We start from the raw sequence: 56,797 nt of genomic DNA on the forward strand, positions 1-56,797 counted from the left end.
TTCGCGCTCTCCGGCTCCGAGCAGAATCCCGACCTCACCGGCAAGAGCTGGCGCATGACGATCAAGCGCGCCACCAACAAGGGTGCGCCGGCGCCGGTGGAAGCGTTCAAGCAGAACGGCGCCGATTTCATCGTGCGCGACAATCTCGGCGACCTCATCGGCGCGATGAACGCACTCGCCGGCAACGACCTGCTCAAGCACGATCACATCAAGGCGCAAATCGAGGCGCGCGACCGCGAGATCACCAACCCCTATGTCAAGGACGCGCAGGTGATGAACCTGCACAATGCGCGCCGCTATATCGGCGACAAATTGATCCGCACCGCAAAGCCGCACAAAATTCTCGACCCCGAACACGGCCCGCTGATCGCGGTCAAGCTCAACATATTGACGCGCAAGACGCTGGGCGGTTTCGAGACCGATCTCGACTCGCGCGTATTCGGCGCCAACGGCGAGATCATCAGGGGCCTGTACGCCGCGGGCGAAGCCGCCGGATTCGGTGGCGGCGGCATGCATGGCTACCGCTCGCTGGAAGGCACCTTCCTCGGCGGCTGTCTGTTCTCGGGCAGGAACGCGGGACGCGCAGCGGCAAAGGCGGCCTCCTGATTTCTCGCCGTGATGGCCGGGCTTGTCCCGGCATGGCGGCTCCAAGCTCAATGCAAATAACGCAGTGGCGCATGGGACACGAGCGCGCTAAGTAACCGCCGCCCCCTATCAGGAGAACAATATGACCATCCAGCGCTTCGAAACCGGACCTCGCATGAGCCAGGCCGTCGTCCACGGCAACACCGTCTATCTCGCGGGCGTCGTTGCCGGCAAGGCCGCCGGCAAGAGCGTGACCGAGCAGACTCAGGACATTCTCTCGATCATCGACGGCCATCTCGCCAAGGCCGGCACCGACAAGTCGAAGCTCTTGTCAGCCACGATCTACATCACCGACATGAAGACCTTTCCCGAGATGAACGCGGTGTGGGACGGCTGGGTCTCGGCCGGCAATACGCCGGCGCGCGCCACCGTCGAGGCCAAGCTCGCCGCCCCGCAGTACAATGTCGAGATCATGGTGGTCGCGGCGAAGTAACGTCAGCCAGCCGCTAACCGTCTTGCTGCCCCGGATTGCAGGCGCAATCCGGGGCATTTTCATCTGCCTCTCACGCGCTGATCCGCGCGCCCGTGACATCGCCGATATCAGCCTGAAGCCACCGGGCGATCCGGTGCCAGGAATGGCGCAAGGCCCTGCGCCCCATGAAAAGGCCGAGATGACCGCATGGCTCGGACGCACGTTCCAGCCACACCGGCGGCGTGCCCAACAGCCGCGCGGTTGCGAACGCCTGATCGGGCGGAACAACGATGTCGTTCTCTCCCGCCAGCAGGAAGACCGGCACGCGCAGCTCGGCGGGATCGATCCTGCGGCCGAGCGCGACGAAGCGCCCTTCAGCGATCTGGTTCTCGCGAAAAACCCGGCCGGTCACCTCGAGATAATAGGCTCCCGGCAGATCCAGCGTCTCGCGATCCCAGCGCTTGAAACGGTCCGACAGCATGCGCGCCTCGTCCGATCCGTCGTGAAGATTCCTTTGCAGCACGGCTTCGACGTCATGCTGGCTGAACGGAATGTTCCAGAATCGCAGCATGTGCTCGCCGCTCACGATCCCTTCACCCTGCTGCACCATCTGCTCGAAAGCTGCCTGCGGAAGTGCGGCCACCATCTTCGAGAGTTCTGACGGCGCGGATACATCGACCGGCGCACCGGCGAGCACCAGCCGCCGCACCTTGCCGGGAAAGCGAGCGGCATAGACCAGCGACAGCCACCCACCCTGGCACAGGCCGACAAGATCGACCGGCGCGCCAATCTCATCGATCGCCACATTGAGTTCGGCCAGATAATTGTCGATCGACAGATGGCGCATTTCCGGCGTCGCCGAGCGCCAGTCCGTGACATAGATGCGGTTCATGCCGTCGCGTTGCAGCGCCCCTACCAGACTATGGCCCGGCGCGAAGTCCGCGGCCAGCGCGCCGTGCAGCGCATAGGGCGCGCAAACGAGCACCGGCTGCCCCGCATTGCCTCGCGAAAAAGCCCGCAGCCGCATCGACGGAAGTTGCAACGCCACGACGTTTGGCGTGGTCCAGGCCAGCGGCATCTGCTCCGGCGCGCGGGAAGGCGCGGGCTTGGGATCGGCGAACCATTGCGCGTAGCTGTCGAGCGCCAATCGCGTGGCCTCCAGCGGCCACAGCCATACCTGCTGCGCCCAATCGGCGCCCGCATGCTGCTCCGGCGTCTCCGGCATCTTGGGTTTCTCTGCCACACCCGTTCCCCGATTTGATCGTCCCACCATGGTGAGGACGGCATGAGCCGAGGTCGCATGCTTTTACGCCAGATCCGGCGCAGGCCCTAGCCCGATCGATCGGCGGAAATAGGTCAGCACCGCATCCGCAAGATGCATGATTGCCAAAAATCGAAATCCTTGACCTCTGAGGTAATCGATTGGCGCGCCGGATTTTTCGATAGTCGGTCAGCCGGCCCATTCGGCCGGAACGAAGGAGAGCATGATGACCGACATCAACAAGATTGCCCGCAGCTACATCGATCTGTGGAACGAGCGGACGCCAAGCCGCCGCCGCGAAATTCTCAGCCAGAACTGGACCAGCGATGCCCGCTATATCGACCCGCTGATGTCGGGCGACGGCCATGACGGCGTGGACGCGCTGATCGCGGGCGTGCAGGAAAAATTTCCGGATTTCAGGTTCAGGCTGATCGGCGAACCCAATGGTTTTGGCGACCATGTCCGCTTCTCCTGGGGCCTCGGCCCCGAAGGCGGCGACAGCCCGATCAAGGGCACGGATTTCGCAGTCCTCAGCGACGGCCGCATCCGCAGCATCACCGGCTTCCTCGATCAGGTGCCGGCGGCGGCGTAGCCGAGTCTCGACGCGCGGACAGTCGGCTCCCTCCCCCCTTGCGGGGGAGGGCTGGGGAGAGGGGTTCTCTCCGCGAGCACGAACCGCACAGACTGCCGACAGTGTTGCCCACGATTCCCGTTGACCACGAGCACCGCCGATGCCGCCCACCTCTCTCCTAGCCTCGAGAGCGAGCTTCGCTCGCCTCGGACCCCGCAAGGGGGGAGGGAACAGACCTGTTTCGTGGTGATCGTGTGCGCCCACAACATTGCAATCCGGATACGACATCGCGATCTCGCGACATGAACTGTCCGAGCTTTGCCATCAACTTCCCGCCCTCTCAAACAGAGGGCGCAGGGAAGACCGGGTGCTTGCTGCACCCGCGGTCTCGTGTGCCATTGCGCATAAAGAACACGCACACGAGCATACAGGTACAGCGGGAGCATCCCGGCCTTCCCTGCGCAATGGCTTTACGGCTTACTTCGTGCTCTCCCCGGAGAACGGCTCTTTTGCCTCCGTCGCTGCGCAAATAGTTTCACGCAGCTTAACGCCAGCACCGCGGCGCCAGAACCACACGACTTCGCCGTACGCTCCCGTCTTCGCCAAGAGGCTTCGCCGGGTTTGGTACCGGTCCGCCGAAGCTTTTGCGAAGGCGGATCCGGCGCCTACGTCTTGCGCCTTTCGCGTCCATCGCATCTCACCGCACGTTCGTGACGATCGCGAGCGCCCCTCAATGGGTGAGACGGGCGGAGTTATGCATCTGATTTGCGTGACAAGTTAAGCGGAATATTTTTGATTCCCGGGCTTGACATGATTTCGGAAAATCAGAAGTGATTTGCCCGTCAGGGGTCGTCACAGACAAAGTCACAGAAATCATAGGGTGAGCAAAGCGCCCACCCTACAACTGCGACAGCCGCGGCTTGCTCACCCTCCCCTGGAGGGGTCCGAGACGAGCGAAGCTCGCTCGTGGGTCGCCGCGGAGCGGCGGGGTGGGGTGACGGTCTCACCTCACGATCAGTGCCCGGGTGGAGAGATCACCCCACCCCGTTTCGCATTTCGCTACGCTCATGCGAACCGACCCTACCCTCCAGGGGAGGGTGAGCAAGTGCCGCAGGGGGCAAAGCGAAGCGTGCCCATCATCGGGAAACGTGCTCGATGATAGATGGTGGGCACGGCGCGAAGAGCGCCTTTGCCCACCCTACGGGTGGCTGAAAAATAGCTTGCTCGGAGCAAAACGTTCTGCTGCAACGATAGTCCGGCCGGCCCTGTTGCGACGTTGCGGAGCATAGAACCGGCGCGGGATTTGCTTCGCTGGGCCGATCGAAAAACGGAGCTGTCATGAGCATCGACCTGACCCGCCGTACCCTCCTTCACCTCGTCGGCGCCTCGTCGTTGAGCGCGGCGGCCACGGCGGCAGCGTTGGCGGAAGGAGCGGCCGATGGCGCTGCCGGGCCGACCTTCGCCAACCGCACGCCGATGCGGATCGGCATGGTGACCTTGCGCGTGCGTAACCTCGATCTCGTCGCTGATTACTATCGCGACGCCATCGGGCTCACCGTCATGCAGCGCACGGCAACCGGCGCCCGCCTCGGCGCGGGCGGCGTGCCGCTGCTCGATCTCACCCTGCGCGCGGGCGCCGCCACCGCGGCGCGGAATGCCGCGGGCCTTTATCACACCGCCTTCCTGATGCCGACCCGCAAGGATCTCGCGCGCTGGCTGGTGCACGCCGCGACGAACAAAGTGCCGCTCTCCGGATTTGCCGATCACCTCGTCAGCGAGTCCGTCTATCTCGACGATCCCGAAGGCAACGGCATCGAGGTCTACGCCGACCGCGCGCCCGAAAGCTGGAAATGGGATGGCGGCACGGTCGCGATGGCGACCGACCCGCTCGACACCGACGGCCTGCTGACGCTGACAAATCCGCGCATCTCCAACTATGCCGGCGCTCCCGACGGCCTTCGCATCGGCCACATGCACCTGCGCGTCGGCGATCTCGAACAGGCCGACCGCTTCTATCGCGCCGCCATCGGCTTCGACCCGACCCGCAAGCGCACCGGCGCCGCGTTCCTGTCGTCGGGACGCTATCACCATCACCTCGGCATCAACGTCTGGCAGAGCGCCGGTGCCGGCCGGCGGGATGATGCGGCCACGGGACTTGCATGGTTTTCGCTCGAGGTCGCGTCGGAGGAAATCCTGCAGGCCCAGCAGCAGCGCCTGCGACAGGCGGGCGCGCCGGCAGCAGCGATTACGAACGGCATCGAGACGGCCGATCCCTGGGGGACGAAGGTGCGTTTGGTCAGGGTTTGAGCTATCTCAAACCAGCAGAATGACGCCATAGAGGCACCCGGCCCATGTCCCAGCACCGACGGGTTAGACTATTTCGCAACGGTCGCAATCAGGCGGTTCGTATTCCTGTGGAATTCGAATTACCTGGCGACGAGGCGATGATGCATCGTGACGCTGAGCGTTTGGTGATCGAGCCGGTGCGCAAGCGCGGGTTGCTCGCTCTGCTCAAGACGATGAAGCCGATCGAAGAAAACTTTGCTGCGATTGACGATCCGATACTGACGCCGCCAAGAGGATAGATTGCATGAACTTGCCGATGAGCTGGGACGAATGGGCCGATCATGACGGCGTCGCACTGGCCGCGCGTGTCGCAAAAGGCGAGCTGACGGCCAAAGAATTGGCGGCGCAGGCCGCCGCCGGCATCGCGAAGGTCGACCCCGCGCTGTCGGGTGTCGTCGAAGTGTTCGAGGATGCGGTCGCCGATCCCGCGACCGACGGCACCAATCTCGATGGTCCCTTTGCCGGCCTGCCCTTCCTGATGAAGGACCTCGGTCCGACATTGAAGGGCCGGCTGCAGGAAATGGGCTCGCTGTTCATGCGCGGCAATCGCGCCACCGCCGACACGTTCCTGACCAGAAAGATGCGCGCGGCCGGGCTCAATTTGATCGGACGCACCACCACGCCGGAATTCGGCGTCTGCAGCTCGGCCGACAATCCCGCCGTCTACGTTACCCGCAACCCCTGGAATACCGACTACACCACCTGCGGATCGTCGGCCGGCAGCGCGGCGATGGTCGCCGCCGGCGCGGTGCCGATCGCGCACGCGACCGACGGCGGCGGCTCTATCCGGATTCCCGCCGGCGTCAACGGCAATATCGGACTGAAAGTCTCGCGCGGCGTGTTCTCGCTGTCGCCGCACCTCTCCGATTTGAGCGGGCTGGTCTCGATTCAAGGCTGCCAGTCGCGCACGGTGCGCGATACCGCGGCCTTCGTCGATGCCTGCCGCGGTCCGGCGCCGGGCGAATTCATGCCGTTCTGGAGTCCGCCGGAGCCGTATACGCGGATGATCACACATGATCCTGCCCGGCTGAAAATCGCGCTGTCGTACCAGTGGGGCGATTATCGCGCGACGCCGCATATCGCAGCCGAGCTGCAGAAGGCCGGGCGCTTTCTCGAAGGCCTCGGACATCACGTCGATTACGCCCTGCCCGATCTGGACTATGGCGAAGCCTTCGCGGCGCAGACCACCTGCTACATCAGCAATTTTGCCGTGGTGATCGGCAACATGCTGGCGGCGCGCGGGCTGGAGCGGCCGCCGGAAGATCTGATTGAGCCGATCAACATCCGGATCTGGGAGCATGGCCGACACACGTCCTACGCCGACCGAGCGCGCATGCAGGCGGTGTTCAACACGACCTCGCGCAGCTTCGGCGCGTTCTTCGAGGAGTGGGACGTCATCCTGACGCCGATCACCGCGCTGCCGACGCCGAAAGTCGGCACCACGGAATATCTCACCATCAGCGACAATCCAGACGTGCTGGACTGGTTCGGTAACCTCTGGCGCAATTTTGCCTTTACCCCGCTCGCCAATCTCTGCGGCATCCCGGCGATCTCGCTGCCGCTCGCTACCCACGAGCACAGCCTGCCGCTCGGCATCCAGGCCATCGCCAAGCAAGCCAATGACGGGCTGTTGCTGCAACTCGCGGCGCAGATCGAGCGCGCGATCGGCGGCAAGTGGAATGCGGGGCAAAGGCCTGGCGTGCACGTGACGAGCGATTGACCGGCGCGCTCGTCAAACAATAGCATGTGGACGCGATTTGATTAGGGAGATGGGAGCACCGTCGCTCGGGCAAGCAGGAGGGCTTGATGCTGATCGACTGGAATGAACTAGAGCTTACGGTCGAGTTCGTCAGTAGCGGGCCGGTGGGCGCACACGAGGCCGTCCTCTGCCGGAGGACCGGCAAATTTCTTTTGCATACCGAACTGTTCGACGATGCCGACGATTGGCCTGAGGATGCCGATGACGAGGAAAAGTATCTCTCGATCCCTCACAAGAAGGAACTCGATCTCGGCAAGGCGCTGGTGTTTGAGTTCGCGAGGCAATTTCTTCCGGAAGAATACGATGAAATCCGGCGAATTTTCAGCAAGCGGGGCGCCTATGCGCGTTTTAAGGGTCTGCTGCAGCGAAGAAAAGCGCTCGACCGATGGTTCGAGTTTGAGAACAGGGCCACCGAAATGGCCCTGAGGGAATGGTGTGACGCCAATGGGCTAACGATCCGGAAAGGAGACCCACCGGCGCAAGAACCGGAGCAGCGTTGACCTGCCCTGTTGATTTCCCTGCCAACGAATTGCAGCCTGTCTTCGGAACGATAGAGTACGCCGCGGACCGAAACGGGTGGTGGAGCCGGAACATGGCACGCAAGCATTTGCTCGAAGGGCTGATGGAATGGGTGACCCGCGACGAATGGCGCGACCGGTTTGAGGTGGTCCTCGAATACCATGTACTGCCCGCTTGCGACGACACCGGCCTCGAGCCGGACGAGATCGTCTCGATCCTCGGCGAGGACAAGTTCATACGCACGGTCTGGGCCTGCGCCTTCGAGGACATGCTGACGCGGGAGTTCAAGGACGGCAGCAACATCGTCGATGACTACCTGAAGCACCAGGGATCGAAGGAACCGGCATCCACTCGCGCCTATATCACCGCATTGCGGAATTCGGTGGTGAGCCTCTATGAAGTGAGCGACGTCGTGCTCGATAAATCGTTCCGTGCGCGCGACCTCGTGCGTGGCGGCGAGCCGATCTTGATCAGCGAGCGCTTGGCAACCCGCTTCCTCAAACAATGGGACCGCTTCGCCGGACGCATCATACAGGTGGGAGGACGGACGCAGATCAGCGGAGCCGTGTTGCCGTACGAGCATCATTCATCGGAAGAGCTCATCGACGGCCTTCGCAGACTGGGGAAACTCACCAGGAAGGACAAGCAGGCGCTTGCCAGGTCGATCGGAGAGGAGTTCGACGCGGCCGTGATCGCCAGGCTCTCCGAGACTGAAAGGCTGCGTGCGACCAGCCCGACCTTCACGAGCATGTGGCTGGTTGACGCGATCGATCAGGCTCAGCGCGACCTTCCCGAGTTGCGGAATTTGGATGGTGATGAACTGCTGCTGTGCACGGTTTGCTATCCGCTTGCCAAGGGCACGACGGAGGATGAGATCCGCAGGGTGCTGAATTCGTGCGCGGACCTGCGATCGATCACCGCAACGCAATGGAATTGGATTGGCGGGAAGAAGCGCGGCAGGTCGTCGGCCGCCCGGACCCGATCGTCGGGACCCCTGACCGTCGAAACGACGCTCGATGACGGCGCGCTCTCGCTCGGCCATCTGGAGCTGGACGGCAGAACGCTGGTGCTGTCGGTCAATTCCCAGGAACGTTCGGAACGGGGACGCGCGTTGTTGTCGGCGGTGCTAGGCAAGCGCATCGGACAACCCTCGATCGAGGCCACGACCGTCGAGCAAGCGATCGCGTTAGACGATGCCGATGAACCCGAAGAACTCGATCTTTCGGACGAAGAGCACCGCGCTATCATCCACGAGACCATGGACCGGCACTATCGCGAGACGCTCGATCAGCCCGTCCCAGCGCTCGGAAACAAGTCGCCACGCGCGGCGGTCAAAACCAAAAGCGGACGGGCCAAGGTCGTCGACTGGCTCAAGATGATGGAAAACCGGACCGCGAAGGCCGGCGAATCCAACCCCGCGATGGCGAGTTACAGCTTCGACTGGATGTGGGCGGAATTGGGCGTCGCCGAGCTGAGAAGATAGCGGCAGAACCCGCGCATCAATGGAGGCCGCTACCCGCCTGGCAAGGGCGTCACGCCGAGTTGAAAGCTCGGCGCCATCTACATTCGTGATAGCGCCGGAAGCATACGGTAGCGAGCCATTTCTGTCGGAAAGTTGGCGCGGTTGGCGAGCAGGAGCACGCCGATCTTTCGCGCGGGGACCAGCCCCATATAGGCCGATGCGTTGTTGAGACCGCCCGGCTTGTCGACGATGCTTGACCCATCGACGTCGACATTTTCCCAGGCCATCGCCTGTCCGAACATCTCGCTCACACGGAACATCTCGCGCTGCGTCATCTGCAAGGCTTCGCGCAACTGCGGATCGATCGCTCTGCCGTCGACACAAGCAGCAAGGAAGATCGCCAGATCCCGCGCCGACGAGAACATCTGTCCGGTCCCGGCGAAATGGTAATAGCTCTGCTGGTTGCCCGGCGGCCCGATTGGCGTTCCGTCATCGGAATAACCCTGGACGGCGCGCTGCATGAACTCCGGACTCATGATGGCGCGATTGTCCGGCCCGCGGTCCGGAAGCAGCGTCGAGTTCATGCCCAGAGGCTTCAGGATGCGGGTTTCGACGAGCTCCTTGATTGGAAGCCCATACCGACGCTCGAGCGCGAGCTGCAACAGCACATAGCCGGCGTGCGTGTAGACGCGCTGCCTGCCCGGCTGCTCGCCCTCATGGGGAGTCCAGGCGTTGAGTATGTCGAGAAACTCGGCCAACGAGTACGTCTCGTTGGGCCAGGGCGGATGATCCGTCGCCAGCAGCAGGCCGGACGTATGGCTTGCAAGCTCGCCGATCGTGACCCGACGAATATAATCCCCCCGCAATTCGGTGATGTACTTGTCGATGGGATCGTCCAACCTCAATTCGCCACGAAGCGTTCCGAGCGCCACCAGCGTAGCCTCAAACACCTTGCGCATGGACGCGATATTGAACAGCGTGTCCTGCGTAATTGTCGTTTTCCTGGCTTGATCCGCGAAGCCGTAATTGAAAAATTCCACGCGGCCTGCGATGTAAACTGCGGATGCGGCCCCGCCCGGATGATCAGCCTTCGCTTCGGGAGCGAGGTTGCCTGCCACGATGTCTCGAACCCGCGATTCCATTTCAGGGTCGGCAATGCCAACTGGCGCCGAACCGGGCAGGCAGGCAAGCAGAAAGGTCAAGCCTGCAGCGCGACACCACCATCTGATCGAAGTCGTTGCCATTTGGGCATGTACCGCGAAATCGCCAGCCGCTGTTGTCAGCCGGGCGATGCGGTGATCGATGGAAACAACATGACAGGTCCGCGCGGTAGTGGTGATCCCCGGGTTATGCTTCCAGCCGAAACGCGCTGTCCCTGCAATCGCTCCTCAAGAACACGGTCATTTGATGAAGCGGCATCCCGAAGTTTTCAAGGAACACCACCGTAGGCATCGCCTGCACGCCGCCGTCAACGGACCTGCGTTCGTTGCAGTCAGTCTGGGCGTGGTGGCCGCTTGATGATTGGAGCGGGATGACACATCTTCGAATCATCATCCCGCTTCATCGCTGCCTTCTCCGGGCAAACCGGTGCGCCGGCCCTACTTCCACTTCGCCAGATAGAAGCGCGGCAGCTCGTCCGGGTACGGCGTGAAGTCGAGCTGCTTGGAGTGGCCGTAGGTCGTCACATAGGTGTGCAGCGGCGCCCAGTAGGCCTGCTCGGTGATCTTCTTGATCGCCGCCGAATAGGCTTCCTTGCGCACCTCCGGGTTGATCGTTGATCCGCCCTGGAGCAGCCATTTCTGCACGTCGGGATCGCGCGCGTAGTCGTCGGCGCCGCCGTCGAAGTAGTTCGGCAGAATGGCCGAGACGTCGTTGATCGAATAGCTGCCCCAGCTTCCGAGATACATCCGCAGTTCGCCGGCCTTGGCGCGCTGGATCAGCGCCGCGGTCTGGAGCTGGTTGAGCTTGGCGCGGATGCCGACCGCGTGCAGGTAGTTCTGCACGGATGATCCCCATTGCGGCAGCACGTAGCTTGCAAGCTCCACATCAAAACCGTCGGGATAGCCGGCTTCAGTGAGAAGCTGCCTGGCCTTCGCGGGATTGTAATCGTAAGCCACCGCGGCTTCGGCATCGCAGCCGAACTGCGACGGGAAGCATGGCGCCGCCGGGACGCGGCTGCCGCCGGTGACGAGCTTGTCGGCGATCGCCTTGCGGTCGATCGCATGCCAGATCGCCTGACGCACCTTGAGCTTGGTCAGGGGATTGTCGGCGCCGGTGCGGCCGCCCGCGTCCATCGAGAGAAAGCCGATCCGCATCGATTCCTTGCGCACCGCCTGCAGATGCGGCATCCGGTTCACGGGCTCGAGCTGGTCCGGGTTCATGTTCCAGATCCAGTCGGCGCGGCCGGCGAGCAATTCCGTCATCTCGGTGCCGGCATCCGGCACGAAACGCACGCTCATCTTCTTGATCGCGGGCTTACCCTTGGGGCTGCCGGCCCAGTAGTCCTCGAAGCGCTCGAAGTCGATGGAGACGCCGGGCTCGACCTTCGTCACCCTGTAGGGACCCGCGCCGACCGGCGCCTTGGCGTAACCTTCCGCGCCGACCTTCTCGCGATAGGCCTTGGGATAGATCGGCAGCACCAGCGCGAAATATTCCAGCGCCGCCGGGTTCGGCCGCTTCAGCTTGACGCGCACCGAAAGGTCACCGGTCTTCTCCGCCTTGTCGATCCAGTTGTAGTTCGACGGGGTCGAGACGCGGCTCGCCGGATCGGCGACGATGTTGATGGTGTAAACGACGTCGTCGGCCGTCAACGCGCTGCCGTCATGAAACTTGACGCCGGGCCTTAAGCTGAACTCGATCGTGGTCGGATCCGGCAGCTTCCATTCGGTTGCGAGCAGCGGCTCCAGCTTGAAGGTGTCGGGATTGCGGTAGACCAGCGCGTCCCAGCCCTGGTGATGCATCACCACGCCGGTGCGCAAATTGTTATAGAAGGGATCGATGTTGGGCAGCGCGTCGCGCATCACGATCCGCAGCGTGTCGGCGGATTTCTGCGCGGAAGCGGGCAATGCAGCGACACCCGATAGAACCGCCGCCAGAATTGCAACGCCGAGCTTTTTTTGCATACGCATATCGCTCTCCATTTTTTCTACTACAGACGGCGCAAAACACGCCCTATGCCAAGTGACATTCTACCATCCCCCGGCGCGCGCGGACCATGGGCTTTGGCGCCTCATGACGGCAGCGTTCGACTGCGATGCGGCAGCGCGGGTTGAACCGGCAGCCCGGCGGAATGTTGGACGGATCCGGCATGGCGTCGCCGAGACCGATGTCCGGCACGCCTTTGCCCGGCTCCGGCGTCAGCACGCTTTCCAGGAGCGCCTGGGTGTAGGGGTGGCGGGGCTTGCGAAACAGCGCGTCGGTTTCGTTCCGCTCGACAAAACGGCCGAGATACATCACCGCGACTTCGCTCGCGACATGCTCGACGACGGCGAGGTTGTGGCTGATGAAAAGGTAAGTCAGCCCGAGGTCGCGGCGCAGGTCGGCCAAGAGATTGAGAATCTGCGCCTGCACCGAGACGTCGAGCGCGCTGGTCGGCTCGTCGCAGATCACGATCCGCGGCTCCAGCACCAATGCGCGGGCAATCGCCGCGCGCTGGCGTTGTCCGCCGGAAAGTTGCGCCGGCATGCGCTCGCCCATCGCAGCCGACAGGCCGACACGCTCGAGAATGCCGCCGACCCGGCGCTCGATCTCGCTGCGCGAGAACGTGCCCTGGGCTGCGAGCGGCAGCGCGACGATATCCTTGATGCGCCGGCGCGGATTGAGCGAGGCGAACGGATCCTGAAACACCGGCTGGATCAATCGCGCCCGCGCCTTGCGGTCGAGGTCGAACAGGCGCTTGCCGTCGACCAGCACGCTTCCCCCGGTCGGCTTGAGCAGCCCGAGGATCAGGCGCGCCAGCGTGGATTTGCCGCAGCCGGACTCGCCGACGATGCCGAGCACGCTACCGGCCGGCACGCTGAAGGTGACATCGTCGACCGCGACCACGCGCTTTTCCGCCGACATCAGCCCGGTGTGGACGCGGAATTCGCACCGCAGGTTCTCGACCTCGATCGCGGCGGTCATGCTGGTTGCAGCTCCGCCCAGTCCGGCTCGAGCCGGCAAAGATAATCGTGCGCCTCGCCCGCCCGACGCCGCGGTATCGCGCGCGCGCAGGTTTCGTCGGCGTGGGCGCAGCGCGAGCGAAAGGCGCAGCCGGCAAAGCCGGGCCCGATCGCCGGCACGACGCCGGGGATCGAGCCGAGCGGCCGATCGCGCTGCACGCGGCCGGGCACCGGCACGCAGGAGAGAAGACCGCGTGTGTAAGGGTGTTGCGGCGCGCGGAACAGTTCCGCGGTCGGCGCGCGCTCGACCACCTCGCCGGCATACATCACCGACACGTGGTCGGCGACACGCGCGACGATGCCGAGGTCATGGGTGATCAGCAGGATCGAGAGGCCGAGCTCGCGCTTGAGATTGGCGAGCAGCCGCAGGATCTGCGCCTGCACGGTGACGTCGAGCGCGGTGGTCGGCTCGTCGGCGATCAACAGTTCCGGATCGCACATCAGAGCCATCGCGATCATCACGCGCTGGCGCAGACCGCCGGAGAGCTGGTGCGGAAACTGGCCGAGCCGCATGCCGGGTGCGGTGATGCCGACGCGGCCCATCAATTCGGCGGCGCGGTCGAGGGCCGCCGCGCGCGAGCCGCCCTTGTGGCGCGTCATCACCTCCGCCATCTGCGAACCGATGGTGAAGGCCGGATTGAGGCTCGTCATCGGCTCCTGAAAGATCATCGCCATGCGGTTGCCGCGCAGGCGCGCCATCTCGCGGTCCGACATCGATGTGAGGTCGGTGCCGGCGAAGCTCATCTTTTTCGCCGAACGCTGGCCGCCGCGGGCGAGCAGGCTCATTACCGCCAGCGCGGTCACCGACTTGCCGCAGCCGGACTCGCCGACCAGGCAATGAGTCTCGCCTTTCTCGACCCGGAACGAAGCGCCGCGCACCGCCGCGGTGCGGCCGAACGTTACCTGAAGCTCCTCCACGTCCAAGAGCGCACTCATCGCAGCCGCTCCGCGCCGAGCAGATTGCGCAGTCCGTCGCCGACCAGATTGATGCCGAGCACCAGAACCGCCAGGGCTACGCCGGGGATCATGATCACCCAGGGTGAAAAGAACATGTAGTCCTTGCCCTCGGCGATCATCAGCCCCCATGACGGCAGCGGCGGCGGCACGCCCAGCCCCAGGAACGACAGGGCAGCCTCGAGCAGGATGGCCAGCGCCATCTCCAGCGTTGCCACCACGGCAAGGTGGCTCGCGATGTTCGGCAAAATCTCCTTGATCAGGATGTGCGGCATCGAGGCGCCGGCGCACCAGGCCGCGCTGACATAGTCGTGGTTGCGAACCTGCATGGTGGTCGCGCGCGCGACGACCGCGAAGCGGTCCCATAACAACAGCCCGAGGGTGGCGACGACGAGCCCGAGGCCCGATCCCATCAGCCCGACCACCGCAAGCGCGACCAGCACGACAGGGATCGACAATCGCGTCGTGATGGCGAACAGCACGAAATCGTCGACGCGGCCGCCGAAAAACCCGCCGAGCACGCCGAGCGTGATGCCGATCAGCCCCGACGTGATCACCGTCATGATGCCGATCAGGAGCGAAATGCGCGCGCCATAGACCAGCCGGGCGAGATAGTCCCGGCCGAGTTGGTCGGTGCCGAGCAGGTGCTCAGCCTGGCTGCCCTCCATCCAGAACGGCGGCTTGAGGCGATTGCCGAGGTCCTGGGTGAACGGATCCTGCGGCACCAGCACGTTACCGACGAGCGCCGCCGCGACGACGATCGCAACGATGGCAATCCCGATCGCAAGGCCGGCGGTGCCGATGCGCGAGCTACCTATGCTCGAAGGCTGCGGCGCCTGAATGGCAATCGGTTCGCTCATCCGGTCCTCAGCCTCGGATCAAGCAGCGCATTGAGGATGTCGGCCAGGAGCGTGAGGCCGATATAGAATACGGCCAGCACCAGCACCACCGCCTGCACGACAGGGAAATCGTTCTTGGCGATGCTCTCCCAGCCGAGATAGCCGACGCCATGCAGCGCGAACACCGTCTCGATAACAATGGAGCCGCCCAGCATGAAGCCGAGTTGGACCGCGGCGATCGACACCACGGGAATGGCGGCGTTGCGCAGCGCGTGCTTGAAGATAATGCGCGCCCGCGACAGGCCTTTGGCGCGCGCGGTGCGGATGTAATCCGAGGCCATCGCCTCGATCATGCCGGAGCGCGTCAGCCGCGTCAGCGCCGGGATCGCGGTAAAGGCGAGCACGATGCCGGGCATCACGAAATGCTGCCAGGTGCCGGTGCCTGAGATGGGCAGGATGCCGAGCTGCAGGCCGAGCACGATCATCAGGATCAGCGCCAGCCAGAAGCTCGGCACGGCTTGCCCGACCATCGTGAACAGGGTGACGCCGCGGTCGATCCAGGTGTTTTCGCGCAGCGCCGCCAGGATGCCGAGCGGCAGCGAGATAATCAAGGCGAGGCTTAAGCCCACCAGGCCGAGCGTCAGCGTGATCGGCAGGCGCTTCTGGATCAGGTTCGCCACGCTGTCCTTGAAGAAATAGCTCTGGCCGAAGTCGCCGACCATGGCGCGGCCGGTCCAGGCGAAGAACTGGACATGGAGCGGGCGGTCGAGGCCGTAGGCCTTGCGGATGATTTCGACGTCGGCCTGCGTCGCCTGCGGACCCGCGATCGAAACCGCGAGGTCGCCGGACAGCCGCGTCAGCAGGAATGCAAGCGTCATGACGGTCAGCGCGACCAGCACACCGAGAGCAAGACGCCGGGCAATCAGACGCAACATCAACAAACTCCAGCGCCGACCGGCGCGCAGGCGCAGTCCTCGGGTCGGCGAAGCAAGGGCAAGTGTCACCAAACTGTCGTCCCATGCAAGGGACGATTGCAACGATTTCCCAACGCGACGCCTGCCTGTTGCGACGATGCAATGTGTGTGCCATTGCAGGCTGCAATCATGCGACAAGCATCTAGCGGGCCGCAATTGTTCCAGCTTATGGGCGAGATTCAGGCCGTTCGAACTGGGTCGAAGGCATGCGGCGGGCTTCCGCGATCCTTCGCGGTGCGCGTGCCTTTCTGAAGCCGACCAGCGCCGCTGCAAGATGGGCGCGTGCGGCTCTTCTATCGGGTTTGCGCGCGAACAGTGCGGCGAGGTCGGCCCGGGTTCTGGCGGTCTCGAACGCGGCGCCGCAGCGTTCGAATGCCGCCAGGGCGCGCAAAAGTCGCGCCTCGGCTTCGCCAAAATTGTTCTGGGCGATATCGATGCGCCCGAGCGCCCGCAGCGCCAGACCGGAGCTGAAGGTGAATCCGTCGGACTGGTCCAGTTCCAGCGCCCGCAATGCCGTCTCGCGGGCGAGGTCGAGATCGCCGGCAAGAAGCTGGGCTTCGCTCAGGAAGGCGAGAGAACGGACCTCGCCGCTGCGAACCGGGCTCCTGCGGAGCTGAACCACAACCTCGCTGAGGATCTTGATCGCGGTCTTCGCATCGCCCTTCTCCACGTAGGCAAGGCCCATCGATCCCCTGACGAGGTTTGAGACCATCGGATCGCGCGAAAGCTGGAGGCTCTGCTCCGCCGCTTCGATCGCGGCCTCGTGGTCGCCGCGCAAGGCCAGCGCCCAGGCGATCACCGAACCCGCTAGTGCGACAATCCGCGGCCAGCCGATGGCACGGCCGATGACCTGTTCCTGCCTGGCCGCATCAAGCGCGGTCGCGAGGTCACCCGCGACCACGCTGTTGAGCGCGAGGTCATGGTAGACCAGCCCAAGCCACTGCGGTTCGCGGGTCGTCTCCAACAGCGAAATCGCCCTGCTCGCATGGGCGGTGCCGTCCTGGGGATGACCGGTTTCGTAGGCGATCAGAGACAGCGCGTGCAACGCCTTGCCGATCGCGTCCGAATTGCCGGCGCGCTCCGCCTCGCTGAGCGCCCGTTCGCTGGCCTCCTTTCCTTCCGCATAGCGGCCCAGATAGAAGCAGGTCAGCCCGACGCGGAAATGATATTCCGATGTCAGAAGCGGATCGACCACCCGCCCGACATGCTCCGCATGGGTCTGCAAAATTTCCCAGATCTCGCGCTGGCGGCCGAGCATGGAGAGCACGAAGGTCTGGCGCAGGGCCAGGTCGAGCTTTTGATGGTCGCGCTCCGATGCCGGCAGCAATTCGGCCACATCTGCCGCCTGCTGAAACGCTCGCAAGGCGTCATCGAGGGCATAGCGCCGGCCTGCCAGGTCGGCGAACTGGATCAGGCTGGGTATGGCGCGGCGCGCATCGCCGGCCTGCACATAATGATGGCCGAGCTGATCGGCGATCTCCTCGCTATCGCCGCGGTGCAGCTCCTCGATGGCCTCGCCCACAGCCGCATGCAGCCAACGGCGCTGTTGGGGCATCAGCTGCTCGTAGGCGACGCGGCGTATCCAGTCGTGACAGAAGTCAACCCGCTCGCCCTCGGTGGTCAAGATGTGGCGACGCACCAATTGCTCGACGGCGATCGCCGCGTCCACCTCAGCGACCTTTCCGGCGCGGGCCAGCAGCGAGAAGGTAAAGTCGCGGCCGATCGCCGCTGCCACCGGCACCAGGCGCCTCGGCAATTCGGGCAGGCGTTCCAGGCGGGCCGTCACGAACTCGCGTATCAGGCTCGGCTCGCCTTGCCGTATGGCAGGGCGCTCATGGTCCAGCGACCGCACGGATTCGACGATGATGAACGGGTTGCCCTCGCTCGCCACCCAGATGTCCTGCGCGGCTTTTGCAGATTGCGGGCCGCGGCGGCCGGCCGGCAACAGTGCCTGGACCAGGGTCGCGGCGTCGGCTCGAGAGAGCGCGCCCAGCGGGACTTCGTCCAGTCGTCCGTCGCTCCGAAGCTCCTTGAGCGATTGCGCCAGCACCGGCACATCGATCAGCTCCTCGGGCCGCATGCTGCCCACGACGAGGATCGGCAGGCGATCGATGCGCCGGCCAAAAAACGCGAGGAAGCGCGCGCTCAGGCCATCGCACCAGTGCAGGTCCTCGAGAATGAAAACGGTCGGCTGCCCCGACGCCAGCTCCACGAGGAGCTGGGCAAGCGCGTCGAACAGCAAGGAATATTGCTCCGGCGCGGTGACCGGCTGGCTTGCGGACTGCCGCAGCTCGGGAAAGACGCGGACGAGCTGGGCATTGGCCGCGGCGCCGAGGCGGTCGCGGACCGCGGCATCGAGCACGGTGCCGCTTTCGCGCAACGCATCGATCCAGGCATGCAGCGGGAGGATCTGCTCGGTCTCATGGCAGCGTCCAATCAGGACGCGGACGCCCGATGGAACGTTGCCGACGAATTCGCGCAGCAGCCGGCTTTTGCCGATGCCCGCCTCGCCGCGCAACAACACGACGCGGCCGCCGGTATCGAGCATGTTGGTCAAGGCGACGTTGAGATGGCCCAGCTCGAACTCGCGGCCGACCATCTGGACTTCGTTGGCCCGCGCGTTGACGACTCGCGGCGAAAGCGAAGCAGGTCGCCGCTGACGGTCGGGACCGGGCCCGGCGCTGCGCAGAATGTCGCGGTAGACCTGCTGGGTCTCTTCCTCGGGCTCGACGCCGAGCTCGCGCTCGAACCAATCGACGCATTGCTGATATTGCTTCAGCGCCGCCGCGCGCTGCCCCTGCGCCAGCAACAGTCGCATCAAGGTGCGCTGCATCCGCTCCTGCGACGGATCGATGGCAAGCAAGCGACGGGCGGTTTGAATAGCTGCTTCAGGCGCTGCGGATGCCTGCCGGTCGACCAGAGCTGCCATCACCTCGATCGCAAGAGTATTCAGCCGGTCGCGCTCAAAACTGCGCCATTCATCGAATTCGGGCTCGTCCAGATTGAGGCCCGCCAGGAACTCGCCCCTGCATAGTTCTGCGATCCGCTCCAACCCGTCCGTCGTCTGGTCGGCAAGCGCCGCTTCCAGGAGCGCGACGTCCACCACCACGGCCTCGGGGTCGAGCGCAATCGCGCCATTTCGTGCCATCAGCAGCGGCTCGCCACCGGTCAACCGGCGGATGCTGACCAGGGCCTGCCGGAAACTCTGCCGGGCCAGGGTTTCCGAGCTATCGCCCCAGAACATCGCGGTAAGCTTTTCACGCGCATGAAAGCGACCGGCCGGAACGGCAAGGTAAGCGAGCAGGGCCTGTGATTTTTTCGTCGGCAAGGAGCGGGCACCATGCCCGCTCAGTCGGACTGACCAGCCACCGAGGAGATCGATATGGAGTTTGGTCCCGCCGCCGGGTCCGGACTGAGACATTGCTAATCGACTTCCAAAAGAAAATTGCAGCGGCACCTTAATGTTCTTGGTTTGATCTTTATTCAGCAGAGATCTGCGCGCCAGTCGCAGTTCCCGATGAGATCGTAAAATTACCCTTAAGCCGCGGCCAGCGATTTTTCACATCCTTTTGACGCCCGCCTGCTCGAGTCGCCCCGACGGCGCGCCGCCGGTGCCAGTCCCGAAATTTGATCACCGAATAATTTCATAACCGAACAATCGGAGCAGCAGATGAACAGGAAACCGGCAATCGCCCGCGTGGTCGGATTTGCCGCCAGCTTGAGGCACACGCAGCGACCTTCTTCGACCGCCTCACCGGCGGCACCCTCAATCCGAACCTCTCGATCAGCACCGCGCCACACGTTTTTCTTTGAAGGTAGGACGATCTCCATGAACCGATTCAAAAACCATCTCTTTGCTCTGTCGATGCTTACACTCGCTGGCACCCAGGCGGCCCCGGCCGAGGTTTTGGTGAACGGCGGCTTTGACACGACGCTTTCGCCATGGGTCGCAAGCGGGGACATCACCGTCGGATTGACTTCCGCGGCCATCATCGGATTCGACACCATATTTGGCAGCGCCAGCGGCAGGCTTTCGCAGTCGTTCACGCTCGCCAGCGGCGGACTGTTCGACTATTCGTTCAGGGCTGGACGTTCCGAGTCCTTTTGCTCGTGCGACGACGTCGAGCTGAGATTTTCAGTCGCGATCGACCGCATCGAGCTGTCGCCCACGCTCCCGGCCTATGACGCGGAGGGCTCCCACTCCATCTTAGCGTTGAACCTGAACAGCAATTACTCAGGCAATATCACGTTGGGCGCGGGTACGCACGAATTCACCTTCTTCTTCGCGCGCGGTGGACACGGGTTTGGGCGTTCCCCCTATTTTGGCATTGATGGCGTGAGCCTGGTCCAGCAGCAGGTCGGCGCCGTGCCCGAACCTTCGACCTGGGCGATGATGCTGCTCGGATTTGCCGGAGTGGGCTTCATCACCTATCGCCGGAAAGCAAAGGCGGCGACGGCCGCGGCGTGATCAGTCTTCGATCACGTCAAATGTAGCGGTTCGGAGCGAACTGCTTAACGTCATACGGCGGCGGCGCGCTGTCGATCATGGCGGCGATGGCGGCGCCGGTCGCCGGCCCGGTCGTGAAGCCGATGTGCTGATTGCCGAAGGCCAGCCACAGCCCAGCATGCCGCGGCGCCGGTCCGATCATCGGCAGGCTATCGGGCAGCGTCGGCCGCGAACCCCGCCAGGGTTCGCCGACGGCATCGCCGAACTCCACCACTTCGCGCGCGAGCGGGACCACCTGATCGAGTTGGTCGAACGAGGACGGCGCATCGCGATCGGTCAGTTCGACGCCCGAGGTGACGCGGATGCCCCGCTCCATCGGCGTCATGATGAAGCCGCCGTCGATGTCGTAGATCGGACGCCGCAACGAACGCGCCGGGTTCGGTTTGAATTCGCGATGATAGCCGCGTTCATAGGCCAGCGGCACGCGATAGCCGAGCGGCTGCAACATATCCGCAGACCAGGGTCCCAGCGCGGCCACCACATGCCGCGCCGAAATCTCGCCATCGGCCAGCACCACGCGCCAGCCATTGCCGTCGGGTATGATCGCCTTGATCTCCGCCTGCCTCACCCGGCCGCCGGCGTTCGCGAACATCCGCGCATAGGCCTTGACCACCTCGCCTGGCGAGTCGACCGAGGCGGTCTGGGTGTGCAGCAGGCCCACTTGATAAACGGGCACAATATCCGGCTCGAGCGCGGAGATGGCCTGGCGGTCGAGCCATTCGCTGGCGATGCCGTATTCGGCCAGCATGGCCTGCTCCCGCTTCGCCGCGAGAACCGCATCGCTGCGCCACGCCCTGAGCCAGCCGGTCTCGCGAATGCGATGTGCCGCGCCCGCTTGCACGATCCATTGTCGATGCAATTTCACCGATGCATCGATCAACCCGTGCAACGCGGCCGCGCGCGGCTCAAGTCGCGACGCGGCCGAACCGGCCAGAAAGCGCGCGACCCAGCCCGCGTTCTTCACCGCCCAAAGCGGATTCCAACGCAATGCCGCGTGGCGGTTGGTCAGGTATTTCGGCAGCGACGTCCACAGCGATGGATTGTTGAGCGGCGTGATCGAGCCGCTGCTGATGATGCCGGCATTGCCGTATGAGGTCTCGCTGCCCGGCTCGAGCCGATCGACGAGTACGACCGACATCCCGCGCTGCTGCGCGGCAAACGCCGTCGATACCCCGACGATGCCCGCGCCGAGCACCACGACATCCGCTTTATCTTCCGTCATCGGCTTTCCAAGCACTTTCCCAAGGAGATCTTACAAGGAGACCTCGCATCATGGTCGGACCACCGCCGACCGGCAACAGCGCAAAGTTCCCTTCCCAACAAATCATCACCAAAACGCCGCATGTGAGTCTGCAACCTTTCCGACGCCCATGGTTTCTTGCCCCGCGACGTTCGTCGCATTCCAGCCAACCTTCATAGGAGTTGACTATATGGCTGCACTACTCGGAAACCTGCTTGGTACCGTCGATGGCCTGCTTGGAACCGCCACCGGTGTACTTGGCGGCGCAAGCGCCAGCGGCAGCGCTTCTGCCAGCGCCAGCGGAACGGCGGACCTGTCGAATGTGCTCGATCTCGGCGCAGTCGTTGAGACCAACCCGAGCATCGACCTCTCGGCAGGGCTCAACGGTGTCGACGCCTCGGTTTCCGCACCGACTTTGATCGGCGCCAGCGCCGATGTCGGCCATCTCGATGTCGGTGGCCTTCTCCACGGCCTCGCCTAACTCCAGTTGAGTTCGGACATTTCAAAACTGCGCGGCGTGGGGAGCGCATCCCCACGCCACGTCTCCAATAATCATATGCGCTGCACGAATAGATCGTACAGCGCCACATCAACTCGCTTAAGGTGATTGCCGAATGCCGGCAGGCACGCTGACCACCCTTGACGACTCCGTCGCGCCGGCGCGACGGATCGATGACGTTCGCCAGGCGCTGGTCGCGTTATGGCCGCAATTCCTCTGGGCCGGGCTGTTCTCCAGCGCCATCAACCTGCTCTATCTGAGTTCGCCGCTCTATTTGATGCAGGTCTATAACCGGGTGCTGCTCAACGAGAACGTCTCCACGCTCGTCCTCCTCACCCTGATCCTGGCGATCGCGCTGCTCACCATGGCGGCGCTGGACGCGGTACGCTCGTACATCCTGATCCGCTGCGGAATCCGCCTCGACATGGAATTGTCCGCGCGCGTGTTCGAGGCGCTGGTGGTGCGCTCGGCGCAACGCGGCGCCTCGCGCGGCGCGCAGCAATTGCGCAATCTCGACCAGTTCCGCACCTTCGTGACCGGCCCGGGCATCTACTTCGCGTTCGACCTGCCGTGGATCCCGATCTATCTGATGCTGCTGTTCTTCATCCATCCGCTGCTTGGCATCGTCGCGACCATCGGCGCGGTTCTCCTGCTTGGCCTCGCCGGTCTCAACGAGGTGATGACCCGCGAGCCGATGAAGGAAGCGGAGGCCGCCGGCAACCAGTCCTATGTGTTCACCGAAAACATCCTGCGCCACGCCGACGTGATCCGCGCGATGGGCATGCAGCCGGCGGTGGAGCGCAACTGGCAGAGCCAGCGCTCGTCGATGCTGGTGCAGCAGGCGCTTGCCAGCGACAAGAACGCGGTGATGACCTCTTCCATCCGCTTCTTCCGCTTGCTCTTGCAATCGCTGATGCTCGGCACCGGTGCCTGGCTTGCCATCGACCACGCCATCACGCCGGCAACCATCTTCGCCGCCAGCATCGTGATGGGCCGGGCGCTGGTCCCGGTGGAACAGGCGGTCGGCACCTGGAAGCAGTTCATCGGCGCGCGCGAGGCCTATGCGGAAGTGCGCGAGCTGCTCGGCGAGATCGACCTGACGCCGCCGCACACCATCGTGCCACGGGCGCGCAACACTATCGAGGTGCGCGAACTGCGCTGCCTGCTGCCGGCGCGCAAGGAGCCTGTCATCAGGGACCTGACCTTCGAGCTTGGCGGCGGCCAGGCGCTCGGCATCGTCGGCCCGAGCGGCTCCGGCAAGAGCACGCTGGCTCGCCTTCTCGTCGGCGCCATCCTACCTGCCGATGGACGGCTGCGCTTCGGCGGGCTCGACTACAGCCACTGGGACCCGCTCGAATTCGGCCGCCATGTCGGCTATTTGCCGCAGGACGTCGGCCTGTTCGCCGGCACCGTGCGCGAGAACATTGCCCGCTTCGGCGATGCTTCGACGGACGAGATCATCGACGCCGCCAAGCGCGCCGGCATTCATGAGATGGTGCTCGACCTGCCGAAGCAATACGACACCCGACTGGGTCCCGGCGGCGTCGGCCTGTCCGGCGGACAGCGCCAGCGGCTGGCGCTGGCGCGGGCGCTGCTCGGCCGCCCGCCGCTGCTCGTGCTCGACGAGCCCAATGCCAATCTCGACGCTCCCGGCGAAGAGGCGCTGAAGGTGGCGCTGCTGCAGGCCAAGAGCGAAGGCGCCACCATCATCGTGATCACCCACCGCACCACCATTCTCGACATCGTCGACGTCATGATGGTGCTGCGGGGCGGCATGCTCGATATGCTGGGTCCCCCGGGCGAGGTCTACCACGCGCTCCAGCAGGCCGCCGCGGGGCGCGCGTCATGACGGCGATCAACGACGGCTTCGCCCCGATGCGCGACCGTGCGCGCTACGCACGCCCCTCGCGGCCGGCGCTGCTAGGTGCCGGCGTGGTGGCGGCGTTCCTTGCCGCGATGACGATGTGGGGAACGCTCGCGCCGATCTCCGGCGCAGCCATCGCCAACGGCAACCTCCAGGTCGAGGGGCGGCGGCAGAGCGTGCAGCACCCCTATGGCGGCGTCGTGCGCCAACTCACCGTGCGCGACGGCGCGCGCGTCGAAAAAGGTCAGCTCCTGATCCGGCTCGACGACAGCGACCCGCGCGCCAAGCTCGATGTGCTCACGGCCGATCGCGACGCTGCGCTCGCCGCGCGCGCACGGCTGGTCGCCGAACGCGACCGAAAAGATGCGCCGGAATTCGACGAACATCTCCGCGCGCGCAGCGAACTATCCGCGGCCCGCCAGGCCATGGCCAACGAGACCGCGATGATGGCGGCGCGAAAACACCAGTTCGCCGCCGAGACGGCTGTGCTGCGCGGCAAGATCAAGGAGCTCGAAGCGCAGATCGCGGGCACGCAGGCGCAGCTTGCCGGCACCGAGAAACAGCGGGAACTGCTGACCGACGAGATGAACGGCGCGCAGCATCTGTTCGCGCAGGGTTATACGCCAAAGACCCGCATCCTTGCTTTGCAGCGCGAGGACGCCCGGCTGAAGGCCGATATCGGCGCGCAGCAGGCCAGCATCGCCGGCATGCAGCAGCAGATCGCGCAGAACGACCTCGAGATCGCCAGAGTGGAACGCGCGCGGATGAGCGAGATCACCGACCAGTTGCGCGGGACCGAAAACAAGCTCGCGGAACTGACGCCCAAGATCGACGCCGCCACGGACGTGATGGTCCGCACGCGGATTACGGCGCCGGCGACCGGCTCGGTGGTCGGCCTCGACGTCTTTACCGAGGGCGGCGTGATCCAGCCCGGCGCGCGGCTGATGGACATCGTGCCCACCGACAATCCGCTGATCGCCGCCGCAAAACTGAAGCTCTCCGATATCAACGACGTCGCCGTCGGCCACCGCGCCGAGGTGCAACTCACCGGCATCAACTATATCGAGCGCCCCCGGCTCTACGGCACCGTGCACACGGTTTCCGCCGACCGCCTGACCGATGACAAATCCGGGCAAGGCTATTACGCCGTCGAGGTTGCGCTCGATCCCGACGACGTCAAGAAGTCGCGCATCGACCTGCAGGCCGGCATGCCGGCCGAGGTGATCGTGCCGACGCGTCCGCGCACCCTGTTCGAATATCTGCTCGGACCGCTGCGCGACGAGATCACCCGCGCGTTTCGCGAGCGCTGAAGAGGAGATGGCCATGGCCGAAGCCGTCAAGAACGCCCGCCGCTCCGATGAAGCCGAGCGCAGCCGTCATCTCGCGGCAACCGAATCGGTTGCTTTCGCCACCATGCTGCTCGGCCTGCTCAACGACGCCGACACCGCGCTGCACCGCTTGGACCACGAGGGGGAAGTCCGCGCGGCGCAGCCGGCTGCCCTGCACCCGCCTCCGGCAGCGATTGTCCCGGCCGCGCTGCAGCCGGCCGATCCCGCACCCGGCCATGACGACCAGCATGCCGGCACGATCGAACCTCCCGCAGCCGACCTTTCGCCTGCGGTCCATGCCGACGCCACGACAACGAACACGCCGCAGGATGCGGCCGCAACTGTCGCCGAAGCTCCATCAGGCGACGTGCTCGCCACGCAGGCTTTTACCTCGACGCCCGTGCTATCGAGCTTCAGCGCAGCTCTCGATCACGCGCCATCGGCGGGCGCGGGTAGCTCGCCCGGCAGCAGCGTCGCATCACCGTCATTCGATCCTGGTGCGTCCGTTCACAACCTTGCAGACAGCCTCACCGGCGTCGTCGACACCGCGCTTGCAACGGTATCGAGCACGATCGCAAGCGTGAGTGCCACCGTCGGGCAACTGACGACGACCGTGACCGGCACCGCGAGCCATCTCCTCGACGGCTTGACCGGCACGCTGACCGGCCTGCTCCAGGACGCGCCGGCCCCCGGCCTGATCGAGCCGCTGACGACGAACCTTTCCGGCCCGACATCCAGCGCAACGGATTTCTCCGGCGCCGCGCAACCCGACATGCCGCTGCTCGACACCGCGGGCGCGATACCGACGTCGCTGCTACATCCGATGCCGCTGCAGCTCGGCTTTCTCGGCCAGCCGACGATGGACGGCCATGAGCCGCACGACGGCGCATTCTCGGCGCTGGGGATCCATCATTTCTGAGAGCCAGGTGAACCGGAGGGCCTGCCCGCTTAGTCGCGCCTACCCAACCTTCATTTGCGTGGCTGGAGTCCGGTCAACCTCGGCAGCAACGTCGGTAATGATCTCGCGCAACCAGACAAGGGCGGGATCCAGGTGAAAGGACGCTGGCCACTGTAGAGCTTCCCGAAATGCGGGGATGCGGACCGGCGCACGCAGCAGCTTCAGCGGAAAGTTTCGCGCGAAAATTACAGCAAGGCGATGATGCATGGTCGCGATGCGGTCCGTTCCGATCACCATGGCAGCCATCGCGGTGAAGTTCGGGGCAATAACCTCGATGCGGCGTTTATAGCCTAACTGCACGAGGGCGCGTTCATCGAACGATAGCCCATGAATGGGCCCGAGCTGAGCAGTTATATGTCCAAGTTGAAGATAGCGGCCAAGCGAGATCGAGCGCCCGATCTGGCGGCTTCCGCGCCAGGCGACGCAACAGAATTCGTCCGCGAACAAATGCTGGCTCGGATGACCATCAATGAGATTTGTATCGGGGATCACGACGAAATCGACTTCCCCTCGCTGAAGCTGGTCATCGACACGATCACCGAACGGAAGAATTTCAAGGCAAACCCGCGGTGCGGCACGATAGACCCGCTTCATGACGGCGTGCATCAATACGATGCTCGCATAATCGGAAACGACCAGCCGGAAACGCCGCTCAGAACTCGCCGGGTCGAATTTCGGCGGCGAGATCAGATTGGCCCGGATTCGCAGCAATATGTCCCGCGTGGGTCTTTCCAGCGATTGCGCCAGCGGCGTCGGCACCAGCTTTCGCTGTGAAATCGTGAAAATCTCGTCGTTGAAATACTGACGCAATCTGCCGACAGCGGCGCTCATCGCCGGCTGGCTGAGATGAAGACGTCGACTGGCTCCCATGACGCTGCGTTCTTCGAGGATCGCATCAAGCGCGATCAGGAGATTGAGATCCAGGCCTTCGAACCGCATCGTCTTACATCCATTTTTCAAATATCACGGATCAATATAATCGATTTTTCAAATTTAAAACTCCCGTGTACTCAAGATGCAATCAAGAAATAAGTCGCGCATGGGAGAAACGCTTTGATCAAGCCATGGATCTTTGAATTCATGCAGGCCCCGAACCTGAGCGACGGGGAGACCCTGCCCAGCACCGTCACTGCCGTGTTCGACGAAGGTTACGCGCATTGGCTCGAAGTCGAAAAGCTGGGGTTCGAAGGAATATTCTTTAGCGAACATCACTTCGGTCAATCATATAGCCCCTCTCCCAACCTGTTGATCGCAGCCATTTCTCGCCACACGACCCGGCTGCGGCTGGGAACGATGGGAATGGTCGTGCCGCTCTATGAGCCATGGCGCATCATCGAAGAACTGACGATGCTCGATCACCTGACAAAGGGACGCCTCGAGATCGGCTTTGCAGCCGGCGTGCCGCAGGAGCTGGCGCGGATAGGTTTAGGGATAGAGGAAGCCCGCGAGCGCTTCAAGGAGGCTTTGGAAATACTCGACGCCGCCCTCGTGAACCACGTCATCAGCCACAGCGGAAAGTATTGGAAATTCGAAAACCTCAGCCTGATGCCGAACGTCTTCCTGCAGCCGTCTCCGCCAAAATGGACAACCGTCGTAAGTACCGGATCCGCGCAGAAATCCGCTCAAAGGCGATCCAAGATCTGCACCGGCTTCGAATCCGTCGCTCGCATATCGGAAATTTTTGACGTGTATCGCGCGGCGTCTGCCAAACTGGGATTTCCGGCAGGGCCCGATCAACTCGCAATCCGGCGCAATGTCTCCATTTCATACGATGCGGCTGAGGCGCGCGAGGAATCCCGTGCCGCGAAGGCGGCGACACTGAAAGTTGTGGCGGGCGATCCGCGCGTTGTCCAAGGCACATCCTCATTGCTCGACGCGCCGAGGGCTGGCGCCGGATTTTCACTGCATGACGACGACTACATCGCCGGCACGCCGGCGCAGGTCGCTGAACAAATCATCGATCAATGCCGCAAATGCGGCGCGGGCCATTTTCTCGCGATGCTCGGCAGGAGCTTTACGCCGCGTCGCCGGGAAACGCTTGCTCTCTTCGGCGAGGAGGTAATCCCCCAATTGCGACGCGCTGAGATCGCTTGATGCGAGCCAGCGCAGTGTCTTCGTAGGGTGGGCCAAGCGGAGCGTGCCCACCGCTCACGAGCGGTGCGTGTTGTGGTGGGCACGCTCCGCTTGGCCCACCCTACGCAGCTACGCAGGTCGCCCGATTGGATCGGGCGAGCATTTCGGCTTGCGGCACAACAACTGGAGCGAAGCATGATTGAGGATAAGCCTCTTATTCTCGGGATCGGAGGCACGCCACGGCGCGGGTCATCGTCCGAACGCGCGCTCATGATCAGCCTCAAGGCCGCCGAGGATGAAGGCGCAAGAACCCTGCTTCTGTCCGGCGCAGAACTGCTTCTGCCGATGTATATGCCCGGACAGCAACAGTCCGATCAGGCTTCGCGTCTCCTGGCCGCGCTTCGTGCCTGCCACGGCATTATCATTTCGTCGCCTGCCTACCACGGATCGATATCCGGACTGATAAAGAACGCGCTCGACTACGCGGAAGAACTCAGAACGGATACACGCGCCTACCTGGATGGAATTCCCGTTGGCTGCATCGCCTGTGCTGGCGGCTGGCAGGCGGTTGGGCAAACATTAGCCGCGCTTCGGACGGTTGCTCATTCCCTCAGAGGTTGGCCCACGCCGCTTGGTGCAATGTTGAACACATCCAGCGCGCTGTTCGACGCCGAGGGAAATTGCACCGATGCGGCAACCAGACGTCAGCTTGAGACGGTGGGGCAGCAGGTGATCGATTTCGTGCGCATGCAATCTCGCGGCAGATTGGGAGCGCACTCCTTTTCGACAGACACGATGGTCCAACCGTAGCGCCCGCTCGCGGCCAGGAAGGAGTTTGACGTGGTATTCGAAACGATAAAGCTCGAAATCGATGCCGTTGACACGGTCATAAAAGTCATCGGGAGGGGTCCGGCCGTCCTGGCGCTCCACGGAGCGGCAACGATCGAGGGGCAAGAATGGGCGCGCGGTTTGGCCGACAGGTTTCGGATCTATCTGCCATTCCACCCCGGCTTCGGCGAAAGCGGACCTGCGCCGCATATCTGCGGGATGCAGGATTTGATCGTCCATAATTTGCGGCTCATCGCAGCATTGGGCATGGAACGGCCGCACCTCGTGGGTCATTCCATGGGCGGCTGGATGGCGGCAGAAATGGCGGTGGTCGCCGGCGAACGCTTTGCTCGTCTGGTGCTGAACGCGCCTGCTGGGCTCAACCACCCTGACCATCGTGGCGCCGATCCCACCAAAATCGCTCCGCAAGATTTGCCTGGCTACCTGGCGCATCGAACGGAAATCGCAGCCCAATACTTTCCCGGAGGCTCGCTTGCACCCCCGCCAGAGCAGTTCATTGCGGCAAGGGAAAAGGAAGCCAAGGCGCTGAGCAACATTCAGAAGGCTCACGGCATGGGACACCCAAATCTCGGTCGGTGGCTAAGCCGGATACCCAACGAAACGCTCATCGTGTGGGGCGACAGGGACAGGATCGCACTTGCCAGTCAGGCGGGACTCTGGGCAAGCGCGATTCCAAAAGCACGCACTCATATCGTGCCCGGCGTTGGGCACTTCGCCATGCAGGAAGACCCCGCCTGTGTCGCGGCGATCGGCGATTTCCTCGCGGGTTGAAAGAGACTTACCCCGCCCGCTCGCTTTCATATGCGGAACGGGATGCTGCGGATGGATCGAGCGATCCATCGCTATTCCTTCAAATAGTAAGACCCAGGGAGATAATCATGAGAGCCATTGTGGTCGCGATCGCCTTCACCGCGGGCCTGATATCCACTTCGCTGGCACAGAATTCGCCGGCACAGACCTGGCCCACCCAGTCCATTCGCCTCATTGTCAACTTTCCCGCGGGAGGAGCAGCAGATCAGCTCGCGCGCCTTGTGGGTCAACCTCTCAGCGAAGCTTTCGGTCAGTCGGTCGTGATCGAAAACAGGGGAGGCGCTGGCGGAAACCTGGGCGGAGAATTCGTGGCGAGGTCGGCGCCGGATGGCTATACCCTGCTGATGTCTTCAGGCGGGATGGTGGCGATCAATCCGCATCTGTATGCCAAAATGCCATTCGACCCCACGAAGGACATCATCCCCGTCGCTTCCGTTGCACGCGTGCCCTTCTATCTCGTCATTCGGGCGGACAGTCCGGTGCGGGATTTCAAGGAATTCATCGCTGACCTGAAGGCCAATCCGGAAAAGCGAAATTTTGGATCGCCCGGTATCGGCAGCTCTCCCCATCTTGCGGCAGAAATGTTGAAAAACATGACCGGCACTAGCGCAGTGCACGTACCTTACCGCGGCGCGGCGCCTGCGCTCAATGACCTGCTCGGTGGGCAACTCGACTTCCTGTTCGACCCCGGCATTGCCATCGAGCACGTGAAAGCCGGCAAGCTGCGTGCCCTTGCGATCGGAAGCCCGCAACGATCGCCGCAACTTCCGAACATACCCACGCTCGACGAGCTCGGCCTTAGCGGCTTTGACGCGGATGCCGTATTCGGCATCTATGCGCCGGCCGGAACATCACCCGATGTTGTCGCGCGTTTAAACAAGGAAATTAATCGATCGCTTGCAACCGCCGCGTTGAGCGAGCGTATCGCGACCCTCGGAAACATCGCCGCACCGATGTCGCCGGAAGAGTTCAAGGAAAAGTCCCGCAAAGACTCCGAGCGGTTCGGCGCGATCATACGTGAGCGGGGCATTCGCGCCGCCAACTAGCTGCAAGTTTCGTAGCCGGCCTCTGTGGCGCTTGACGTGCTGATCAGGCTCCACTTTCAGTTCTGGCGCACGGGTTGGCGGATCACGGTCTTGAGCTTTTCAGGCGCCGTCTTGCGAGGGTCGCTCAGATAGACCTCATGATGCCGACCGGCGAAGTCGTAGCCGCCCGAAGGCATGATCTCCCCGTGCAACCTCGCGAGCAGCGGTCCTTCGTCGTCGTAGCTGCCCACGTGCAATGCCTGGAGGCAGAGGCCCTCCGCCAGGCTTTCGAGCCGCAGGCTTTCAGGAAGCGCGCCGAGCTTCTCTCGCGCCTTGATCCTGGCAGCCAGGAAGGTCTCGTCGTCCACATAGTCCGGCACCATGATCATCATGGTCCACTCCCATTCGTCCTTACGCCGTGCGGAGAAGCTCTCAGGATCGGGAGCTGACCAAAGTCCCTCCAATGGCATCACGACGAAGTCTTTCCCGTTTGCCTTGCAGGAGAATTTGATCGTAAAGGCCGTCGCGTAGAGGCTTTCGACGGCGAGCCTATAAGCTTGCGCGGTGTTCGGGTCACCATGACCATCTACCATGAGGTAGGAAACCGGCGGCACATCGATCGTCACGAAGCGGTTAAGGGGAGCGGTGAAGAGTGGCTTCCTCACCTTCTTTAGATCCAGCTTCTCCATCTACCCCTCACAGCATTCTGAACATGTTTGGACGGCCGAACCAGATCAGCCTTACTAGACCACACTGGACCACCTCGCGCAGAATACCTTGAGCCCGAGAGCCATAGTGAGGAGGCGGCACCTTATGGAAAAGAACGTAAAGGACTTGTTTGAGCGCTATGCGAAGCTGTTCCGAATGGCGCTCAGGGATCAAGTGGATATGGACCAGGTGACGTCTTCATACGCCACTGCGTTCGTTGCGGCCTCACCGGCTGGCGTCAGTGTCGGCCGGAATGACGAGCACCTGAAGCAGATGATGCAACAGGGGTTTGAAAATTATCGCCGGATCGGTACCAAGGATATGCGACTTCGCAATGTCCGCATCGCACCTATCGACGAGCACCATTGCCTGGCGCACGTCGCTTGGACCGCCATCTACGACCGTGGCAGCGAAGTGGATGTTTCCATTGATTTTGAGGTCCATTACCTGCTGCAGCAGCTCGAAGACACACCAAAGATCTTTGGATGGGTGTCAGGGGACGAGCAAGCCGTTCTGAAAGAACACGGCATCGTCTGAGTTCCGCTTCCGCCCTTCGCGCCCCGGTGCAACCAGCAGATCTCGGGCTGGCTGCGATTTTGTGCTATGCTTGCAAACAGCCTTCAGCCACATCAAGCGCTGTTTCACCGGTCCCGTTATGGCCGACATAGCAGACGATACCGCTGGCGTCATTGTCCGGCCGCCGATCGCGTGGGGGCTCGCGGTGTTTGCCGGGTTCGCACTCAACTGGCTCATGCCCTTGCCGTTCCTGCCGGCCGCGCTACCAGCAGGCTGGCTGGGCGCGACAGTGTTTTCCCTTGCGCTGGCGTTGTCCGTGTGGGCGATCCTTACCATGACCCGGGCCGGCTCGAACGTGCCCACCAACCTGCCGACCACGACAATCGTGGAGGCTGGCCCGTACCGCTTCACGCGCAATCCCATCTATCTCGGCATGGTGCTGGGGCTGATCGGCTTGGCCATTGCCTTCAACAGCCTCTGGCTGTTGATGACGCTGGTGCCCTTCGCGCTTGTCATCCACTGCGGTGTGATCGCCCGCGAGGAAGCCTACCTCGAGCGCAAGTTCGGGGACGTCTATCGCCGCTACTGCGCGCGGGTACGGCGCTGGCTATAGGGCTTGTCGGCCGGGACCAGCGCCAGGGGAACCCGTGCCTCGCCGTTCCCGCTCCGCAAATCGGCATGGGCATGGGTCGTGGGAAGGCGTATATTTGGGTGGTCCTTCGCGCAAAATGATCAACCTCTCGTGGAGGTGGCCATGAAATATGTGCTGCTTGGTAATCTGAGCCCGGAGTGGGCAAGCAAGCAATCGGAGCGGATCGGCAAGGCCAAGACAAAACTCGACAAGCTAGGCATCAAGGTCGAGTCGATCCACTACACGCAGGGCTACTACGATTTCGTCGACATCGTCGATGCCCCGAATGAGGCGGCGATGCTCGCGTTCTCCGTCTGGTACGCGACGCAAGGTTTGGGCCGGATCCAAAGTATGCCGGCCTTCGACACCAAGACCTTCGAAGCCGCGATCAAGGACGCAGCGGGCTAAGCGCCGGGTAGTGGAGCGCGGTAGCCCGGAGCGGGCAGCACGGCGATTACTGCGGCGGTGCGGCCTGCCTCTCGACCGCGCGTTCGATCAGATCGAGCCGCGACTTCCACGGGTCGGCTTGCACGGCCGCTGTGGCGTCAGACGTGAACATCATCAGCTCGGACTTCGCGGGATCGTAGCGAGGCCATATCGGCAGGCCGCTGCGGTTCGGATCGCCGGTCTTGGCGAACGCGGCGATGTAGCCAATGAACGTATCGGCCATCGCGCGGTCCTTTGCCGTTACGGCCGCGCCATACGTCACCTCCAGCGTGCCGAAGAGATACGGCACTTCCTTGGCATGCTCCGCGGTGCCTTTCGGGCGCAGCGATTCGGCGACATATCCGAACCGGTAGAGCCACGCCGGCTGCCCGGCTGCGGTCGCCTGTTTCGCGACGAAACGAGCCGGCTCATGCATCGTGATATCCACCGCGATGTTCTTGATCGCGGCGCCCGGGTCGGCCGCGCCTGCGAAATACACGGCCTCCGCGACCGGCGCGTCCGCGCCGAAGAACGACAGGGGATTATCCCGGGGCGGAAACAGCATCGGCAAATCGTCGCCCGTCGTGCCGATCAGCACCGGCACCTGGGCCGGCGTGCGATTGCGCAGCACTTCGCTGGGCATATTCATGCCAGTCACGATCTTGCCGTCGACGATCGGACCACCGGCATAGGTGTCCACCTTTCCCAGCAACGCCTCCACGCCGAGGTCGCTACTGACTTTCTGCGCCGGTAGGGCCCGCAGCGCCGCAAGCACGTCGGCGCCGCCTCCGGTGATACCCACGCTCTGCGCAAAGGCGACGCTGGCCTGCTCGGCCCGCGCGCGCGACGCTCCGATTCCATAGGTGCGGCCGCCGCCAGACATAACTACGGCGCGCTGAAACAGGCCGCGCGCCGCGGGCCACACCAGGTGATGCACCACCGAAACCCCGCCGGCGGACTCGCCCGCGATCGTCACCTGCTTTGCATCGCCACCGAACTGAGCAATGTTACGCTGCACCCATTGCAGCGCGGCGAGTTGATCGAGGAAACCGTAATTGCCGGGTGCTTCTTCGCCCGCCACCGTCAGCGCGGGATGCATAAAGAACCCGAGCCGCCCCAGGCGGTAATTCAGGGACACCACGACCAGGCCCTGGCCTGCGAGCGCGCTGCCATCGAAGGTCGGCGCGGATGCTCCGCCAGCGATGAAGCCGCCACCGTGAATCCACACCAGAACCGGCAGCCGAGCGCCTGGCTGCATCGCCGCCGGATGCCACACGTTCAGGAACAGGCAATCCTCGCCGACCTTGCCACCGCTTGCTGCCGCCTCGCCCGGAACCGGTTTCTGCACGCAATCGAGGCCGTATTCTGTGGCCTGACGTACGTCCCGCCAAGGCGCAACTGGCTGCGGTCCGCGCCAGCGCAAAGCCCCAACCGGCGGTGCTGCGTACGGAACACCCTTGAAGGCAGCAACGTCGTTCGAAGCGACGCCCCTTATTATCCCAGCTTCGACGGTCACAGTCGGTGCGGTCTGGGCCGCAGCAGGAGAGAGCGCGCCGAGCGCGCTGGCCGCCGCTACAAGCAGAACCTTGCGGTAGAGTCGTCCGTTCATGGCGCTTCCAATCACGCCTAACGGGGGATGTCCGGAGACGTTCCGAGGCGGCGGCGCACAGGGCCCCTGGGATGATGGCGAACGACGGCGTAGGACTGGCCGCCAGAAGCCTCTGTAGCGGAGCAACTCGCGCAGCAAGAATGGCGGTGACTGGCGACACAACCCGATGTATTCATGGCGATTCTCTGACCACTTGACGTGGCGCGCTGCCTATGTTCTCTTTTTGTTCTATGGGCAACGCGTACGAGGTCTTTCTTTCATGCATGACATTTGCACTGACGCCGGGTCGATCACGCTCTTCATTCATAATGACGACGATACGCCCGTCGAATTCGTCCGGCAGCTCCTTCGCAACGTCTTCGGCAAGTCGGAACGGGAAGCGATCGCATTCACCGCGCTGATCGAGAACGAAGAGAAGGTGGCCTGCGGCCCCTACCCGGGCCCGGTCGCCAAGGCGCTGCTGGATTCGGCACGGCAAAGCATCGGCGCCGCCGGTCATGGTTTGCTGATCACCAGCGAAACCGCGACCACGAAAGGCGCATGCGATCTTTGCGGAGCACCGGCGGCTGGCAGTGAAATCCTGCTCGCCGGCAGGACAGCGCGCCTCTGCAACAGCTGCCTGCTTGCCGTCAGGCGCGCATCGGAGGCCGTGCCTGGAGACGAGTTCAAATACGCCTGGCTCGCGCTTGACTGGCACTTTGCCGGAATCCCGCGAAACCAGTTGGTGACCAGAGCGCGGCAGTTTCCCGGCCACATGCGCGCCGACGTCCAGGTCGCTGTCGACCAGTTGCTCGCCTCACCGCTGCACTTCTTCGGCATTCACGAGGAGTATCGCTATGAGACGCTGGTATTTGCGGCCCTGATGAAGGAGGGCCGGAACGCACCCGCGCTTGCGCCGCCGCAGTACCACGACGTCGAAATCGGTGAAGCGCAGCCGGTGAAATGCCTGCATAACGGACTGTGGCTGTGCAGCGCCGGCGAGCTCCGCTACGCCGTGCTGCTTTCGTTTCATCGCGAATACCAGCATGAGGCTGCGATACGCATCGAGATCGCCGTGCCGGCCGGCGCCGCCGGCGACGCACTGGTGCAACGTTCGTTCGCCGAGCTTGAAGAGGCGGTGCACGCCGCGCGTTCCTATCGCGGCAAGATCCTTTCGCTCGAAGGTGGATCCGACTATCGCGGACGGTCGTGCGGGGTCATGGTGCACCGGCTGCCGGCAGTCGGACGTGAGGAAGTCATCTTGCCCGAACAGACGCTGAAGCTGCTCGATCGCAACGTCATGGGCTTTGTCGGCAATCGCGCGGCGCTTCGCAAGCTGGGCCAATCGACCCGCAAGGGCATCCTGCTTTACGGCCCGCCGGGCACCGGCAAGACGCACACGATCCGTTACCTCGCGACCAATTTGCCCGGACATACGACGTTGATCATCACGGCCGAGCAGGTGGGGCTGCTCGGCGCCTATATGAAGCTGGCGCGCCTGTTGCAGCCGACGATGGTCGTGATCGAGGACGTCGACCTCATCGCCCGCGATCGCGAAGAGATGGGATCGTGTGAAGAGCCGCTGCTCAACAAGCTGCTCAACGAAATGGACGGGCTGAAGGAGGACTCCGACATCCTGTTCGTCCTAACCACCAACCGGCCGGAGCAGCTTGAAGGCGCGCTGGCCGGCCGGCCCGGACGTATCGACCAGGCGATCGAAGTGCCGCTGCCCGACGGCATCGGCCGCAGCAAGCTTGTTCAGCTCTATGGCAAGGACCTGCCGATGGATCAGACCATCATTGATGAGACCGTGAACCGCACGAAGGGCGTCAGCGCCGCGTTCATCAAGGAATTGATGCGGCGTATCGCGCAAGCGAGCATTTTTCGGGATGGCGGTTCGACGGTCGAATCCGGCGACATCAGCGAAGCGCTGGACGACATGTTGTTCACTGGCGGCAGACTCAACGTCACGCTGCTCGGCGGGGCGCAGGAAATGGCAGGCTCTTGATCGGACTTGGCTGGTGCGGACTGGTTGCTTTGCTCAAGTCGAGGAAACCCGATTGAAGGAAGGTTTCCTGAAATCGACGATCCCGTGCCGGTGCGGTAGAATAGGTTATGACCCGCTACATGCCATGAACCCGATCGTCTGAGCCAGCGACCATGAGCGTTTCAGCCGAAGCCCTGTACAAAATGTCCGACGTCGAATTGCTGGCGGCCTATGTAGAGGCACGGCGACAGTTTGTCGAAAAGAAGTTCGCGCGCGATACGCAGCGGGCGCGGCTGGAGTGGCTCAGAGCCAAAATGTTCGTCGGCAGCCCGGGCGGGGTCACCGAGCGCAACATGGCTATCGACGTTTCCGAGGAAATCGCGCGCAAGGGCCAGGAACTGCGCGAGATGACGCGAGAGCTCGATCTGCTCAAGGTCGATGTCGACGTCATCGGAATCGTCATTCGATCCCGCGGCGCGCCGGCACTGGTCGCCGCACAAGCGGAAGACGCGGTTCAGGGCGACGCCGAGCGCGAAGGCCATTGAAGCGCCCGAGGCATCCTTTGCACGTCAGAGTCAGTTGATAGGTGCTCAGTCCATCGAGCACGTGCACAGCGGCAGCCTCTAGCAGGTCAAGACATTTGCGCGATGCAGTTGATAAATGGCGCGCCACGGCCGATGAAGATGGGCACTACTGCTTCGCTGTGGCGCTGTGATGCCGGAGCCTTTCATACGCTACAATTGATAATTTTGCGCTTGTCTGCGATCCTGCGCCGCGCCCAGATAATATGAAGCTGTAACGTAGGACTTGATCGATGCTTCTAGCAATTGAGCAGGGAAACACCAACAGCGTGTTCGCGGTTCACGACGGCGACCATTGGATCGCCCAATGGCGATCGGCTACCGAGCCTAGCCGTACAGCCGATGAATACGCCGTGTGGCTGTCGCAGCTGATGGCGATGCACAAACTTGAGCTCAGCCTTTTGAATGCCTGCGTGATATCGAGTGTAGTGCCGCAGTCAATCTTCAACCTGCGAAACCTGTCGCGTCGTTACCTGCACGCCGAGCCGTTGATCATTGGTGAGAATACCGAGCTGGGCATCCAGGTGCGGACCAGGAAGCCCTCGGAGGTCGGATCGGACCGTCTGGTCAATGCGCTCGGCGCGCTCAAGCTCTATTCCGGGCCATTGATCATTGTCGACAGCGGGACCGCCATCACGCTGGACGTGATCGCGAGTGATGGCGGCTTCGAGGGAGGTGTGATCGCGCCAGGCGTCCACCTGTCGATGGAGGCCCTGCATGCAGCCGCCGCGAAGCTTCCCAGAATTGCGCTGCAAAAGCCACAACGGGTGGTAGGCGATGACACGGTTAGCGCCATGCAGTCCGGTATTTTCTGGGGTCACGTTGCGCTCATCGAAGGAATGATTGCTCGCATTAAGGCTGAGCGGAACGAAGCAATGACGGTCGTCGCCACCGGCGGTGTCGCATCGTTGTTCCACGACGCCACCAAGGCGATAGATCACTTCGATCCCGACCTGACCATTCGCGGTCTGCTGGAGATATACCGGCGTAATACGGGATTACGGTGACGCTCAATTCGAGAACTTAACGGGTTCAATCGAAGAGGCGGCCGATTTTGGCTGCGATCGCGTATTCCGAAATGGCGCGCCCGGAACGATTCGAACCTCTGCCCCTCAGATTCGTATATCCAGAGGGGCCACCGAACGGGCGCGCTGGCCATGGGAGCTCTTGAGATCTAAATGGGCCGGCGTGCGGTTGTCATCACCGCCCGTCATATTCGGCCCAGCAGTCCGCCGTTTCGTAGACTCGAACAGCCGAGATTTGCTCAAGACCCGGCTTCAATCGGTCCCATATCCAGATCGCAATATTCTCGGCGGTCGGGTTCTCCAGTCCCTCGACGTCGTTCAGGCATCTGTGGTCCAGGGCGTCCACGATGCCGGCGAAGCATTTTTCGATATCAAAGAAGTCCGCGACGAAACCCGTGTGCGGGTCTACCGGTCCATCCAGATGAACCTCGACACGATAGGAATGGCCGTGCAGCCGGCGGCATCGATGCGTCTCGGGCACGTTTGGCAGCCGATGTGCCGCCTCGAATTTGAACGCCTGCGATATCCTCATCTGGTTCCTGGCAGGGCAAGGCCCATCCGCACCGGCCTAACGACCAGATGCCATGCTGTTCTGACCGACGTCGAAGAATGGCGCGCCCGAAGAGATTCGAACTCCTGACCCCCAGATTCGTAGTCTGGTGCTCTATCCAGCTGAGCTACGGGCGCGTTTTTCGCTTGGCATTTGGGCTTTAAGGGGCCCGGATGCGTCCGACAAAAGCCTCGGACGGTCGCGAAAGAGCGCTTTAGCTACCCGCTCCGGCTTCGCTTTGCAAGGTGGGGAAATGCGATCGGGGGGCCAATTCCGGGCAGTATTTCTGTCATTCGGGGAAGCACCATAGCGCAAACGTCGGATGTGCCCGGCACATCGGGCAATCTCGCGCCGTAACCACTGGATTTTCGGGTTCGATGCTTTCGCATCCCCCAAGCGCCTACGCCCGCGCCCGCTCGTTGCGGACGCTCTGCAGTTCCACCGGACGGTCGGGGATCGAGACGCGGAAGGTGGCGCCGATGGTGCCTTCGACCAGGTGGATGTCGCCGCCATGGGCGCGGACCAACTCGGCTGCGATCGCCAGGCCCAGCCCACTGCCGCCGGGGCGGCCGGAGGTCTGGAACGCCTCGAACAGGTGCTCGCGCGTCTTTGCCGGCACGCCCGGACCGGTGTCGGAAACCTCGATGATCGCGACCGAGCCTTCGCGGCGGCCGGTGATTCGGATCTGCAAGGTCGCGGCGTCGCCCTTGGGGCGGCTGTCGAGCGCCTGCACCGCGTTGCGCACCAGGTTGAGCAGCACGCGAAAGAGCTGGTCGGGATCGGCGTCAATGGAGAGCCCGCGCTCGATCGCGTTGATCCAGGTGATCGAGGCGTCGGCGGCGAGGCCGGCGGATTCGCGTACCTCGGTGACCACGGGTTCGACCTGGACCAGGCGGCGGTCGGGCTCGGCCTCCTGGACGCGGCCATAGGACAGCGTCGATTGGCAGAAGTCGATGGCGCGCTCCAGCGAGCGCATCAGTTTCGGCGCAAAGCGCTGCACGCGTGGATCGGGCACGCTGGCCAATTGATCCGACAGCAATTGCGAGGACGCCAGAAGATTGCGCAGATCATGGTTGATCTTCGACACCGCAAGCCCGAGCGCGGCAAGCCGGCTCTTCTGGGAGAGCATCGAGACGAGGTCGCGCTGCATGTCGGACAGTTCGCGCTCGACGACGCCGATCTCGTCGCCGCGCTGGCTCGGCACGATGATGCGCGCCGCACTTTCGGGGTTTTCGTGGAAACCGACGAGATTGGCGGTCAGCCGCCGCATCGGGCGGACAAACAGATAATGCAGCGCGAGGTAAACCAGCCCCGCGGCCAGCATCGCGATCCCCAGCGAGACCAGCAGCAGATTGCTGGAAAACCGGTACATCGCCAGCCGCAACGGCTTCTCGTCGATGACGACCTCGATGAATTGCGCGCCGCCGGGCGCGGGTCCCACCACGCGGATGGTCTGGTTGCCTCGCTCCAGCATGGTCTCAAAGGACTCGACGATCGCGGACCATACCGTGAGCGTCCGCATGTCGATGTCACGGTCGATCGCCGGCGGCAGGTCGGCGCTGGCGAGCAGCCGACGCTGCTGTCCCATCTTGATGGCGACCGCCCGCGCGCCGACGCTGGTCAGAATCTGCCGGGCCAGCGAATCCGGGACCATGCCGAGCGGCGCGGCGTCCAGCACCAAGGCGGCGGTATTGGCCGCGGCGAGGCGGTCGTTCAGCCGGTTGGTCCAGAAATTCGCGATCGAAGGCACGTAGATCATCAGGAGCGCGATCATCACGAGCGGGATGGTGAGCAGCAGGAGCTTGCCGGACAGGCCGAGCCGCCGCGGGCCCGAAGGCCGCGGCGCTTGAGGAGTCGGCTGGTCGGTCGCTGACACGATTATCCGCCTTGATATCTCTGCTTTCGGAGCCCGCCGAACCCAGGCCGCCCGGGCCCATATAAGTTCGCGTTCCCGTGATTCCGAGGATGCGTTTGGGCCACCGAACGGTCAAATTACCGATCGCTAATGTCTTGTGGTTCCGATGGTCCGGGCGCGTCGCCGTCCTGCCCCTGAAAACCCCACGAAAACAGATATATTCGCCCCAATTGCGACGTTTCAAAGAACGGCTGATGTGGCAACCCCCGACATTGACGAAAACAGGTCGCTCCCGTATAAGCCGCGCCAATTGTCCGCGATGGCCCGGTTTCACCGGGGGCGGCTCGCTTTGGGCCGTAAATGGCCCGTTTTCGGGCCGGCCCGCATCATCGGACGCATCTCAATCCAACAGGCAAATTGCCCGGTCAGCGGAGAATTACCCGTGAAGCGGACTTATCAACCCAGCAAACTGGTGCGCAAGCGCCGTCACGGCTTCCGCGCCCGCCTCGCCACCGCCGGCGGCCGCAAGGTTCTCGCCGCTCGCCGTGCGCGCGGCCGCAAGCGTCTGAGCGCCTGAGCCGGACCTTTCCGGAGATTTCATTCATGGATCGGCTGAGGCAGCGGGCGGACTTTCTCGCCGTTGCCAATGGCACGCGGGCCAACAGCGCTGCCTTCGTGGTGCAGGGCCGGGCCCGCGACGATGACGGCCCGATCCGAGTAGGCTTCACCGTTACCAAAAAGAACGGTACTGCTACCGAGCGCAATCGCATCCGGCGCAGGCTTCGCGAACTGGTGAAGCGGCTGGACGTCATATCAATGCGACCGCACCATGATTATGTGCTGGTAGGCCGTCGCGCCGCGCTCACCCGCGACTTCGCAACCATGCTCGACGATCTCCGCTCGGCGCTGCATCGCCTCGACCGGCAGCCGACCAAACATCCGAATTGAATGGCGAGACCTCAAAAACGATGACCGACAACCGCAACACCATCCTCGCCGTCATTCTGTCCGGCCTCGTGCTGATCGCCTGGCAGTATTTCTACAACATGCCGCAGATGGAGCGGCAGCGTGCGCAACAGCAGACCCAGGCTGAACTTAACAAGTCGCAGCCGCCGGCGACCCCGGGCGCCACCCCGCAGCCGGGCTCGACGCCCTCCCCCGGCGCGCCCGCCGGCCAGCCGGCCCAGCCGGTCGTCAACCGCGACACCGCGATTGCCGCCTCGCCCCGCATCAAGATCGAGACGCCGCGGATTTCCGGCAGCATCGCGCTGAAGGGCGCGCGCATCGACGATCTCGCATTGGAGAAATTCCGCGACACCGTCGATCCGAAGTCGCCGGCGATCGTGCTGTTCTCGCCCTCGGGGACGGCGCATCCGTATTACGCGGAATTCGGTTGGGTCGCCGCCTCCGGCTCGACGGCCAAGCTTCCCGACCGCGAAACGGTTTGGCAGCAGGAAGGCTCCGGCAGCCTGAGTCCCGAGAGGCCGGTCACGCTGAAATGGGACAATGGCGAAGGTCTCACCTTCCGCCGCACCATTGCGATCGACGACCGCTATCTTTTCACCATCAAGGACGACGTCACCAACGTCGGCAATGCGCCGGTCACGCTCTATCCGTTCGCCCTTATCTCCCGCCACGGCACGCCGGAGGTCTCGGGCTACTACATCCTGCATGAAGGCCTGATCGGCTATCTCGGCGACCAGCGCCTGCAGGAATACAGCTACTCGAAGATCGACGAAGCTAAGTCGGTCGCCTTCAACGTCACCAATGGCTGGCTCGGCATCACGGACAAATACTGGGCGTCGGCGCTGTTGCCGGACACCACCGCCAGGCTGCAGGCGCGCTTCTCCTCCAACCTGACCGGCACCAAGCGCACCTACCAGACCGACTACCTGCTGGATCCGCAGACGATTGCGATCGGCGGCACCGGCAGCGCCAATGCTCGGCTGTTCGCCGGCGCCAAGGAGGCCAGCGTCGTCGGCATCAACTTCCCGTTTGCCGGCCATGGCGGCTACAACAAGCAGCTCGGGCTCAACCAATTCGATCTATTGATCGATTGGGGCTGGTTCTACTTCATCACCAAGCCGATGTTCCTGTTGCTCGACTATTTCTTCCATCTGGTCGGCAATTTCGGCGTCTCCATCCTGCTGGTGACGGTGCTGATCAAGCTCTTGTTCTACCCGCTCGCCAACAAATCCTATGCCTCGATGGCGAAGATGAAGTCGGTGCAGCCGCAGCTCGCCGCGCTGAAGGAGCGCTATCCCGACGACCGCCAGAAGCAGCAGCAGGAGATGATGGAGATCTACCGCAAGGAGAAGATCAACCCGATCGCGGGCTGCCTTCCCATTGCGCTGCAGATTCCGGTGTTCTTCTCGCTCTACAAGGTGCTGTTCGTCACCATCGAAATGCGGCACGCGCCGTTCTACGGCTGGATCAAGGACCTTTCGGCGGCGGATCCGACCAACCTGTTCAATCTCTTCGGTCTGCTGCCTTTCGATCCGACGCACATACCGGTGATCGGATTTTACCTCGCGCTCGGCGTCTGGCCGATCATCATGGGCATCACGATGTGGTTCCAGATGAAGCTGAACCCGACGCCGCCGGATCCGACCCAGAAGATGATCTTCGACTGGATGCCGCTGATCTTCACCTTCATGCTGGCGGGCTTCCCGGCGGGTCTCGTGATCTACTGGGCCTGGAACAACCTGCTCTCGGTGATCCAGCAGAGCTACATCATGCGAAAGAACGGCGTGAAGGTGGAGCTGTTCGACAATCTCAAGGCGACGTTCGCGCCGAAGAAGGCCGCCGAGAAGACGTGATAATCGCGTTTGCTCGCAATGTCCTCCGTCATTGCGAGCGGAGCGAAGCAATCCATACCTCAATGCGGGGATAGATGGATTGCTTCGTCGCTACGCTCCTCGCAATGACGGCGTGAGATCGAGTACCTTCGCATGACCGCCGAAACTGATGCGGAGCTGATCGAAGAGGGACGAAAACTCTTCGCCGGCGAATGGAAGTTCGTCTGGGCCGCGCCCTCGATCGAGACGCTGCCGCCGATGGCGGGCATGGAGGTGGCGTTTGCCGGCCGCTCAAATGTCGGCAAATCGAGTCTCATCAACGCGCTCACCGGCCGCAACGCGCTGGCGCGCACCTCTCATACACCGGGCCGCACCCAGGAACTGATCTTCTTCGAAGGGCCTGACAGGGCCGGGCTGCGGCTGGTCGACATGCCCGGCTATGGCTATGCCTCGGCGCCGAAAACCAAGGTCGCCTCCTGGACCAAGCTGATTCATCAATTCCTGTTAGGACGCGCCACGCTGGCGCGGGTCTATGTGCTGATCGACGCGCGCCACGGCATCAAGGATGTCGATCAGGACGTGCTGAAGACGCTGGACAAGTCAGCGGTGAGCTACCAGGTGGTGCTGACGAAGGCGGACCAGGTGAAGGCCGCCGAGCTTCAGAGCAATATCACCGAGACAACGGCCGCGCTCGCCAAGCATCCGGCGGCGTTTCCGGATGTATTGGTGACCTCCTCGCGCACCAGTGCCGGCATGCCGGAATTGCGCGCTGCGATGGTGCGCCTGTTGAAGGAGCGTGGCTGATGAACCGCGCCGGCCGCATCCTGATCGTGCTCGCTGCCATCATGGGCGCTGACGGCGTCATGCTGGCGGCAGCCTCCGCCCATGGCGCGGATGCGTCGCGGCTGGTGTCGGCGTCGTCGATGCTGTTGTTTCACGCCAGCGCGGTATTGGGCGCGGTCGCGTTGGCCGAGCGCGGGATCGTTCACGCGAAAATCGGCATCGCGGCCGCTTTCGGCTTCGTTCTCGCAGCGAGCCTGTTCGCCGGCGATTTGACACTGCGGCACTATGCCGGACATGGGCTGTTTACGATGGCCGCGCCCACCGGGGGGACACTGGTGATTGCGAGCTGGCTGGCGCTGGCGGTTTCGGCGGCCTGGCCGAAGCGGGGGTGAATCTTCCCTTCTCCCCTTGTGGGAGAAGGTGGCATAGGCGGCCTTTGGCCGCCGTCTCTTAGAACGCCGATGCTTCGCATCGGCTACGGCGCCGGATGAGGGGTCTGCATCCGCGGAAAGAACCCCTCACCCGTCTCCCACAAGGGGAGTGGGAAGTAAGACGCCTCCGCAATCCCCCCACTTTGCGCCCTGCCCGCCAATCGGATAGAACCCGGCCCGACATCCGAAAATGGCGAGACCCGCTTTCATGACATCAGCGCAAGATATCAGCCCGCTCGATCAGGCCCGCATCCTGTCGGAAGCGCTCCCGCATATGCAGCAATATGACGAGGAAACCATCGTCATCAAATATGGCGGCCACGCCATGGGCGCGGAGGAAACCGCCAAGGCGTTTGCGCGCGACATCGTGCTTCTGGAGCAGACCGCGATCAATCCGGTGGTGGTGCATGGCGGCGGTCCGCAGATCGCGACCATGCTGAAGCGGCTGGGCATCCAGTCGGAATTTGCCGCCGGGCTGCGCATCACCGATGCCGCCACGATCGAGATCGTCGAGATGGTGCTGGCGGGCTCGGTGAACAAGCAACTCGTCGGCTACATCAACGAAGCCGGCGGCAAGGCCGTCGGGCTGTCCGGCAAGGACGGCAACATGGTGAAGGCGACCAAGACGTCGCGGACCATGGTCGATCCGGATTCGAACATCGAGAAGGCGATCGATCTCGGCTTCGTCGGCGATCCCGACAAGGTCGATCTCACGCTGTTGAACCAGTTGATCGGCTATGAACTGATCCCGGTGCTGGCGCCGCTGGCGACCTCGCATGACGGCCACACCCTCAACATCAACGCCGACACGTTTGCTGGCGCGGTCGCCGGTGCGCTCAAGGCCAAGCGACTATTGCTGTTGACCGACGTTCCCGGCGTGCTCGACAAGTCAAAGAAGCTGATTCCGGAATTGTCGGTGAAGGACGCGCGAAAGCTGATCGCCGACGGCACGATTTCCGGCGGCATGATTCCGAAGGTCGAGACCTGCATCTACGCGCTGGAACAGGGCGTGCAGGGCGTCGTCATCATCGACGGCAAGATGCGGCACGCGGTGCTGTTGGAGTTGTTCACCAATCAGGGCACCGGCACGCTGATCCATAAGTGATGCACGAGCGGCAAAAGGAAGTCGTCATGGTCGGGCATAGCCGTCCAAAGGACGGCGTCGCTTCCGCTAGCCTATGCCCGGCCATCCACGCCTTTATCGGCTGCAGCAGGAAAGACGTGGATGCCCGGAATCAATCCGGGCAGGACGAGCGGAGAATGCAGCGGCAGGCGCGTTCAGCGTTCGCACGCTTCCTGATGTCGCTGCCGGCCGCAATGATCTCGCTGTTCGTTTCCGCGCTGCCCGCGTTCGCCGACTTAAAGCTCTGCAACCGCATGAGCTACGTCGTCGAGGCCGCGATCGGCATCGACGAGAAATCGGCGACCGCGACGCGGGGCTGGTTCCGGATCGATCCGGCCGCCTGCCGGGTGGTGCTGCAGGGCGTGCTGACGGCCGACCGCATCCTGTTGAACGCGCGTGCGCTCGGCGTCTACGGCGCCTCGCCGATCCCGCAGAACGGCAGCGACACGCTGTGCATCGCGCCGGACAATTTCGTCATCGCCGCCGCCCGCCAGTGCCGCGGCAACCAGACGCCGGCGCCGTTCACCCAGATCACGCCGACGCGGACCGACGACGGCAACCTTGTCGCCTATCTGGCCGAAGATTCCGAGTATGACGACGAGCAGGCGCGGCTCGCCGGCATCCAGCGGCTCCTGGTGATCGCGGGCTATGACGCCGCGCCGATCGACGGCGTCGACGGGCCGAAGACGCAGGCCGCCTTGAGCGCCTTTCTGAAGAGCCGTGGACTGGCGGCCGAAATCGTGCAGTCGCAAAACTTCTTCGCCACCATGATCGACGCCGTGCAAAAGCCCTCCTCCACAGGGCTAACCTGGTGCAACGACACGCCGCACAAGATCATGGCGGCGGTCGCCACCGACGACGGCAAGGCGGTGACCAGCCGCGGCTGGTACCGTATCGATCCCGGCAAGTGCCTGCATCCCGATGTGATCGGCCAGCCCAAACAGGTCTATAGTTTTGCCGAAGCCGTCGACGGCGAAAGCCGCGCCATCAAGTACCGGGACAAGCCACTGAACTGGGGCGGCCCGAAACAGCTCTGCACGCGCGAGAGCAAGTTCGAGATATCCGAACAGGGCGATTGCGGCACGCGCGGACTTGCCGCAATCGGCTTTGCGCCGGTCGATATGAGTAGCGGCGGCAAGACGCTGCGATTTGCGATGCCGTGATGCCTATGCGCGCCCGCCTCAATCCCCTCCCGTCATCACCCGCGAAGGCGGGTGATCCAGTACTCCGTGACATCTGTTATTACTCTCGAAGGCCGCGGCGTACTGGATGCCCCGCCGGAGCCTGTCATCGGGCTCGCCGGAGGCGAGACCCGGTGGCGGGGCATGACAGCGAAGAGGTATGATGAGATCTCCCCGCTCCTTCAGCCACATCGACACCTGGGTGTTCGATCTCGACAACACGCTGTACCCGCATCACGTCAATCTGTGGCAGCAGGTCGACGCGCGGATCGGCGAGTTCATCAGCGCTTACTTGAAGATATCAGCGGAAGAAGCCCGCGTGATCCAGAAGGATTATTACCGCCGTTACGGCACCAGCATGCGCGGCATGATGACCGAGCACGGTGTGCACGCCGACGATTATCTCGCTTACGTACACAAAATCGATCACTCGCCGCTGGAGCCGAACCCGGCGATGGGCGCGGCGATCGCAAAACTTCCGGGGCGCAAGCTGATCCTGACCAACGGCTCCACCGACCATGCCGACGCGGTGCTGGAGCGGCTCGGCATCACCCAACATTTCGAGGCGGTGTTCGATATCATCGCCGCCGAGCTGGAGCCGAAGCCGGCGCCGCAGACCTACGACAGGTTCCTGCGCGTCCACGGCGTCGATCCCCTGCGATCGGCGATGTTCGAGGATCTCGCCCGCAACCTCGTGGTGCCGCACCAGCTCGGCATGACCACGGTGCTGGTGGTGCCTGACGGCGCCAAGGAAGTGGTGCGCGAGGACTGGGAGCTGGAAGGCCGCGATGCAGCTTACGTCGATCATGTCACGGATGATTTGACGGGGTTTTTGGAGCGATTGGCGCAATCAAAGTAGGTCGTCATACCCCGCGAAGGCGGGGTATCCAGCAATCACCAGCATCTCGATCAATTACAGCGGCCGCGGCGTACTGGGTCACCCGCCTTCGCGGGTGACGACGGTGAGGGTTTGCCTTGACTCTCCCCCTCCAAATCCCGAAAAAGCCAACCTTGCCCCAATACTCCTCCGAGGAAATCCCGATGTCCCTGTCCGCGCTCGAATCCACCGTCAACACCGCGTTCGATGCCCGCGATGGCATTTCGACGGCGACCAAGGGCGAGGTTCGCGAGGCCGTCGATCACGCGCTTGAGCTGCTCGACAAGGGCGAAGCGCGGGTGGCCGAGCGCGAGGCCTCGGGCAAGTGGAAGGTCAATCAGTGGCTGAAGAAAGCCGTGCTGCTGTCGTTCCGCCTCAACGACATGGGCCAGATTCCCGGCGGCCCCGGCAAGGCGTCGTGGTGGGACAAGGTGCCGTCGAAGTTCGAGGGCTGGGGCGAGAACCGTTTTCGCGATGCCGGTTTCCGCGCCGTGCCCGGCGCGATCGTGCGCCGCTCGGCGTTCATCGCCCGCAACGTCGTGCTGATGCCGTCCTTCGTCAATCTCGGCGCCTATGTCGATGAGGCGACCATGATCGACACCTGGTCGACCGTTGGCTCCTGCGCGCAGATCGGCAAGCGCGTGCATATTTCCGGCGGCGTCGGCATCGGCGGCGTGCTGGAGCCGCTGCAGGCCGAACCTGTGATCGTCGAGGACGATTGCTTCATCGGCGCGCGCTCGGAAGTCGCCGAAGGCGTGATCGTGCGCAAGGGCGCGGTGCTGGCAATGGGCGTGTTCCTCGGTGCCTCCACCAAGATCGTCGACCGCGAGACCGGCGAAACCTTCATCGGCGAAGTGCCGGAATATTCGGTCGTGGTTCCGGGCGCCCTGCCCGGCAAACCCCTGAAAAACGGCCAGCCCGGCCCATCGACGGCCTGCGCCGTGATCGTCAAGCGCGTCGACGAGCGCACCCGCGCCAAGACCAGCATCAACGAATTGCTGCGGGACTGATCGAACCGGGGTCTTTTCCGCGCGACTAACCTACCGGGCCGCGGCATTTGCCGCCGTCCGGAGCGTTCGGCATGAACTGGACCTGGTACCTGTTCCGATTCGATGGCCGCATCAATCGCGCCAAGCTTTGGATGGCGCTGGTCATCATCATGTTCTGGATGATGTTGCTGGGCGGGCTGGCCGTTGCCACGGGCATCGTTCCCACCAAGACAACATTCAGCCTCAGCACCGACGACCTGTTTCGCGTCGTCGATCCCGCCAGCTACCGGTCGTGGTCCTGGGCCGGTATGCCTTCTTTGCTGATCAAAGTGATTGGCACGTCGCTGTTCCTTTGGGTCTATTTCGCCATCTCGATCAAGCGTCTGCATGACCGCGACAAAAGCGGCTGGTGGATGGTGCCGTTCTTCATCCTTCCCGGCCTCTACGACCAGTTCGCTGACCGCCTTCCGGAATCTTATTTCATGATAGTGCCGGCCCTGATTGGCTTCGGGTTGTACATCTGGGGCTTTGTCGAGATGTTCTTCCTGAGAGGCTCGCGAAACACCAACCGTTTTGGCCCCGACCCGCTGGCGTCGCAGCCGCGAGTGGATACGCGGCCGCCGTGGGACCAGCAGAGCGAGATCGAAATGGTGCCGCACAAGGCTGGCCCGCCGCCGGTTTGGCGTGTTAAGCCGGGGTATGAATGACGCCGTTTCGATCACCCGCGACCTCGTCCGCTGCCCTTCCGTAACTCCCGCCGATGCCGGCGCGCTCGGCGTGCTCGAACGCCTACTGAAGGGCGCCGGCTTCGAGGTGCATCGCGTCACCTTCGGCGAGCCGGGCACCGCCGACATCGACAACCTCTACGCCCGCATCGGCTCCGAAGCGCCGCACATCACCTTTGCCGGACACACCGACGTGGTGCCGGCCGGTGACGAAGCCGCATGGAGCCATGGCGCGTTCTCCGGCGACATCAAGGACGGCTTTCTCTACGGCCGCGGCGCGGTCGACATGAAGGGCGGCATCGCCTGCAGCGTCGCTGCCGTGCTGCAATATCTCGCCGGCAACGGCGGCAAGCCGAAAGGTTCGATCTCGTTTCTGATCACCGGCGACGAAGAGGACATTTCGGTCAACGGCACCATCAAGCTGTTGAAGTGGTGCGCCGAGCGCGGCGAAAAATTCGATCATTGCGTGCTCGGCGAACCTTCCAACGTCGAGGTGCTGGGTGACTGCATCAAGATCGGCCGCCGCGGCTCGCAATCCGGCTCGCTCCATGTCGACGGCGTGCAGGGCCATGTCGCCTATCCGCACCGCGCGTCAAACCCGGTGCCGGACATTTCGCGGCTGATCGTGGCGCTCTCCGACGAGCCGCTCGACCACGGCAGCGCGCAGTTTCAGGCCTCCAACCTCGAGTTTACCTCTGTCGATGTCGGCAACACCGCCAGCAACGTCATCCCCGGACAGGCGCGTGCAAAATTCAACATCCGCTACAACGACAACCACACGCAGGAAAGCTTGCGCGCGCTGGTCGAGGAGCGGCTGGCAAAGGCCTGCGGCAACCGCATCCGCGCCCGCATCGTGTGGGAATATTCCAACTCCAACGTGTTCGTGACGAAGCCGGGCACGTTCACCGATCTTGCCGTCAGCGCGATCGAGGAAGTCACCGGACGCAAGCCGGAGCTCTCGACTTCCGGCGGGACCTCGGACGCGCGCTTCATTTCGAGCTATTGCCCGGTGATCGAATTCGGCCTCGTCGGCCAGACCATGCACCAGATCGACGAACGCACGCCGGTGTCGGATCTGGAGAAGCTGACGAAGATCTATCGCGGGGTATTGGAGCGGTATTTCGCTTAAGGAGTGCCAACTCCGCCGTCATGGCCGGGCTCGTCCCGGCCATCCACGTTCTTGGTGCCTCACCGCAACGATCGCATCCGTCATGCCCGGCATTGTGTCGGGCATCCGCGTTCTGACTCAACAATAAGCAAAAAGGACGTGGATGGCCGGGACGAGTCCGGCCATGACGACGAGAGACGCCGACGGAAGGATAACTATTGAGCGATCGAAGATCGTTCCAATCAGGGTTGTCAGCCAAAATCAATCTTACCTTCCATTTTCGCGACCAATGCTTGATGTTGTGCTCACGCTGGATCGCTGCCTGGATGCTCTCGTGATACTCGAAGTAGACGAGGCGCTTGACCGAATATCGCTTCGTAAAGCCTGCGATTAATCCATTCCGGTGTTGGAAGACTCGCCGAACGAGATCGCTCGTCACCCCGACGTGCAGGATGCCGTTAGGTGCGCTCGCCATGATGTAAACGTAGCCGCCGGACATGGGGGGATGATGAAGGACGTGGATGGCCGGGACAAGCCCGGCCATGACGGTGAAGGCTAATACTCCACGCGCACCAGATACAGCCCCTCCGGAGGCGCCACCGGGCCGCAGGCGGCGCGGTTGCGGGCGGCTAAAGCAGCGGCAAGGTCGTCGGCGCTCCAGCGGCCTTCGCCGACCCACACCAGCGAGCCCACCATCGAGCGCACCTGGCTGTGCAGGAACGAGCGCGCCGAGGTGAGGATCGAAATCGCGTCGCCCTCCCTGATCACGTCGAGCTGGTCGAGCGTCTTCTCCGGCGACTTCGCCTGGCATTCGGTGTCGCGGAAGGTCGTGAAATCGTGCTTGCCGAGCAGCCTCTTGGCTGCGGCGTCCATCGCGTCCGTATCGAGATGGCGCGGCACCCGCCAGCTTCGCTTGATATCGAGTGCGAGATTGGCGCGGTGGTTGGTGATCCGGTAGCGGTAGTGGCGTCTCTTGGCCGAGAAACGTGCCTCGAAATCATCAGCCACGATTTCCGCACTGAGCACACCGATCGGATGCGGGCGCAAATGCGCGTTCAGCCCATCGCGCAACCGGCCCGGCGGAAACGGCTTTTGGATATCGCAATGCGCGACCTGCGCCAGCGCATGAACCCCGGCATCGGTGCGGCCCGAGCCATGGACGCGCACGTCCTCGCCGCAGATCGCCTTCACCGCAGTTTCCAGCGCGCCCTGCACGGTCGGCGCGTTATCCTGGATCTGCCAGCCGGAGAATGGCGTGCCGTCGTATTCGATGATGAGTTTGTAGCGGGGCATGTTTACTCGATGTCATGGTCCGCCAACCGGTCCGGCCTTTGGCCGGCCGGATGACAGGCTCCGGCGGACGATCCAGTACGCCGTGAAGTTCATATTTACTCTCAGGGGCCGCGGCGTACTGGATACCCCGCTTTCGCGGGGTATGACAGTGTCACGCAAACCGCGCGCCAGCCTTCAGCGGCGTACCGCGCAGGAAATCTGCGGCCTTCATCCGCGCCTTGCCTTCGCGTTGAAGTTCCAGAATGCGGATCGCGCCGTCGCGGCAGGCGATCGTCAAACCATCGTCGAGCACCTCGCCGGGCGCGCCTGAACCCTTCGCCAACTCGCAGCGCAGAATCTTGATCCGCGCCGGCTCGCCGTCGGCAGCCAACTCGCACCAGGCGCCCGGAAACGGCGACAGCCCGTGAATATGCCGCAGCACCTCGCGCGCCGGTCGCTTCCAGTCGATCCGCGCCTCGGCCTTGTCGATCTTGGCGGCGTACGTCACGCCGTCTTCGCTTTGCTTTTGGAGTTGCAACCCGCCGCGCTCGAGCCCGCCCATGGCGCGCACCATCAGGTCGGCCCCGAGCGGCGCCAGCGCGTCGTGCAGATCGGCGGCCGTCATTAAGTCCGTGATCGCGAGTCGCTCGGCCATCGCGACGTCGCCGGTGTCGAGGCCAACATCCATCTTCATCACCATCACGCCGGTCTCGGCATCACCTTCCATGATGGCGCGATTGATCGGGGCGGCGCCGCGCCAGCGCGGCAGCAGCGAAGCGTGCAGGTTGAAGCAGCCGTAGCGCGGCGCGTCGAGAATGGCCTGCGGCAGGATCATGCCGTAGGCGACGACGACGGCGGCGTCGGCATTGTGCGCGCGGAATTCGGCGAGCGCTTCCGGCGTCTTCAGTGTCGCCGGCATCAGCACGGGAATCCCAAGCCGCCGCGCTTCCTGCTCGACCGGGGTCGGCTGCAATTGCAGCCCACGGCGACCGCCCGGCTTCGGCACACGGGTATAGACCGCCACGATCTGATGGCCATGGGCCACGAGTTCGAGCAGCGTCGGCACTGCAAAATCGGGCGTGCCCATGAAGATCAGGCGGAGTGGCATGAGGTGGAAATCCCGTTACGACGCCAGTTTAGTTCGTCATGGCCGGGCTTGTCCCGGCCATCCACGTCTTTAGTGCAGGCAGAAGAAAAGCGTGGATGCCCGGGACAAGCCCGGGCATGACGGCTGAGAGAGATGCAAAATCACCCCGCCGCGCGCTTGGCGGCTTTCGTAAACTTCTTCATCACGCGGTCGCGCTTCAGCTTCGACAGATAGTCCACGAACAGCACGCCGTTGAGGTGGTCGATTTCATGCTGGATGCAGGTGGCGAACAGCCCGTCGGCGTCCTCCTCATGCACCTTGCCGTCGAGATCGGTGTAGCGGATGCGGACCCGCGCCGGGCGTTCGACCTCCTCGTAATATTCGGGGATCGAAAGGCAGCCCTCCTCGTAGATCGACATTTCCTCGGACGAGGAGATAATTTCCGGGTTGATGAACACCCGCGGCTTCGGCTTGGTCTCGCCGTTCTCGTCCTTCTTGGCGAGGTCCATGGTGATCAATCGCAGGGGTTGCGCGACCTGGATCGCGGCCAGACCAATGCCGGGCGCGTCGTACATGGTTTCGAACATGTCGTCGGCGAGCTTGCGGATCTCCATCGTCACCTTTTCGACAGGTTTGGAGACGAGCCGCAACTGCTTGTCCGGCAGGATGATGATTTCTCTGATGGCCATGATTTTTCTCTGGCGCGGGATTTAAGCCGCTGACCTGCCGGGGTCAATCCGCCGCGGCGGCCGTTAAGGCGCCCTTAACCATGATTTTCAACGCGGCGTTAACCACGAAAATTGATCCATCATTTACCATAAATGTTCCCTCTTCGTTCGCGCAAGCCGGCGAATCGGGCTACAAGGCTGACATGAACGAAATCCTCTTCACCGTCGGCGACCTGCCGATTCACGTGGGCGAGGCGCTGGCGGGCTTCGGCGCGCTGGCGCTGGTGCTGCTGCTGGCGATTGCCATCGTCATCGCCCGCTCCGGCCGCCGCGGCGCGGAACTGGCAATGGCGCAAGCGATCCGCGCCGACGAGCTGGAAGAGCGGCTGAGCGAGATGCTGCGGGCGCAGAGCGAATCGACGGGGCGGGTCGACGCCATGGCGCAGGCGCTGGCCGGCCGCCAGGCCGACATGGCGCGCGCGGTCAACGAGCGGCTGGATTCGGTGACGCATCGCGTCGGCCAGTCGATGGAAGCGACCACCCGCCACACCATGGATAGCTTGCGCGTGCTGCATGAGCGGCTCGGCATCATCGACAACGCGCACAAGAACCTCACCGACCTGACGTCTCAAGTGACTACGCTCCGCGACGTGCTCGCCAACAAGCAGTCGCGCGGCGCCTTCGGCCAGGCGCGGATGGAAGCGATCGTGCAAGACGGCATGCCGCAGGGCTCGTACGAGTTCCAATACACGCTCTCGTCGGGCAAACGGCCGGATTGCGTGGTGTTCCTGCCGGATCAGCGCCCGCTCTGCATCGACGCCAAATTTCCGCTGGAGGCGATGACCGCGCTGCACGACGCGCGCAGCGACGAGGAACGCAAATTCGCCACGCAGCGCCTGCGCAACGACGTGATGAAACACGTCAATGACATCGCCGAGAAGTACCTGATCGCCGGCGAGACCCAGGATACGGCGCTGATGTTCGTGCCATCGGAATCGGTCTATGCCGAAATCCACGATGGCTTTGACGACGTGATCCAAAAAGCCTACCGCGCCCGCGTCGTACTGGTGTCGCCCTCGCTATTGATGCTGGCGATCCAGGTGATGCAGCAGATCCTGAAAGACGCGCGCATGCGCGACGCCGCCGACCAGATCCGCACCGAAGTGCTCAACCTCGGCGACGATCTGGGCCGCCTTCGCGACCGGGTGCTGAAGCTGCAAAAGCATTTTGGCGACGTCAACGAGGACGTCCGGCAGATCCTGATCTCCGCCGACAAGATCGAAAAGCGCGCCGGGCGGATCGAGGAACTCGATTTCAGCAAAAGCGATGCGCCGGTGGAAGTGCCGCGCTTCGTCAAGAACAGCACCCCCGAGCTGTTCCCCGCCCCGCGCAAGCTGCAGGCGGGGGAGTGAGTGACCTACCCGGCCGTAGCCACATAATCGGCTGTCATCGCCCGGCTTGACCGGGCGACCCAGTATCCCAGAGGCAGTAAATGGGAACACGCAGCTACTACGTCTACATTCTAGCCAGCCGCATCGGCGGAACGCTCTACATCGGCGTGACAAATGATCTGATCCGGCGTGTTGGCGAGCACAAGTTAAAGCTCGCCGAGGGTTTCACCAAGAAGTATGAGGTGAGCCGGCTCGTCTATTTCGAAACCTTCGATCAGATCGAATATGCGATCCAGCGCGAGAAGCGCCTTAAGAAATGGCCGAGAGCCTGGAAAATATCGCTGATTGAGAAACAAAATCCGGACTGGATTGATCTTTACCCGGAGATTGCCGGAGGCGGCGGATAGGCCTCTGGGATACTGGGTCGCCCGGTCAAGCCGGGCGATGACAGTCTTTTTGTCGCAAAATCTGCTAACACCCCTCGATGACCGAATCCGCTTCCGTTTCACCTGAGAAAACTCCCGCGCCAAACTGGCGCGAGGCTTGGGCCGTGTATCTCCAGCCGCGCGTGCTGATCGTGCTGGTGCTCGGCTTTTCGTCCGGGTTGCCGCTGGCGCTGTCCGGATCGACGCTGCTGGTGTGGATGCGCGAATCCGGTGTCGATCTCGGCACCATCGGACTGTTCGCGCTGGTCGGCACACCCTACACGCTGAAATTTGCATGGGCGCCGCTGGTCGATGCGCTGCATGTGCCGATCTTCACGCGCGCGTTCGGCCGCAGGCGCGGCTGGCTGGTGTTCTCGCAACTGCTGCTGATCGGCGCGATTATGCTGCTGGCGCTGACCGACCCGGTGCGCTCGCCGCTGTTCGTGGCGCTCGGCGCACTTCTGGTCGCAACCATGTCCTCGACGCAGGACATCGTGGTCGACGCATTCCGCGTCGAGAGCCTGCCCGAAAGCGAACAGGCCGCCGGGATGGCCTCCTACGTCGCGGCTTACCGGATCGGCATGTTGGTCTCGACCGCCGGCGTGCTGTTCCTCGTAAGCGCGTTCGAGGACACCGGCATCGGGCGTAGCTCGGCGTGGATGTGGGGCTATGTTGCGATGGCCGCGCTGGTGCTGATCGGGACCGTCACGGCACTGGCCGCCACCGAGCCTGAACAATCGGTGCGCGCGGAGGCCAAGACCCACGACGAGGCTGCATTCTCGCGCATCATGCATGCCGCCATCGGGGCGTTCTCCGAATTTCTGGTCCGCAAGCATGCCTTGACGGTGCTGGCCTTCGTGGTGCTGTTCAAACTCACCGACGCGTTTTCCGGCACCATGACTGCGCCGTTCGTGATCGACCTCGGCTTCACCCGCAACGACTACGCCGCCATCGTCAAGGGCGTCGGTCTCGCCGCGACCCTGATCGGCGGCTTTGCCGGTGGCTATGTGGCGCGGC

Annotated in this window: 54 protein-coding genes, 1 tRNA gene and 2 pseudogenes (2 of these 57 running past the window's edge); 37 read left to right on the plus strand and 20 right to left on the minus strand. The window is 63.3% G+C overall.

The features are described 5' to 3' along the window. Together V1292_RS05400 and V1292_RS05405 are read left to right on the plus strand one after the other, a co-directional pair. Positions 1-606: the 3' end of an FAD-binding dehydrogenase gene (locus V1292_RS05400; protein WP_334370852.1), read on the plus strand. The gene continues 1,053 nt to the left of window position 1, outside the view; only the last 606 of its 1,659 coding nucleotides appear in the window; the start codon falls outside the window, past its left edge; the stop codon is at positions 604-606. Positions 607-727: 121 nt separating this feature from the next. Continuing rightward, complete coding sequence (locus V1292_RS05405) at positions 728-1,078, plus strand: RidA family protein (protein ID WP_028347975.1); 351 nt, start codon at positions 728-730, stop codon at positions 1,076-1,078. Positions 1,079-1,148: 70 nt separating this feature from the next. Here the strand turns inward: V1292_RS05405 and V1292_RS05410 are convergent, their stop codons facing one another. After that, positions 1,149-2,282 carry an alpha/beta fold hydrolase gene (locus tag V1292_RS05410; protein WP_442895599.1) on the minus strand — a complete coding sequence of 378 codons (1,134 nt, stop codon included), beginning with the start codon at positions 2,280-2,282 and terminating at the stop codon, positions 1,149-1,151. Positions 2,283-2,544: 262 nt separating this feature from the next. On the opposite strand from V1292_RS05410, the gene V1292_RS05415 reads away from it, so the two are divergent. The 6 genes from V1292_RS05415 to V1292_RS05440 all read left to right on the plus strand — a co-directional run bounded on the left by V1292_RS05415 (position 2,545) and on the right by V1292_RS05440 (position 8,996). Then, positions 2,545-2,910, plus strand: coding sequence for a nuclear transport factor 2 family protein (locus tag V1292_RS05415; protein WP_334370854.1), 366 nt, complete (start codon positions 2,545-2,547; stop codon positions 2,908-2,910). 1,317 nt (positions 2,911-4,227) lie between these two features. Further along, positions 4,228-5,196, plus strand: a complete 969-nt coding sequence (locus V1292_RS05420) for a VOC family protein (protein ID WP_334370856.1) — start codon at positions 4,228-4,230, stop codon at positions 5,194-5,196. A gap of 44 nt (positions 5,197-5,240) precedes the next feature. Continuing rightward, a complete protein-coding gene (locus tag V1292_RS05425; protein WP_334370858.1) occupies positions 5,241-5,474 on the plus strand; it encodes an antitoxin in 234 nt (77 codons plus the stop codon). Positions 5,475-5,479: 5 nt separating this feature from the next. Then, the gene (locus V1292_RS05430) at positions 5,480-6,955 is read left to right on the plus strand and encodes an amidase (protein WP_334370860.1); all 1,476 of its coding nucleotides are present in this window, start codon (positions 5,480-5,482) and stop codon (positions 6,953-6,955) included. A gap of 86 nt (positions 6,956-7,041) precedes the next feature. Next, a complete protein-coding gene (locus V1292_RS05435) occupies positions 7,042-7,494 on the plus strand; it encodes a hypothetical protein (RefSeq protein WP_334370862.1) in 453 nt (150 codons plus the stop codon). A gap of 92 nt (positions 7,495-7,586) precedes the next feature. Then, positions 7,587-8,996 (plus strand): hypothetical protein, encoded by a 1,410-nt coding sequence (locus V1292_RS05440; RefSeq protein WP_334370864.1) that lies wholly within the window; start codon positions 7,587-7,589, stop codon positions 8,994-8,996. A gap of 77 nt (positions 8,997-9,073) precedes the next feature. Here V1292_RS05440 and V1292_RS05445 read toward each other — a convergent pair whose 3' ends face one another. The 8 genes from V1292_RS05445 to V1292_RS05480 all read right to left on the minus strand — a co-directional run bounded on the left by V1292_RS05445 (position 9,074) and on the right by V1292_RS05480 (position 19,733). Further along, positions 9,074-10,093 (minus strand): serine hydrolase, encoded by a 1,020-nt coding sequence (locus V1292_RS05445; RefSeq protein ID WP_334370866.1) that lies wholly within the window; start codon positions 10,091-10,093, stop codon positions 9,074-9,076. Positions 10,094-10,573: 480 nt separating this feature from the next. Further along, positions 10,574-12,103, minus strand: coding sequence for an ABC transporter substrate-binding protein (locus V1292_RS05450; RefSeq protein ID WP_334370868.1), 1,530 nt, complete (start codon positions 12,101-12,103; stop codon positions 10,574-10,576). Between the two features lie 43 nt (positions 12,104-12,146). After that, positions 12,147-13,097 (minus strand): ABC transporter ATP-binding protein, encoded by a 951-nt coding sequence (locus V1292_RS05455; RefSeq protein WP_334370870.1) that lies wholly within the window; start codon positions 13,095-13,097, stop codon positions 12,147-12,149. Further along, a complete protein-coding gene (locus V1292_RS05460) occupies positions 13,094-14,071 on the minus strand; it encodes an ABC transporter ATP-binding protein (RefSeq protein WP_334370872.1) in 978 nt (325 codons plus the stop codon). Before V1292_RS05460 ends, V1292_RS05455 begins: the two co-directional genes overlap by 4 nt. Continuing rightward, entirely contained in the window at positions 14,068-14,949 is an 882-nt protein-coding gene (locus V1292_RS05465; protein WP_334370874.1) for an ABC transporter permease, read from the minus strand. Before V1292_RS05465 ends, V1292_RS05460 begins: the two co-directional genes overlap by 4 nt. Beyond that, a complete protein-coding gene (locus tag V1292_RS05470; protein WP_334370876.1) occupies positions 14,946-15,863 on the minus strand; it encodes an ABC transporter permease in 918 nt (305 codons plus the stop codon). The genes V1292_RS05465 and V1292_RS05470 overlap by 4 nt, the downstream gene beginning before the upstream one ends. A 205-nt stretch (positions 15,864-16,068) precedes the next feature. Next, the gene (locus V1292_RS05475) at positions 16,069-19,230 is read right to left on the minus strand and encodes an ATP-binding protein (protein ID WP_334370878.1); all 3,162 of its coding nucleotides are present in this window, start codon (positions 19,228-19,230) and stop codon (positions 16,069-16,071) included. Positions 19,231-19,439: 209 nt separating this feature from the next. Beyond that, positions 19,440-19,733 (minus strand): hypothetical protein, encoded by a 294-nt coding sequence (locus V1292_RS05480; protein WP_334370879.1) that lies wholly within the window; start codon positions 19,731-19,733, stop codon positions 19,440-19,442. 535 nt (positions 19,734-20,268) lie between these two features. Between V1292_RS05480 and V1292_RS33825 the strand changes: the two are divergent. Beyond that, a pseudogene (locus V1292_RS33825) lies at positions 20,269-20,370 on the plus strand (PEPxxWA-CTERM sorting domain-containing protein); the annotation flags it as partial. Positions 20,371-20,386: 16 nt separating this feature from the next. Here V1292_RS33825 and V1292_RS05490 read toward each other — a convergent pair. Further along, positions 20,387-21,631, minus strand: a complete 1,245-nt coding sequence (locus tag V1292_RS05490) for an NAD(P)/FAD-dependent oxidoreductase (RefSeq protein ID WP_334370883.1) — start codon at positions 21,629-21,631, stop codon at positions 20,387-20,389. A 208-nt stretch (positions 21,632-21,839) separates the two neighbouring features. Between V1292_RS05490 and V1292_RS05495 the strand changes: the two genes are divergently transcribed. The 4 genes from V1292_RS05495 to V1292_RS05510 all read left to right on the plus strand — a co-directional run bounded on the left by V1292_RS05495 (position 21,840) and on the right by V1292_RS05510 (position 26,259). Further along, entirely contained in the window at positions 21,840-22,130 is a 291-nt protein-coding gene (locus V1292_RS05495; RefSeq protein ID WP_334366310.1) for a hypothetical protein, read from the plus strand. Between the two features lie 133 nt (positions 22,131-22,263). Further along, positions 22,264-23,997: a type I secretion system permease/ATPase gene (locus V1292_RS05500; RefSeq protein WP_334370885.1), complete on the plus strand. Its 1,734-nt coding sequence runs from the start codon at positions 22,264-22,266 to the stop codon at positions 23,995-23,997. Then, entirely contained in the window at positions 23,994-25,322 is a 1,329-nt protein-coding gene (locus V1292_RS05505) for an HlyD family type I secretion periplasmic adaptor subunit (RefSeq protein WP_334370887.1), read from the plus strand. Before V1292_RS05500 ends, V1292_RS05505 begins: the two co-directional genes overlap by 4 nt. Before the next feature lie 13 nt (positions 25,323-25,335). Beyond that, positions 25,336-26,259, plus strand: coding sequence for a hypothetical protein (locus V1292_RS05510; RefSeq protein ID WP_334370888.1), 924 nt, complete (start codon positions 25,336-25,338; stop codon positions 26,257-26,259). A gap of 39 nt (positions 26,260-26,298) precedes the next feature. On the opposite strand, the gene V1292_RS05515 is transcribed toward V1292_RS05510, so the two are convergent. Then, positions 26,299-27,237, minus strand: coding sequence for a LysR family transcriptional regulator (locus tag V1292_RS05515; protein WP_334370890.1), 939 nt, complete (start codon positions 27,235-27,237; stop codon positions 26,299-26,301). A gap of 114 nt (positions 27,238-27,351) precedes the next feature. Between V1292_RS05515 and V1292_RS05520 the strand changes: the two genes are divergently transcribed. The 4 genes from V1292_RS05520 to V1292_RS05535 all read left to right on the plus strand — a co-directional run bounded on the left by V1292_RS05520 (position 27,352) and on the right by V1292_RS05535 (position 31,076). Continuing rightward, positions 27,352-28,392: an LLM class flavin-dependent oxidoreductase gene (locus V1292_RS05520; RefSeq protein ID WP_334370892.1), complete on the plus strand. Its 1,041-nt coding sequence runs from the start codon at positions 27,352-27,354 to the stop codon at positions 28,390-28,392. Positions 28,393-28,566: 174 nt separating this feature from the next. Continuing rightward, positions 28,567-29,181 (plus strand): NADPH-dependent FMN reductase, encoded by a 615-nt coding sequence (locus V1292_RS05525; protein WP_334370894.1) that lies wholly within the window; start codon positions 28,567-28,569, stop codon positions 29,179-29,181. 30 nt (positions 29,182-29,211) lie between these two features. Further along, complete coding sequence (locus V1292_RS05530; RefSeq protein WP_334370896.1) at positions 29,212-29,991, plus strand: alpha/beta fold hydrolase; 780 nt, start codon at positions 29,212-29,214, stop codon at positions 29,989-29,991. A gap of 107 nt (positions 29,992-30,098) precedes the next feature. After that, a complete protein-coding gene (locus V1292_RS05535) occupies positions 30,099-31,076 on the plus strand; it encodes a Bug family tripartite tricarboxylate transporter substrate binding protein (RefSeq protein ID WP_334370898.1) in 978 nt (325 codons plus the stop codon). A gap of 56 nt (positions 31,077-31,132) precedes the next feature. On the opposite strand, the gene V1292_RS05540 is transcribed toward V1292_RS05535, so the two are convergent. Further along, positions 31,133-31,744 carry a GyrI-like domain-containing protein gene (locus tag V1292_RS05540; RefSeq protein ID WP_334370900.1) on the minus strand — a complete coding sequence of 204 codons (612 nt, stop codon included), beginning with the start codon at positions 31,742-31,744 and terminating at the stop codon, positions 31,133-31,135. Between the two features lie 124 nt (positions 31,745-31,868). Here V1292_RS05540 and V1292_RS05545 point away from each other — a divergent pair, with 124 nt between their 5' ends. From V1292_RS05545 to V1292_RS05555, 3 genes are all read left to right on the plus strand, one after another. Beyond that, on the plus strand, positions 31,869-32,300 hold the full coding sequence (locus V1292_RS05545) for a DUF6841 family protein (RefSeq protein ID WP_334370902.1): 432 nt from the start codon (positions 31,869-31,871) through the stop codon (positions 32,298-32,300). 118 nt (positions 32,301-32,418) lie between these two features. Beyond that, complete coding sequence (locus V1292_RS05550; RefSeq protein WP_334370903.1) at positions 32,419-32,892, plus strand: methyltransferase family protein; 474 nt, start codon at positions 32,419-32,421, stop codon at positions 32,890-32,892. 141 nt (positions 32,893-33,033) lie between these two features. Beyond that, positions 33,034-33,318 carry a GYD domain-containing protein gene (locus V1292_RS05555; RefSeq protein WP_334370905.1) on the plus strand — a complete coding sequence of 95 codons (285 nt, stop codon included), beginning with the start codon at positions 33,034-33,036 and terminating at the stop codon, positions 33,316-33,318. A 46-nt stretch (positions 33,319-33,364) separates the two neighbouring features. Here the strand turns inward: V1292_RS05555 and V1292_RS05560 are convergent, their stop codons facing one another. After that, complete coding sequence (locus V1292_RS05560) at positions 33,365-34,945, minus strand: carboxylesterase/lipase family protein (RefSeq protein WP_334370907.1); 1,581 nt, start codon at positions 34,943-34,945, stop codon at positions 33,365-33,367. 259 nt (positions 34,946-35,204) lie between these two features. On the opposite strand from V1292_RS05560, the gene V1292_RS05565 reads away from it, so the two are divergent. The 3 genes from V1292_RS05565 to V1292_RS05575 all read left to right on the plus strand — a co-directional run bounded on the left by V1292_RS05565 (position 35,205) and on the right by V1292_RS05575 (position 38,499). Beyond that, entirely contained in the window at positions 35,205-36,932 is a 1,728-nt protein-coding gene (locus tag V1292_RS05565; RefSeq protein WP_334370909.1) for an ATP-dependent Clp protease adaptor ClpS, read from the plus strand. Positions 36,933-37,084: 152 nt separating this feature from the next. Then, positions 37,085-37,456 (plus strand): hypothetical protein, encoded by a 372-nt coding sequence (locus V1292_RS05570; protein WP_334370911.1) that lies wholly within the window; start codon positions 37,085-37,087, stop codon positions 37,454-37,456. A gap of 269 nt (positions 37,457-37,725) precedes the next feature. After that, positions 37,726-38,499 carry a type III pantothenate kinase gene (locus V1292_RS05575; protein ID WP_334370913.1) on the plus strand — a complete coding sequence of 258 codons (774 nt, stop codon included), beginning with the start codon at positions 37,726-37,728 and terminating at the stop codon, positions 38,497-38,499. A 193-nt stretch (positions 38,500-38,692) separates the two neighbouring features. Here the strand turns inward: V1292_RS05575 and queD are convergent, their stop codons facing one another. The 3 genes from queD to V1292_RS05590 form a co-directional block, all read right to left on the minus strand. Next, the gene (gene queD / locus V1292_RS05580; protein ID WP_334370915.1) at positions 38,693-39,049 is read right to left on the minus strand and encodes a 6-carboxytetrahydropterin synthase QueD; all 357 of its coding nucleotides are present in this window, start codon (positions 39,047-39,049) and stop codon (positions 38,693-38,695) included. Between the two features lie 78 nt (positions 39,050-39,127). Further along, a tRNA-Arg gene (locus tag V1292_RS05585) sits at positions 39,128-39,204 on the minus strand. Between the two features lie 263 nt (positions 39,205-39,467). Then, positions 39,468-40,943: a HAMP domain-containing sensor histidine kinase gene (locus V1292_RS05590; protein WP_334370916.1), complete on the minus strand. Its 1,476-nt coding sequence runs from the start codon at positions 40,941-40,943 to the stop codon at positions 39,468-39,470. A 421-nt stretch (positions 40,944-41,364) separates the two neighbouring features. Between V1292_RS05590 and rpmH the strand changes: the two genes are divergently transcribed. From rpmH to dapE, 11 genes are all read left to right on the plus strand, one after another. Beyond that, positions 41,365-41,499: a 50S ribosomal protein L34 gene (gene rpmH / locus V1292_RS05595; protein WP_008542748.1), complete on the plus strand. Its 135-nt coding sequence runs from the start codon at positions 41,365-41,367 to the stop codon at positions 41,497-41,499. Between the two features lie 26 nt (positions 41,500-41,525). After that, entirely contained in the window at positions 41,526-41,870 is a 345-nt protein-coding gene (rnpA, locus tag V1292_RS05600; RefSeq protein ID WP_334370918.1) for a ribonuclease P protein component, read from the plus strand. Between the two features lie 20 nt (positions 41,871-41,890). Next, the gene (gene yidC / locus V1292_RS05605) at positions 41,891-43,741 is read left to right on the plus strand and encodes a membrane protein insertase YidC (RefSeq protein ID WP_334370920.1); all 1,851 of its coding nucleotides are present in this window, start codon (positions 41,891-41,893) and stop codon (positions 43,739-43,741) included. A gap of 132 nt (positions 43,742-43,873) precedes the next feature. Next, complete coding sequence (yihA, locus tag V1292_RS05610) at positions 43,874-44,524, plus strand: ribosome biogenesis GTP-binding protein YihA/YsxC (RefSeq protein WP_334370922.1); 651 nt, start codon at positions 43,874-43,876, stop codon at positions 44,522-44,524. Continuing rightward, complete coding sequence (locus tag V1292_RS05615) at positions 44,524-44,895, plus strand: DUF423 domain-containing protein (RefSeq protein WP_334370924.1); 372 nt, start codon at positions 44,524-44,526, stop codon at positions 44,893-44,895. The genes yihA and V1292_RS05615 overlap by 1 nt, the downstream gene beginning before the upstream one ends. 247 nt (positions 44,896-45,142) lie before the next feature. Then, complete coding sequence (gene argB / locus V1292_RS05620; protein WP_028347942.1) at positions 45,143-46,039, plus strand: acetylglutamate kinase; 897 nt, start codon at positions 45,143-45,145, stop codon at positions 46,037-46,039. Between the two features lie 194 nt (positions 46,040-46,233). After that, complete coding sequence (locus V1292_RS05625; protein WP_334376949.1) at positions 46,234-47,220, plus strand: DUF1036 domain-containing protein; 987 nt, start codon at positions 46,234-46,236, stop codon at positions 47,218-47,220. Positions 47,221-47,398: 178 nt separating this feature from the next. Continuing rightward, on the plus strand, positions 47,399-48,097 hold the full coding sequence (locus tag V1292_RS05630) for a pyrimidine 5'-nucleotidase (protein ID WP_334370926.1): 699 nt from the start codon (positions 47,399-47,401) through the stop codon (positions 48,095-48,097). 182 nt (positions 48,098-48,279) lie between these two features. Next, a complete protein-coding gene (gene dapD / locus V1292_RS05635; protein ID WP_065743880.1) occupies positions 48,280-49,125 on the plus strand; it encodes a 2,3,4,5-tetrahydropyridine-2,6-dicarboxylate N-succinyltransferase in 846 nt (281 codons plus the stop codon). 71 nt (positions 49,126-49,196) lie between these two features. Next, positions 49,197-49,811, plus strand: a complete 615-nt coding sequence (locus V1292_RS05640; RefSeq protein ID WP_334370928.1) for a DUF805 domain-containing protein — start codon at positions 49,197-49,199, stop codon at positions 49,809-49,811. Further along, positions 49,804-50,958 carry a succinyl-diaminopimelate desuccinylase gene (dapE, locus tag V1292_RS05645; RefSeq protein ID WP_334370929.1) on the plus strand — a complete coding sequence of 385 codons (1,155 nt, stop codon included), beginning with the start codon at positions 49,804-49,806 and terminating at the stop codon, positions 50,956-50,958. Before V1292_RS05640 ends, dapE begins: the two co-directional genes overlap by 8 nt. A gap of 208 nt (positions 50,959-51,166) precedes the next feature. Here the strand turns inward: dapE and V1292_RS05650 are convergent. The 4 genes and pseudogenes from V1292_RS05650 to def all read right to left on the minus strand — a co-directional run. Further along, a pseudogene (locus V1292_RS05650) lies at positions 51,167-51,481 on the minus strand (GIY-YIG nuclease family protein); the annotation flags it as partial. An 11-nt stretch (positions 51,482-51,492) separates the two neighbouring features. Further along, the gene (gene truA / locus V1292_RS05655) at positions 51,493-52,230 is read right to left on the minus strand and encodes a tRNA pseudouridine(38-40) synthase TruA (protein WP_334370930.1); all 738 of its coding nucleotides are present in this window, start codon (positions 52,228-52,230) and stop codon (positions 51,493-51,495) included. A gap of 151 nt (positions 52,231-52,381) precedes the next feature. Next, positions 52,382-53,317, minus strand: coding sequence for a methionyl-tRNA formyltransferase (fmt, locus tag V1292_RS05660; protein WP_334370931.1), 936 nt, complete (start codon positions 53,315-53,317; stop codon positions 52,382-52,384). Between the two features lie 140 nt (positions 53,318-53,457). Beyond that, on the minus strand, positions 53,458-53,985 hold the full coding sequence (gene def, locus V1292_RS05665) for a peptide deformylase (RefSeq protein ID WP_334370932.1): 528 nt from the start codon (positions 53,983-53,985) through the stop codon (positions 53,458-53,460). 182 nt (positions 53,986-54,167) lie between these two features. Here def and V1292_RS05670 point away from each other — a divergent pair, with 182 nt between their 5' ends. The 3 genes from V1292_RS05670 to V1292_RS05680 all read left to right on the plus strand — a co-directional run. Next, on the plus strand, positions 54,168-55,376 hold the full coding sequence (locus V1292_RS05670; RefSeq protein WP_334370934.1) for a DNA recombination protein RmuC: 1,209 nt from the start codon (positions 54,168-54,170) through the stop codon (positions 55,374-55,376). Positions 55,377-55,456: 80 nt separating this feature from the next. Then, on the plus strand, positions 55,457-55,762 hold the full coding sequence (locus V1292_RS05675; RefSeq protein WP_334370936.1) for a GIY-YIG nuclease family protein: 306 nt from the start codon (positions 55,457-55,459) through the stop codon (positions 55,760-55,762). 77 nt (positions 55,763-55,839) lie between these two features. Beyond that, on the plus strand, positions 55,840-56,797 hold the 5' portion of the coding sequence (locus V1292_RS05680; RefSeq protein ID WP_334370937.1) for an AmpG family muropeptide MFS transporter. It continues 401 nt past the right edge of the window; 958 of the gene's 1,359 nt are visible here — the first part of the coding sequence; it begins with the start codon at positions 55,840-55,842; its stop codon lies off the right edge, out of view.

Source organism: Bradyrhizobium sp. AZCC 1719 (assembly GCF_036924525.1).
Taxonomy (GTDB): domain Bacteria; phylum Pseudomonadota; class Alphaproteobacteria; order Rhizobiales; family Xanthobacteraceae; genus Bradyrhizobium.

What these genes read in the sequence shown, in the direction of transcription:
- V1292_RS05405 (WP_028347975.1), top strand. Translation starts at nt 728, where the DNA reads ATGACCATCCAGCGCTTCGAAACCGGACCTCGCATGAGCCAGGCCGTC.
- V1292_RS05410 (WP_442895599.1), bottom strand. Translation starts at nt 2,282, where the DNA reads ATGCCGGAGACGCCGGAGCAGCATGCGGGCGCCGATTGGGCGCAGCAG.
- V1292_RS05415 (WP_334370854.1), top strand. Translation starts at nt 2,545, where the DNA reads ATGACCGACATCAACAAGATTGCCCGCAGCTACATCGATCTGTGGAAC.
- V1292_RS05420 (WP_334370856.1), top strand. Translation starts at nt 4,228, where the DNA reads ATGAGCATCGACCTGACCCGCCGTACCCTCCTTCACCTCGTCGGCGCC.
- V1292_RS05425 (WP_334370858.1), top strand. Translation starts at nt 5,241, where the DNA reads ATGTCCCAGCACCGACGGGTTAGACTATTTCGCAACGGTCGCAATCAG.
- V1292_RS05430 (WP_334370860.1), top strand. Translation starts at nt 5,480, where the DNA reads ATGAACTTGCCGATGAGCTGGGACGAATGGGCCGATCATGACGGCGTC.
- V1292_RS05435 (WP_334370862.1), top strand. Translation starts at nt 7,042, where the DNA reads ATGCTGATCGACTGGAATGAACTAGAGCTTACGGTCGAGTTCGTCAGT.
- V1292_RS05440 (WP_334370864.1), top strand. Translation starts at nt 7,587, where the DNA reads ATGGCACGCAAGCATTTGCTCGAAGGGCTGATGGAATGGGTGACCCGC.
- V1292_RS05450 (WP_334370868.1), bottom strand. Translation starts at nt 12,103, where the DNA reads ATGCGTATGCAAAAAAAGCTCGGCGTTGCAATTCTGGCGGCGGTTCTA.
- V1292_RS05455 (WP_334370870.1), bottom strand. Translation starts at nt 13,097, where the DNA reads ATGACCGCCGCGATCGAGGTCGAGAACCTGCGGTGCGAATTCCGCGTC.
- V1292_RS05460 (WP_334370872.1), bottom strand. Translation starts at nt 14,071, where the DNA reads ATGAGTGCGCTCTTGGACGTGGAGGAGCTTCAGGTAACGTTCGGCCGC.
- V1292_RS05465 (WP_334370874.1), bottom strand. Translation starts at nt 14,949, where the DNA reads ATGAGCGAACCGATTGCCATTCAGGCGCCGCAGCCTTCGAGCATAGGT.
- V1292_RS05470 (WP_334370876.1), bottom strand. Translation starts at nt 15,863, where the DNA reads ATGTTGCGTCTGATTGCCCGGCGTCTTGCTCTCGGTGTGCTGGTCGCG.
- V1292_RS05480 (WP_334370879.1), bottom strand. Translation starts at nt 19,733, where the DNA reads ATGGAGATCGTCCTACCTTCAAAGAAAAACGTGTGGCGCGGTGCTGAT.
- V1292_RS05490 (WP_334370883.1), bottom strand. Translation starts at nt 21,631, where the DNA reads ATGACGGAAGATAAAGCGGATGTCGTGGTGCTCGGCGCGGGCATCGTC.
- V1292_RS05495 (WP_334366310.1), top strand. Translation starts at nt 21,840, where the DNA reads ATGGCTGCACTACTCGGAAACCTGCTTGGTACCGTCGATGGCCTGCTT.
- V1292_RS05500 (WP_334370885.1), top strand. Translation starts at nt 22,264, where the DNA reads ATGCCGGCAGGCACGCTGACCACCCTTGACGACTCCGTCGCGCCGGCG.
- V1292_RS05505 (WP_334370887.1), top strand. Translation starts at nt 23,994, where the DNA reads ATGACGGCGATCAACGACGGCTTCGCCCCGATGCGCGACCGTGCGCGC.
- V1292_RS05510 (WP_334370888.1), top strand. Translation starts at nt 25,336, where the DNA reads ATGGCCGAAGCCGTCAAGAACGCCCGCCGCTCCGATGAAGCCGAGCGC.
- V1292_RS05515 (WP_334370890.1), bottom strand. Translation starts at nt 27,237, where the DNA reads ATGCGGTTCGAAGGCCTGGATCTCAATCTCCTGATCGCGCTTGATGCG.
- V1292_RS05525 (WP_334370894.1), top strand. Translation starts at nt 28,567, where the DNA reads ATGATTGAGGATAAGCCTCTTATTCTCGGGATCGGAGGCACGCCACGG.
- V1292_RS05535 (WP_334370898.1), top strand. Translation starts at nt 30,099, where the DNA reads ATGAGAGCCATTGTGGTCGCGATCGCCTTCACCGCGGGCCTGATATCC.
- V1292_RS05540 (WP_334370900.1), bottom strand. Translation starts at nt 31,744, where the DNA reads ATGGAGAAGCTGGATCTAAAGAAGGTGAGGAAGCCACTCTTCACCGCT.
- V1292_RS05545 (WP_334370902.1), top strand. Translation starts at nt 31,869, where the DNA reads ATGGAAAAGAACGTAAAGGACTTGTTTGAGCGCTATGCGAAGCTGTTC.
- V1292_RS05550 (WP_334370903.1), top strand. Translation starts at nt 32,419, where the DNA reads ATGGCCGACATAGCAGACGATACCGCTGGCGTCATTGTCCGGCCGCCG.
- V1292_RS05555 (WP_334370905.1), top strand. Translation starts at nt 33,034, where the DNA reads ATGAAATATGTGCTGCTTGGTAATCTGAGCCCGGAGTGGGCAAGCAAG.
- V1292_RS05560 (WP_334370907.1), bottom strand. Translation starts at nt 34,945, where the DNA reads ATGAACGGACGACTCTACCGCAAGGTTCTGCTTGTAGCGGCGGCCAGC.
- V1292_RS05565 (WP_334370909.1), top strand. Translation starts at nt 35,205, where the DNA reads ATGCATGACATTTGCACTGACGCCGGGTCGATCACGCTCTTCATTCAT.
- V1292_RS05570 (WP_334370911.1), top strand. Translation starts at nt 37,085, where the DNA reads ATGAGCGTTTCAGCCGAAGCCCTGTACAAAATGTCCGACGTCGAATTG.
- V1292_RS05575 (WP_334370913.1), top strand. Translation starts at nt 37,726, where the DNA reads ATGCTTCTAGCAATTGAGCAGGGAAACACCAACAGCGTGTTCGCGGTT.
- queD (WP_334370915.1), bottom strand. Translation starts at nt 39,049, where the DNA reads ATGAGGATATCGCAGGCGTTCAAATTCGAGGCGGCACATCGGCTGCCA.
- rnpA (WP_334370918.1), top strand. Translation starts at nt 41,526, where the DNA reads ATGGATCGGCTGAGGCAGCGGGCGGACTTTCTCGCCGTTGCCAATGGC.
- yidC (WP_334370920.1), top strand. Translation starts at nt 41,891, where the DNA reads ATGACCGACAACCGCAACACCATCCTCGCCGTCATTCTGTCCGGCCTC.
- yihA (WP_334370922.1), top strand. Translation starts at nt 43,874, where the DNA reads ATGACCGCCGAAACTGATGCGGAGCTGATCGAAGAGGGACGAAAACTC.
- V1292_RS05615 (WP_334370924.1), top strand. Translation starts at nt 44,524, where the DNA reads ATGAACCGCGCCGGCCGCATCCTGATCGTGCTCGCTGCCATCATGGGC.
- argB (WP_028347942.1), top strand. Translation starts at nt 45,143, where the DNA reads ATGACATCAGCGCAAGATATCAGCCCGCTCGATCAGGCCCGCATCCTG.
- V1292_RS05625 (WP_334376949.1), top strand. Translation starts at nt 46,234, where the DNA reads ATGTCGCTGCCGGCCGCAATGATCTCGCTGTTCGTTTCCGCGCTGCCC.
- V1292_RS05630 (WP_334370926.1), top strand. Translation starts at nt 47,399, where the DNA reads ATGATGAGATCTCCCCGCTCCTTCAGCCACATCGACACCTGGGTGTTC.
- dapD (WP_065743880.1), top strand. Translation starts at nt 48,280, where the DNA reads ATGTCCCTGTCCGCGCTCGAATCCACCGTCAACACCGCGTTCGATGCC.
- V1292_RS05640 (WP_334370928.1), top strand. Translation starts at nt 49,197, where the DNA reads ATGAACTGGACCTGGTACCTGTTCCGATTCGATGGCCGCATCAATCGC.
- dapE (WP_334370929.1), top strand. Translation starts at nt 49,804, where the DNA reads ATGAATGACGCCGTTTCGATCACCCGCGACCTCGTCCGCTGCCCTTCC.
- truA (WP_334370930.1), bottom strand. Translation starts at nt 52,230, where the DNA reads ATGCCCCGCTACAAACTCATCATCGAATACGACGGCACGCCATTCTCC.
- fmt (WP_334370931.1), bottom strand. Translation starts at nt 53,317, where the DNA reads ATGCCACTCCGCCTGATCTTCATGGGCACGCCCGATTTTGCAGTGCCG.
- def (WP_334370932.1), bottom strand. Translation starts at nt 53,985, where the DNA reads ATGGCCATCAGAGAAATCATCATCCTGCCGGACAAGCAGTTGCGGCTC.
- V1292_RS05670 (WP_334370934.1), top strand. Translation starts at nt 54,168, where the DNA reads ATGAACGAAATCCTCTTCACCGTCGGCGACCTGCCGATTCACGTGGGC.
- V1292_RS05675 (WP_334370936.1), top strand. Translation starts at nt 55,457, where the DNA reads ATGGGAACACGCAGCTACTACGTCTACATTCTAGCCAGCCGCATCGGC.